Below are 56775 nucleotides of genomic sequence, written 5' to 3' on the forward strand. Positions count from 1 at the left end.
AGGCAGACCCGCGCGGGTAAGCCACGGTTCAGCCGGACCCATCTCATCCTGATCCTGGTCACGGTGGGATTGTTCGGGATCGCCGCTGTGCTGGCCGCGATGCTGGCCGGCGGAGGCGACGGTGGCTCCACCCATGAGACGCTGACCGCACCGACCCCGCCCAGCGCGACGTCAGAAGAGCCGACCACCACCACCACGACCTCCGGATCGGCGACGGCCAACGTCAGCGGCACCGACGCGCAGGGTTTCGTCGACCACACCGCGCGTTGCCCAGCGGGCAGCACGCCGGCGGCGGTGATCCGCACCGCATCGTCGCTGGCGGTGATCTGCCAGACCGGACCCGACAGCTTCTCCTACCGTGGCGAGCGGCTCAGCGACGGGGCCAACCTTCAGATCCCCACCGCTGAACGCTCCGGTGACGGCTTCATGGCCGTCAACCCCGCCGACGGTGCGCGCTACGAGGTCGGGCCCGACGGGCTCACCATCAGCAGCTACGGCAAAGTCGACTCGTCGGAGCCGCCGCTGGAGTACGGCGAGCGCTGATCGGTGCGTACACGGCGACCGGATTGGTCTTGCCCTTGAGCGCCAGCCCCGGCCGCAGCTCGAAATCGCCTGGGTCCCGGCTGAGTTGGCGCAACGTGGCGTCGGTGAGTAGCACAGTGTCGCCGGTTTGGCGGGTAGCCGTCTCGACCCGGGCCGCAACGTTCACCGCGTCTCCGATCACCGAGAACTCCAAACGGCCGGCACCACCGACGTTCCCGGCCACGACGGGGCCGGAGTTCAGTCCCACGCCGACTGTCAGGCTGCCGCTGAACTCCTCATGCACCGCTTCGGCGATCTTCAGCGCAGCGCCCAACGCATCGTCGGCATGACGGTCCTGGCGCCGCGGCGCCCCGAACACCGCCATCAGGCCGTCGCCGGCGTACTTGTCGACGTGGCCGCCGTGGTCGTGCACGATCGGCACGATCCGCTCGAAGAGGCGGTTCAGCGTCGTGACCACCTCGGTGGGTCGCAGTCGCTCGGCGAGCGAGGTGAACCCGCGGACGTCGACGAACATCAGGGTGACGTCCAACTCCTGGGCTTCCAGCGATCCGGTGGCACGCAGAATGTGTTCGGCCACATCGCGATCCACGTAGGTGCCGAAGGTGTCACGGATGCGCTCGCGTTCGGCCAGTCCGGCCGTCATCGTGTTGAAACCTGCCTGTAGCCGCCCGATTTCGCTGGCGTCGTCCACTTCGACCCGAGCGCTGAGATCACCCGACCGCACCTGGGCCAGGGCGTGGCGCAGCGCGGTGACCCGTTCGGTGACCGAGCGGATGGCGATCAGAATCGCGAACAGGCCGACCACGATCGCCACTCCCACCAGGATGAGGATCGCGGCGAAGGTGCGCTGCGCCCGGAAGCCCACATCAGCCAGATAACCGACCGCCAGCACGGCGATACCGAACAGTGGCACGCCCGTCGCCAGCAGCCATGCCATCACCAGCCTGCGCCCGATCGTCGGACCGAAACGCCGGTCCGGGGTGGCACCGTCGAGGGCGCGTGCCGACACCGGCCGCATGACCCGTTCGACGATCAGATACCACACGGCGCTCGTCGAAATGCCGCCCAGGGCAACCACACTGAAGATGTAGATCGCCGTGGAAACCTGCTGAGAGAGCGCCAGTGATCCGAAGATCACCGCGCCGATGCTCCACACCGCGGCCGAAAGCCGCACTGCCTCGCCGGGGGCGCCCAGAGTCATCCGCTGTTCCTCGGCGGTGGGCGGACGGCCCGCGCTGAGCCAGGCGGTGCCGGCGGCGAACCGCTGCCGGCGCACTCGCAGCATCACCGGAATCGTCACCGCCAGGAACACGATGAGCACGGTGCCGCCGCGGATCAGCAGGTGTTGCGTGTCCGCCGGGCTCAACACGATGGGAGCCGCAAAGGCCAGGAAGGCACCGACGATCCCGCCGCCACCGGCGCCGACGACCGCCGCGCCCCGCACCCAGCGCTTGAACGTCTGGTCACGAAGTTGGGCCCCGATGCCGTCGGGGGCTGCGGCGATGGGTGCGCCGAGGCAGGTCAAGGCGTTGGCGGGAGCGTCCATGTCGAGAGCTTGCGCGTGTAACCAGCCGGCTCGTTAGCGTAGTCGGCTACCTGTTTCCGCCTGAGCGCGTGAAGCCGGTGGGTCGTGGCCGCGGCCCTCTAGGCTGGAACCTGAAACGGACGAGACGGACAGGGGACGCAAATGAAGCTGGTGCTCGGTTATGACGGGTCCCTGGCGGCCAACACCGCGATCCGCAGCAGTGCCGCACTGTTCCCGGCCGCCGACGCGGTGATGGTCTACCTGTGCACGCCGCCGTTCGGCAGCAAGGGGTTGCGGGCCAGGCTTCGGCATTCGGCCCGCAACGTCGATGAGTTGATCGACCTCGTCGACAGCGAAAGCGACGCTGAGGCGGCACGATTGGTCGACACCGGCGTCATTCTGGCACGGGCCGCCGGCTGGAATCCCGAACCGTTGGTGAAGCGCACCTGGGCGGGCGAGGGGCTGGGGTTGGCGCAGGTGGCCGAACAGCTCGAGCCCGACGTGTTGATCGTCGGCGCTCGCGGCATCGGCGCGACAGACTCGAAACTGGGCAGTGTGTCGGATCTCGTGGTGCACCACTCGCCCCGTGCGGTGCTCGTGGTGTCCCAGAACATGATCTCGACCGAATACGCCGCGGTGGCCGACGGGCCGGTGGTGGTCGGTGTCGACGGCTCGGCGGGTTCCGATCGCGCGCTGGCCGCGGCCGGCTCGCTGTTTCCCGACCGCGAGGTGGTCTCGGTCGGGGTCGACGACGGCAGCGCGGTCGACGTGGCCTCCGCCCAGCCCGCGCATCGCGTACCCAGGTTCCGTGGCTCCGGTGCCGGTGCCACTGCCGATGCACTGGTGGCTTTTGCCGAAGATCAACGAGCCGGTGTCGTGGTGGTGGGCTCGCGGGGGCGGTCGGGGTTGAAGAAGGTGTTGCTGGGCAGTGTGGCGGCCGCGACGCTGCAGCGCACCTTCCGTCCGGTGCTGGTGGTTCCGGGCGGCTAGCAGCCCACCGGATCCCACACCTTGTTCGACCTCGGTGTGGTCAGCCGGTAGTCGGTAACCCTGACGTCGAACAAACGCGCACCGAGATCCCGGGCCTGGGACAGCGGATCGGTTGGGTCGCATGCGATCTCGCCGCGGCTGTTCGCATTTCCCACCACGACGCCCGCCAGGCTCTGGTCGAGATACCTGGTCAGTTCCTGGAAGTGGGCGATGACTCCTGCGGTGGCCCCTACGTAGTTTTCCTCGCAGGAGATCAGCACGCCGACGGTCTTGTCGGTGATACCTCCGACGACCTGTTCTTGTTGCGGCGCGCTGTTGGCGGTGTAGCAGAACAGTCGGTCGAAGACGGTCTTGAGCCGTGCGGGCATGCCGTAGAAGTACAGCGGCATCGCGTAGATGATGCCGTCGGCGGGCAGCATCTTGTCCAGGAGCAGGGACTCGTAGTGGTCATCGAGCGAGCAGAAGCCGGCCGGCGTTCGGCAGCGTCTGCAGTTGTCCAGCATGCGGTCCACGTATTGGTCGAGGAACACGTGCTCCACATCGTGGCCCGCCGATTCTGCACCGGCACAAGCGGCTTCGGCCAGCAGGTGGGAATTGCCGTCTTCGCGCGGGCTTGCGCTGATCACCAGCAGTTTCATCGATTCGCTTCCGTAGCTGTTGCGCGCACACCACCACACGCATCGGGATCGAGCCTCGTGTCCTGTCCAACGGTGGCTTCGGTGAAGTTCATTCCGCGGTGTTCGACGCGTGCTCGCGATGACCGGATGGGGCCTCGTGTCCGGTGACCAGCCACATCTCGGCCGACGTGGGCCGGCATCGTCCGCTTCGTTCGCCGTACCGCGCGGACACTCCTATCGTGCCCGCGCGGTGGCGTCGGTGCTCAGCCCGCGGTCTTACCCGCGTCGACGATGTAGACCGCGCCGTGCACGGCGGCCGCGTCGTCGCTGGCCAGGAACGCGATGGTCTTGGCCACGTCGGCCACGTCCATCATCCCGCGGGGCGCGGCGATCCTCATGATCAGATTCCAGTCGGCGTTCTCCGGTGCGGCGAACTCGGTGGTCTGTGGGGTGAGCATGCCGCCGGGGCACACCGCGTTGACCCGCAGCCGTTCCGAGGTGAACTCGATGGCCAGGGCGCGGGTGAGTCCGACGAGACCGTGCTTGGCGGCGCAGTACCCGGCCGAGTACACCTCACCCTCGACGCCCGCGATCGACGCGACGTTGACAATGTTGCCGCCGGCTTCCAGCAGGTGCGGCAACGCCGCCCGACACAGGAAGAACGGACCGTTGAGGTTGACGGCGAGGTCCTTGTCCCAGTCTTCGTCGGTCACCGAAACGGTGTGGCGCATCTGGTGAAATCCCGCGACGTTGATCAGGGCGTCGAGGCGGCCGAACTTCTCGACACACTGTGCCACCGCGTCCCGGCAGGCCTCCGAGGAGGAGATGTCCACCGAGGCGTATGCGCCGCCGGGAACGTCCTCGAACACCGTCGCCATCCGTTCGGCGTCGCGGGCGACCCCGAACACCTTCGCACCGCGTGCGGCGAACAATTGCGCCACCGCCGCGCCGAGACCCGATGAGGCGCCGGTGACCAGCGCGACCTTTCCATCCAGAGCAGTCATGGCTCACACCTTCTCACGCGGGCTGGCGGGCGGAACCGCGGCCAGCAGGGTGCGGGTGTATTCGTGCTCGGGGTGCGCGAACAACCCGGCCGCCGGGCCGTACTCGATCACCTCGCCTGCGCGCATCACCAGCACGTCGTGGCACATGCGATGCACCACCGCCAGGTCGTGGGCGATGAACAGGTAGGTCAACCCCAGCTCGCCCTGCAACTCGGCCAGCAGGTCCAGCACTCGCGACTGCACCGACACGTCCAGCGATGCCGTCGACTCGTCGAGGATCAGCACGTCGGGTTCGGTGGCCAGCGCCCGGGCGATGCTGACTCGCTGGCGCTGTCCACCGGATAGTTCGTGCGGGTAGCGTGACGCGAAATCCCGTGGCAGATCCACAAGTTCGAGCAGATCGGCCACCCGCGCAGCACGGGCCCGGCGCCCGGAGGCCAACCGGTGCACGCGCAGCGGCTCGCTGATCGTGGTGCCGACCCGAGCCCGTGGATCGAGTGAGGCGAACGGATCCTGAAACACCAGGCTGATCCGCCGGCGCAGGCCGCGGCCGCCGGCGAAGACGTCTTCGGTGCCCAGCGTGGCTGTGCCCGCCGACGGGTCCACCAGCCCGGTGAGGGCCGCGGCCACCGTCGACTTGCCTGACCCCGATTCGCCGACGATCCCCAGCGTCGTGGCCCGCCGCAGCTCGAAGGACACGTTCTTGACCGCGCGCACTGCGCCGTACCGCACCTCAAGTCCGTTGGTCCGCAACAGAACCGGTGCATCTGCCGGCGCGGGGTGAGGCCCGGTGCCGTCGAGCAGCGGACGCGCCGCCAGCAACTCCCGGGTATAGGAGTGTTGCGGGTGATCGAACACCTGCAGGATGGGCGCCTGTTCGACGGCCTCGCCGTCGCGTAACACGGTCACCTCATCGGCCACCTGGCCGATGACCCCGAGATCGTGACTGATCCACACCACGGCGGTACCGAAATCCCGCTGCAGGTCGGCCACCAGCTCGATGATCTGGGCCTGGGTGGTGACGTCGAGCGCGGTCGTCGGTTCGTCGGCGATGAGCAGTTCCGGATCGCAGGCCAGGGCGATCGCGATCATCACCCGCTGACGCTGTCCGCCGGACAGTTGATGCGGGTACGCATCGAGCCGATCGGGGGACAAGCCGACCGCCTCGAGTAACTCACCGGCCCGCGCCCGGGCCTGGCGTCGTGTCATCTTGCGGTGCGTCTCAAGCGTTTCGGTGATCTGACGTTCCAGCGTCAGCAGCGGGTTCAGTGACGTCCCGGGATCCTGGAAGACGAACCCGATCCGGCTGCCGTGCACTGCGCGCAGCGCCCGCGCCGACGCGCCGATCAACTGGGACCCGCCGGCCAGGGAGCTGCTGCCGGTGACCCGCGCCCCCGGGGCGTCCAGCAAACCGGTGGCCGCCAGCACCGTCATCGACTTGCCCGACCCGGACTCGCCGACGATGCCGACGGTCTGCTCCCGCTGCACGTCGAACGAAACGCCCCGGACGATCTCGCGGCGCCCGATCGTCACTCGCAGGTCGTCAACCTTGAGCACCGGCCGACTCATCGCCGCCCCGCCCTTCTCGCCTCGATGGAGGTGCGCTGCTTTGGATCCAGGACATCGCGCAGCCCATCCCCGAACAGGTTGAACGCCAACACCATCACAAAGATCGCCGCGCCCGGGAACACCGCCATCCACCACGCCAGCGTGACGAATCCCTGGGCGTCGAAGATCATTCGGCCCAGGGACGGCTGCGGTGGCTGGATACCCAGCCCCAGAAACGACAGCGCGGCCTCGGCCAGGATCGCGAAGGCCAAGGACAGCGACAGCTGAACGATGAGCGGCCCGGCGATATTCGGCAGGATGTGCCGGACCAGGATGTAGCCGTCGCCGGTGCCCATGCTCCGCGACACCGCGACGAATGGTTCCACCCGCACGCCCAGCGCCGACGCCCGGGCCACCCGCGCGAAGATTGGGATGTAGACGATGCCGATCGCCAACATCGTGGTGGTGACGCCGGGGCCGAGGACCGCCACGATCGCCAGCGCCAGCAGCAACACCGGGAAGGCGAACATGACGTCGACGACCCGCATCAGCACGGTGTCGACCCAGCCGCCCCGATAGCCGGCGAGCACACCGACCAGCACACCGATCACCGCGGCCAGGGCCACGGAGACCACCGCGACCCGAAGCGAAGCCGCGATCGCCACCAGCACACGGGAGAACACGTCGCGGCCGAGTTCATCGGTGCCGAGCCAGTGCGCGGTGCCGGGGCCTTGCAGTGCGCTGGGCACGTCGATGTCGTTGATGCCGTACGGGGCGATCCATGATGCGGACACCGCCACGATCAGCACCGCCAGCAGCACCAGGGCGCTGAGCGCGGTCACCGGGTTGGACAACAACAGTCGCCAGGACGCGACGCGCGTATCGGGGGAGGCGGTCATGACAGCCGGATCCTCGGGTCGACTACCGCGTACAGCACGTCCACCAGCAGGTTGATCAGCAGGAACAGTACCGCTATCAGCAACACTGCGCCCTGGATCACCGGATAGTCGCGTGCCGCAACGGAGTTGAACACCAACCGGCCCAAACCCGGCCAGGCGAACACCACTTCCACCACGATGACCCCGCCGAGGATCGTGGCCAACTGAATTCCGGTGATGGTCAACACCGGCAGCAGCGCGTTTCGCACGATGTGGCGGAAGGTGACCACCGGTGGTGGTAGGCCCTTGGATCGGGCGGTACGGACATAGCCCATGGCGGCGACCTCCAGCACCGCCGAGCGCACATAGCGGGTCATGATGGCGCCGGCCACCAGGCCCACCGTCAGCCCGGGCAGGATGATGTGCCGCAGCCAGCCGCCCGGATCCGTAAGCAGCGGGCGGTATCCCGAGGTGGGTAGCCAACCCAGTGTCGAGGCGAACACACCGATCAGCAGGATGCCCAGCCAGAAATCCGGTACCGACACGCCGAACTGGCTGGCGACCCGCACGATTGCGTCACTGACCCTGCCCTCCCGCAGCGCCGCGAAGATCCCGGCCGGCAGCGCGATCAACAAGGCGATGAGGATGCCGACCAGTCCGAGGGACACCGTGGCGGGAAGTCGGTCGAGCAGGATGAGCGTGACCGGGTCGCCGTTGCGGAAGCTGACGCCGAGGTCGCCGGTCAATGCCGAGCCGAGATAGGAGAAGAACTGCTCGACAATGGGCCGGTCCATTCCGCTGGCCGCGCGCAGTGCCTCGTAGGCCTGCGGGGTGTAGCGGGTTCCGAGCGCGATGCGGACCGGATCGCCCGGCACCAGGTGCACCAGGGCAAACACCACGACGAGCACGCCGATGAGGACCACCGCCGAGTAGATCAGGCGCCGGGCCAGGAATTCCAACACCGGATGGTCGTTGCGGATCGCGGCCAAACTCATGGTATTGGACCCCCGTCTAGGTCGGCGGTGCGGAAGCGGACGGCGCCGTCGCGGCGTACCTGGTACCCCGACAGGTTGTTGGCCCAGGCCTGGATCACCGAGGGGTTGTACAGGTAGATATAACTGGCCTGATCCGCGATTCGGGTTGCGGCCTTGGCGTAGATGTCTTTTCGCTCGGCGACGTCGGTTTCGGTACGGCCGGCATCCAACAGGCGGTCCACCTCGGGGTCGGAGAACTTCTGCGCGTTGCTCGTGCCGCGAGAGTGGTGCTGCGCGTAGTAGAAATCGTCTGGGTCGATATTCCCGAGCCAGCCCATCATCAGCATGTCGAAATGCCCGGTGTTCTGTTCATCGAGCCAGGTGGCGAAGTCCACGGTACGGATGTGCACCGTGATGCCAAGGGGCGCAAGGTTGTCGGCGATGATCTGAGCGGCGGTGACGGTCTCGGGGTATTCGCTGGTGACCAGCATGTCGAGATCCCGCGGTTCGGCGTCCGCCGCCTGCAGGAGGTCGCGCGCTTTCTCGATGTCATAGCGGTAGCGCTGATAGTCGGTGAACCATGGGCTGCCCTGCGGGATCGCCAGCTGATTGACCTCCGCGGTGCGGTAGCTGGTGGCCGCGGCGATCGCATCACGGTCGATGCCGTACGCGATGGCCTGCCGCGCCCGTGGGTCGTTCCACGGTGGCCGGGCTTCGTTGAGCGCCAGATACCAGTAGTCGTTGCCCGGAGTGAGCGCCAATTTCAGCGAGTCGTCGTCGCGCAGTTGCGCGACCCGCTGCGGGGGCACCGAATCCGTCCAGTCGATCTCGCCGGCCTGCAGGGCCGACAACGCCGTCGTCGGCTCGGAGATGAACCGGAACGTCACCCCGGACACCGGGGGAGCGCCGCCCCAGAACTGGGGGTTTGCCTTGAGCGTGATGGAGTCGCCGCTGCGCCGCCCGGCGAACGAGAACGGGCCGGTGCCGATCGGATGGGTGGCGATCTGGCCGCTCTCGACGTTGGCGCGCTGCACGATCGCCATGCCCTTGAATCCGCCGAGGTTGGTCAGCAGGTTCGGGGTGGGCTGGCCGACGGTGATCCGCACCGTCGCCGGGTCGGGCGCGGTGACACTGCTGACCGCACTGAACTTGTCCACGTTGGTCAACTGCTCATCGATGATGCGCCGGTACGAATACACCACGTCATCGGCGGTCAGCGGGCTGCCGTCGTGCCAGCGCACCCCAGGACGAAGATGAAACGTCCAGGTGAGTTGGTCATCGCTGACCTCCCAGGACTGCGCCAGCGCCGGGCGCATCTGCAGGTCCTCGTCCGGCTCGACCAGCGTGTCGAACACGTTCTCCAAAACCTCGAACGAGAAATAGGCGCTCGTGCGGTGTGGGTCGAGCTGGTCTGGTTCCCCGGCGATGGCCGCGATGAGATAGCCCGAGGATTCGTCGCCGAGGTCCACGCGGCTGCCCGTCGAACAGGCGGCCAGCACGAACACCAGGACTGCTGCCAACGCTTTCATCGCTGGTCGTGTGGTCACGATTACTCCAGGATCACCGCGGGCGATCCGCCGTACGCTCACCCGCTGGGGCCGCCACAGGGGCCGGTCGAAGGTGTACCGACCCATACCGGTGACGGCGCTGATGAAGACTGCGATACTCACCCATTGTGACGTTCAAGCGCATGGCCTCTGCAGCCGCCCTGTTCTCGTCGGTCGGAATGGGACTCAGTCTGGGGGTCGCCGCCCCCGCGCAGGCTGACCCACTCATGATGGGCGTCTACACGTACACCCAGGAGGATGGCACAAGCGACACCTGGGGTGTGTGGCCGTCCTGTGTCCCGACCGTCGGTGACTTGCGCGAGCCGCTGGAGCTGGCGGTGGCCTGCCGGCTGCATGTCGAGACCAAGCGCGTCAGCGTGGGTGGCGACGCCAGGTTGGTCGGCGGGCAATGGACCTATTCGACGAGCGTCAAGGAAGGCTTCCAGTGCTCCGACGGCAGTTGGACGCCGATCACCGAGACCTACCAATTCGACGACATCGCTTTGCGGGGCACCCGCCGCGTGGCCAACAACGAGGCGTGCGGCGGGACCATCGCTCCCGCGATCCACACCTTCCCGTTCACGCTGGCGTACAAGGAGCCGCTGAAGACACAGATCGAGGTCTATCCGCTGGACTGCGAGCCCGGTGGATTGCGGTGGTGCACGTAAGCCCGGAGGAGCGGCGGCAGTGCTACCGCTGATCGACGGCAAGGTCGTCGACATCACTGGGCCGGGTCGCACGGACCGGTTCGGGGTCACCGCCTCCGATCTCGGTGCGTCGATCATCGCGCCCAACGGCAAGCTGGTGTCGGTGTTCGGAGACACGTTTTCCGGAAGTCGTGTCGGGCAGGGCGACTGGCGCTCGCCGGTGGTGCTGATCGGCACCGGCGACGCCAACCACGAGATCGTCTACGAATCCGCTGGGGGTCCAGACCCCACCTACGCGCGCCAGTTGTGGCACTACATCCACGACGACAAGAAGTCCGGATGGCGACACGGCGGTATCAGCACCGTGATCCCATCGGACCTGCTGCGGGTCGGCGACTCGCTGTACCTGCACGCCATCGTCAACCATGGCTTCGGCACGGTGATCTGGACCGAGATCTGGCGCTCCGACGACAGCGGGGTCTCATGGACCCACCTGGGCGAGGAAGCGAAGTTCCCGGCCGATCTGCACGACGGCCATGCGCAGTGCTGGTCGTGGGACCTCGACCCGGATGACGGTTGGGTTTACGTGGTATCGACGGGATTTCAGCGCGACAAGGGCATCGTCTTGATGCGAGTGCGGCCTGAACACATCGGCCGCCGGTCGCAGTACGACAGCTGGGGGTTCACCCACGGACGCTGGCAGTGGGGGCGGCGGGCGACGCCCATCACCCCGCCGGACGAGACCTGGGGCGAGCTGACCTTCCGCCGCACCGGTCCCGGTAGATGGGTCCTGGGCGGATTCCTGTCGTCCTCGTATGCCTTGGGCTACCGGGTGGTGGCCTCCCCGGTGGCCAACATGCACACCACACCCGTACAGACACCCATCGTCGGATCGTCGTGGGAGGGTGAGGATCACGCCGGCAACAAAGTCGCGCAGCTCTACGGCGGCTACTTGCTGCCGGGTTCGCGCTTCGGCGTTACCGGAGGCGTCGGCCTGGTGGTGTCGCAATGGCGTACCGACACCGGATGGCCCTACCGGGCAATGCAGTTCAAGGCCAGGCTGAAAGACACGTCGAAGGCACCCCGTCAGCTCGACCCGATCAACCTGTGACGGTCAGGCGGTGTAGCCGCCGTCGACGTTCCAGTTGGCGCCGGTGACGTAGCCGGACTCCGGGCCGGCCAGGAAGCTCACGATGGCTGCGACGTCACCGGTGTTCCCGTAGCGCCCGAGGACTCCGACCCGCTTTCGCTCGTCTGCGGATTCACCTTCGGCCGGGTTCATATCGGTGTCGATCGGACCCGGCTGCACGTTGTTGACGGTGATTCCGCGCGGTCCGAGTTCACGCGCCAGTCCGCGAGTCAGTGACGCCACCGCGCCTTTGGTCATCGCATAGATGGACAGACCGGGTTCCGGAACCCGGTCGGCGTTGATGCTGCCGATGTTGATGATCCGGGAACCTTCGCCGAGGTGTCCGACCGCATTGCGGATGGCCGAGTAGACCCCGCCGATGTTGACGGCGACGACCCGGTCGAACTGTTCCTGTGGGAACTCGCCGATCGGCGCGAGGTAGGCCGTGCCGGCATTGTTGACGAGGATGTCGAGGCAGCCGAGTGCCGCGACGGTCTGTTCGACCGCGGACGCCACCTGTGCCGGGACGGCGGCGTCGGCCTGGATGGCCACGACCTTCGCGCCCGTTGCGCTCACCTCGGCCACCAGCTTGTCGGCCTCGGCGGCCGAGGCTCCGTAGGTGAATGCCACGGCGGCGCCGTCGGCGGCGAGTCGCCGCACGATGTCTGCGCCGATGCCGCGGGACCCGCCGGTCACCAGGGCCCGGCGTCCGGTCAGGGGCGCTTCGATCACTGCAGTCATGTGGGTTGTCCTCCCGGCTGTATTACGAACCAATCGGTTCTAAAGTATGCTCAGGTCAAGCCGATTGTCGAGAGGAACATTTCCGGTGTGACCGGGAACACGAAAGGTGAGTCATGGCGGTAGGGCGACCCCGGGAGTTCGACTCCGATCAGGTCGAGGACATCGCGATGAAGCTGTTCTGGGATCGTGGCTTCGACGGCGTGTCGATCAGCGATCTGACCGCTGCCACAGGCGTGAACCGGCGGGGCATTTACGCCGAGTTCGCCTCCAAGGAGGGGCTCTTCGAACGAGCCAAGCAGCGCTATATCGCCGGCCCGGGTGGCTATATGGCCGAGGCGCTCACCCGGCCGACCGCCCGTGAAGTCGCCGAGGCGATGGTGCACGGCGCCGCGGACGCGACCTCTGGAGATCCGCATGGCTGCCTGCTGGTCGGAAATGCCGCCGGGCTGGCCGAGTTTCGTGACGCGGCCGTGCGTGAACTGGCGCATCGGTTCGATGAGGCGGTGACAGCGGGCGAGCTGACCGACGTGGACACATCGATGCTCGCCCGCTGGATCGCCGCCGTCTGCCAAGGGATCTCGATTCAGGCCAGAAGTGGGGCAACCCGGAAGGAGCTGCACGCGGTCGCCGACCTGGCATTGGCGGGTTGGCCTATGCTGTGAACCCGCCGTCCACGTTCCAATTCGCGCCGGTGACATAGCCGGACTCCGGACCGGCCAGGAAGCTCACCACCGCGGCGATGTCGCCGGTGTGCCCGTACCGGCCCAGCGCGGTGGTTTGCCGTACGACAGAGGCGAATTCACCTTCGTCAGGGTTCAGATCGGTCGCGATCGGGCCCGGTTGCACGTTGTTCACGGTGATACCTCGGGGTCCGAGATCGCGGGCCAGGGCGCGCGTCAGAGAAGAGACCGCACCCTTGGTCATGGCGTACACGGCCGTGCCGCCGGTCGGCACCCGATCGGCGTTGATGCTGCCGATGTTGATGATCCGTGATCCCTCGCCGAGGTGGCTCACCGCGGCACGGATGGCCGAGTACACCCCGCCGATGTTGATGGCGACCAGGCGATCGAACTGATCCTGCGGAAACTCCTCAATCGGCGCCATGAACGCCGTTCCGGCATTGTTGACCAACACGTCCAGACCCCCGAGATCTCCGACCGCCTGCTCGACGGCGTTGGTCACCTGTACCGGGTCGGCGCTGTCGGCCTGAATCGCCACGACCTTCGCCCCGTCGGCAGTCAGCTCGGCCACCAGCTTGTCGGCCTCGACGGCAGAAGCGCCGTAGGTGAACGCCACCGCGGCGCCATCGGCTGCCAGTCGTCGCACGATGCCCGCGCCGATCCCGCGGGACCCGCCTGTCACCAGTGCGCGGCGTCCGGTCAGAGTTGCTGTTGTCATGATGTCGGCCCTCCGCGGGTAGTTCGACGAAAGCGAATGATGTTGAGGTCAAAGCTGATCGCGCGAGGATGATTCACGATGTGACCGGTATCACCTATGGTGTGGGCGTGAAGAAACGCGTCGTGGTGTGGGGCACCGGTTTCGTCGGGCAGATGGTGATCGCCGAGATCGTCAAACACCCGTTGTTCGAACTTGTCGGTGTCGGTGTCAGCAATCCGGAGAAGGTGGGCCGCGACGTCGGCGAGATCTGCGGCCTCGGGGCGGCCCTGGGAGTCCGGGCCACCGACGACATCGACGCGCTCATCGCACTGAAGCCTGACGCGCTGGTGCACTACGGGCCGACCGCCGCCCATGCCGACGCCAACATCGATGTGATCACCCGGTTCCTGCGGGCCGGCATCGATGTCTGCTCCACCGCCATGACGCCGTGGGTGTGGCCCAAGATGCACCTGAACCCGCCGGCCTGGATCGAGCCGATCACCGAGGCCTGTGAGGCGGGCCGGGCGTCGTGTTTCACCACCGGGATCGACCCCGGCTTCGCCAACGATCTCTTCCCGATGACCTTGATGGGCCTGTGCTCGGAGATCCGCCGGGTGCGCGCCTCGGAACTGCTCGACTACACGAACTACACCGGCGACTACGAGTTCGAGATGGGCATCGGCAAACCACCCGAGCACCGGGCTCTGCTCGAAACCCCGGACATCCTCATCTTCGCCTGGGGCGCAACGGTTCCGATGATCGCGCATGCGGCCGGCATCGAGCTCGACGAGATCACCACCACGTGGGACAAGTGGATCACGCCCGAGGAGCGCAAATCGGCCAAGGGGATCATCGATGCCGGCAACGTCGCCGCGGTGCGCTTCACGATCAACGGCGTCTACCGCGGCGAAACCCGGATCCAGCTCGAGCACGTCAACCGGATCGGCCTGGACGCCGCACCGGACTGGCCGTCGGGAACCGACAACGACGTCTACCGCGTCGACATCGAGGGCACTCCGAGCATCTCGCAGGAAACGGCGTTCCGGTTCACCGACGGCTCGGGCCGCGATGCCGCCGCCGCGGGCTGCCTGGCCACCGGACTGCGGGCGCTCAACGCCGTGCCCGCTGTCAATGAACATTTGCCCGGGTGGGTCACGCCACTGGATCTACCACTGATTCCAGGCTTCGGCACCATTCGCTAAGTAACGCCAGCCGCGTCAATCGAGATGGATTACCGGATAGGGTTCCTCTCGAAATGGGGTGAGATGGCTGACGGGATCGGGTTGTCGATTGGATCGACGAACCTCACAGCGGTAGTGGTAGACCGCGCCGCGTTGACGCGGTCGCCGGTGCTGACGCTCTTCCCTCATCGGGCTCCGGAAGTGGGGGTACCCAGCGAAAACCCCAACCTGAACGAACGCGGTCTGATCCTCACCGACTTCGTCGAACGGGTCGGGGACCCGGTCGGCATGCTGGCACCCGACGGTTCGTCGCACCGGGGAGAGACGGTGCTGGCCGATGCCCTGGCGGCGCTGCTGCGCACGCTGACCGGGGGACGTCCGCCGGCCGATCCGATCGCCATCACCCATCCCGCGCATTGGCGGCCCAATCAGATCGCGGCGCTGCGCAACGAACTGGCCGCCGTCGGAGACTTCGGTGACCCGGTGCTGGCCCCTGACGCGAAGGCGGCGCTGGTCGCGCTGCAGGACAACCCGGGGGTGCCGACGCGCGGTGTGATCGCGGTGTGCGACTTCGGGGGCAGCGGCACCAGCATCACGCTGGCCGATGCGGACAACGGGTACCGGTCGATCGCGCCGACGATTCGGCACCCCGACCTGTCCGGCGACCTGATCGACCAAGGTCTGCTCACTCACGTGGTGAACGATCTGTCCGCGGCCGGAACGATCGACCTGGCCAGTACTTCGGCCATCGGCTCGCTGGGGCGGCTGCGCTCCGAGTGCCGGCGCGCCAAGGAGCGCCTGTCCACCGAGTCCGTCACGACACTGGTCGCCGAACTGCCCGGGCATCGCAGCGAAGTGCGGTTGAACCGCAACGAGCTCGATGACGTGGTCGACGGACCGCTGCGGGAGTTCATGTCGGTGCTGCACGGCGCGGTAGAACGTGCCGGGTTGCGCCCCGGTGAGCTCGTGGCGGTGGCGACCACCGGCGGCGGCGCCAGGATCCCGGCGATCACCACGACGCTGTCCGAACATCTGCGCCTGCCGGTGATCACCGCGCCGCAGCCGGAGCTGACCCCGGCCATCGGCGGTGGCCTGACCGCAGTGCGCGGCACCGCCGAGGAGGGCATGACCGCCATGGCGCCGGCCTCGGCGGCGGCACCGCCGACCGCGGCTGCGACCTTGCTGGCACCCGAGCCGCCCCCGGCGGCCCAGGCGTTGGCCTGGTCCGACGCGCAGGACGTCCCCGATGTCGCGCCGGTCGACGACTACCGGGCCGAGGCGTACGGCGACGACTACGGGACCGATTTCGACACCGGTCTCGAACCAGCCGGCGGACGCACCGCGGCGCGCCCCCAACTCGAGTTCGGTGAGCGTGAGTTGACCGAGCGCGACGAGATCGCGGCGCGGCCCTGGTATCGGCGGCCGCCGGTGATCCTCGGTGCCGGCGCCGCGGTAGTCCTTGTGGCCGTCGTGGCGGCGCTGGTGGCCATCACCGGCGGTGACGAGCCCACCCGCCCGGCGTCCACCTCCAAGGCTGTTCCGTCGACGACGGCGGCCCCGGATGAAAACCCCCCTGCCGCGCCGGTCGACGAGCCCGCGCCCGTCGACGCACCGCAGACCGTCACACAGAAGGCTCCCGCCCGCACCGTGACACAGACAGTGGAACAACCCGCCCCGCAGGCTCCGCCTGTGACGGAGAACCCACCTCCCGCACAGACGCCGACCCCGACGACCGAGGCGCCGCCTCCGACGACGACGGAAGCTCCGCCGACCACCACCCAGGCACCGACCACCACCCAGGCACCGACGACGACGCAGGCACCGTGGAGTCCCACCGCGCCGTATCCGACGGTCCCGGGCCTGCCCTGGGTTCCCGCGCCCGGCGGCGCTCAGACCGGGGGCTGAAGCTCAGCGCGGTTCATGCCGGCGATCATCGGAAAGAACCCAGCGCCTCGGTGACATCGGGGGAGTAGACAATCGCGGGATCGAGGTCGGCTGCGGTACGGAGCGTGGCGACCAGGGCTGCGGCGGCGAATTCGACCAACGCGTCGACGTCGATGTCGTGGTGGGTGATGCGGTCGATCATCATCTCGTCGAGGTAACCGACCCAGCCGTGCATGGCGGTCCGCAGTGCCGGAGCGACAGGCTCAACGATGCCCAGCGCCAACAGGATCCGTGATGCACCCATCCAGCGGAGTCGCTCGATCGCGGCCTGGTGTTCGGGGTCGGCCCCCAATGCGCCACGCAGCAGCGCGACGAAACTGTCCGAGTACGAATCGATGTAGGCGATGTGGCTGCGCAACGCATGGCGCAGCTGGTCGATGAGCGAGGCATCGGCGGGGGGAGCAGAGAGTTGCGCAGCCGCGATCTCCACCGCGATCTCGTTCATCACGGCCAGATACAACCCGCGCTTGTTGCCGAAGTGATGGGCGATCAACCCGTAGGCCACGCCGGCATTCTTCGCGATCTCCGAGGTGGTGACCTGGTCGTAGGGCCGGCTCGCGAAGAGCTTTCGGGCCGCGTCGATGATCAGTTGACGCCGGTCGGCGACGGCCGGTTTAGCTGGCATCAGCCCAGGCTAACGGGATTGCTCAAGGTCCCGATGCCATCGACCTCGATGCGCACCGTGTCGCCGGGCCGGAGGAACCGGCCGACAGGCCAGCCGGTGCCAGCGAACGTTCCGCACGCCACCACGTCGCCGGGCCTCAGCGCACAGAACCGGCTGAGCCGGCTGACCACCTGCGCGGGGGACAGGATCAGATCGTTGATGCTGCCGCGCTGACGCAGCTTGCCGTTGAGGAACGTGCGCAACTCGGCGGTGCTCACGTCGAGCTCGTCAGCGGTCACCAGCCATGGTCCCAGCGGGCCGTGGCTGGGGTGACTTTTTGCCAGTGCTGTCGCAGTGGGATTGTCGGTCTGCCAATCGCGGATCGAAACATCGTTGGTGATCAGGTAACCCGCGATCGCCGCGCGGGCGGCGACCTCGTCCGCGTCGTGGATACCGGTGCCGATGATGACCGCGAGCTCACCTTCGAAATCGACCTGTTTGGCGTCGTGCGGCAGCAGGATCGGAGCGCCGGGCCCGACGATTGACGAGGGTGCCTTGGCGAAGAAGAACGGATACCGGGGCCGTGGATGGGCCAGCAGATAGCCCGCGGCGATCCGGACGAGCCGTGGTTCGCGCAACAACCAACGGACGTTGACGTCCTTGCGGTGATCGGGCGCGTTGAGCCCGATGGCCATGAACAACGACGGCGTCGGAACCGGTGCGTGCAGCACGGCGGACTCGATCGGGTGTCGGGGTGCGTGGGGCAGCAGTGATGCCGCCGCGGTCGTCCAGTCGGAACGCTGCAACAGACTCAGCATCGAGTTGGGCCCGCCGTCACACGCACTCAGGTCGGCGATCTCGTCGCCGACGACGGCACCCGCACGAGTCTCAGCGGATCCCAGCGAGAAGGTGGCTAGTCGCATTTCGCGTGCTCCTACAGTGTTTTCCAGCGCAGTGTGCGCAATCCGGCACGGGCGCGTCGGCCCTCGGGCGGCGCCGACCCTCTCCGGGTGAGCCCAGGCGCCCCGGCACTCACCAGCCGTTGCAGCACATCGGGATCGAACTCGACGCCGATCGGGTTGGTATCGAACTCGCCTCCAGCGAGCCAATCCAGAAGTTCCTGATTCGTGGTGAAGTTGTCGACCTGCAACTCGATCCGGTTGCCGTCCGGGTCCTCGTAGTACATCGAGGTGGTGGGTCCATGGTTGATGCACCACACCGGCGTGATGCCGGCGTCGGCGAGCCGCCGATAGGTAGACAGCAGCGCGGACAGGTCGGCGAAGGTGAACGCGACGTGATCGACACCGTAGACCTTGCGGTGAAGCTTCCAGACCCGACCTGGAAACCGAAGCAGCCGAGGCACTTTGATCAAGGCGATGCGGTGATGCTCGTGGTCGTAGGTGAGGAACGTGATCCGCTCGTCATCGAACACCACGAGCGCATCCAACACGAGGCGGTACCAGTCCGACATCTCGGCTGCGCGGGGCGTCTTGAACACGATGTGGGCCAGCTTGTCCGGTGCGCCGGGCCGCGGCGGCCGGTCCAGATCGGTGGCGTTCACGCGCACCCTAGGGTGGCTGTTCATCGGTCGAACTGCCGGGCCAGCACCAGGCCGCCGAGCCCCAAGGCCAGATCGCTGGTGAGTACCAGCGCCGACAGCGGGCCACCCCGTTGCCCGCGCAGCGTAGCGACCGCGCGCACCGCCGCCATCAGCAGACCGCTGATGGCGGCGCTACGGATGAAGGCGGCATCCCGGTCTCCGCGGGAGATCCGGTACAGCCCGTAGGCGAATCCGGCGTTGACCGTGCCGGTTTCGCGGCGAAACCACGGATCTGCGCTCAGGCCCAGTCGGCCCTCCAGCGACGCGGGTACCGCGAAATGGGCGACCAGTGCCACCAGCACGTGGACGAGCCCCAGTGTGGTGCCGATACGGATCTGGCGATCGCTGAGGTGGATCATCGGGCCCCCAGTTCCAGCGCGTCGCGGGTGTTGACCCGCCGGCCGCCGACGGCGGCCACGAGCCGGCCGAACGCCGGGGCTTCGAGCGGGACCAACGAGTAGGCGGGGTAGACGACCCGGGTCGCGCCACGTTGCAGGCCGCGGACAACAGCCGCGGCGGTCGCTGCCGGTGAAACCGGAGGCAGGGTTCGCGGAGGTGTTGTCTTCCAGGGAAGTTCGTCGAGGTCGCGCAAAGCGGTGTCGGTGGACCCTGGCACCACCTCGAGTACCCGGATGCCCGTCTCGGCCAGCTCCAACCGCAGCGACCGGGTCGCCTGCGCGAGTGCTGCTTTCGATGCCGCGTAATACCCGAGCAGCGGCAGCGGAACCGCCTGCACGGTCGAGGTGACATTGACGATCGTGCCGGAGCCTGCGGCGTGCATGGCGGGCAGCAGGGCCGCGGTGAGAGCGAGCGGCGACCACAGATTGACCTCGAAAACCTCACGGGCAAAGGACGAATCGGCGATCAGTGATTGTGGTCCGGTCAAGTTGGCGCCCGCATTGTTGATGACGACGTCCACACCTCCGAGGGCCGCGAGTGCCCTGGCGCCGACGCCTGCGGCCGAACCGGGCTCGGTGAGGTCCGTTGCGAGCACGATCGGGCGGGTACCGCCGCTGTGGGCGATCTCGTCCGCCAATTTGTTGAGCAAACCCTCTCGCCGGGCCGCGACGACCAGTACGGCGCCCTGACCGGCGAGCGCCAGGGCCATTTGCCTGCCGATTCCGGTAGAGGCGCCGGTAAGCACGATTCGCTTGCCGGCCAGGTTGATTCGACGTCGTCTCATGTCTTCCCCCGATTGACTCCAGTTGGTGTTGACGCCTACCGTGCCATACTGATTGATAATCAGTCAATAGTAGATCGGGTGGAGATGACCAAACACGACATTGGGGAACTGACACTGGGAGCGGGAGCCTTGGCGATGGCCGTCGGCGCGTTCGCCGGACACCTACTGGCGCCGCGGAGGGTGGCAGACCACTATGGATGGGTGCATGACCGGTGGTATCAACGTGAAATCGGGGCCTTCAACGCGGGCCTGGGCTACGGCATCGTCGCTTATGCGACGGGACGAAAAGCGAAGGCTTTTCTCGGATCCTGGTCGGTGGCCGCGCTCCTGGTGGCCATGACGCGCCTGGCGGCGATCCGCAGCGGAGACCGCGGTGGGTTCTGGAACATGGCCACGGTTGCCGAGGATGCCGCGCTCGGCGTCGGCGGACTGCTGTTGATGGTCAGGCGCGCATGAGCACCGGCGCCGAAGTGGTGGTGCACCGTCTGCTCACCGAAGGGGTCGACGTGTGCTTCGCCAACCCGGGGACCTCGGAGATGCACTTCGTCGCGGCACTGGACGGGGCCCCGGCGATGCGCCCGGTGTTGTGCCTCTTCGAAGGCGTCGCCACCGGGGCCGCAGACGGGTTCGCCCGCATCGCCGGACGTCCCGCCGCGACACTGTTGCACCTGGGCCCCGGCATGGCCAACGGTCTGGCCAACCTGCACAACGCCCGGCGGGCGTTCAGCCCGGTGGTCAATATTGTCGGTGACCACGCGACCTACCACCAACCTCTCGACGCTCCGTTGGAGTCCGACATCGATGCGCTCGGGCGCTGGACGCACGGTGCGGTGCACCGGCCCGAATCGGCCGCCGGCCTCGATGCGGCCGTCCACAGCGCCGTGCGCAGCGCGATCGAGGCGCCCGGGCGTATCGCCACGCTGGTCCTGCCTGCCGACTATTCCTGGGGAACGGTCCCGCAAAACCCGTTGCCGGACAACAGCCTCGGACAAACGGGAGCCGACTCTGACGACGCAGCAGCAAGCCCTCTCGACGTCGCCGATGCCGCCGAACTGCTGCGCGGCGAGGGGGACAGCGTGGTGTTGCTGCTCGGTGGTGCCGCCACTGATGTCGAGGGTCTGCGGGCGGCAGCGCGCATCGGCGCGGCTACCGGCGCACGCGTTCTGGTCGAGACGTTTCCGGCCCGGCTGACCCGCGGGCAGGGGGTACCTGCCATCGAACGGCTCGGCTACCTGGCCGAGCAGGCCACTCAACAACTCTCCGGGGCGACGCACCTGGTGCTGGTCGGCGCGAAGTCGCCGGTGTCGTTTTTCGCCTATCCGGGCAAGCCGAGCGTGTTGGTGCCCGATGGCACCAAGGTCTGCGCCCTGGCCGTCGACGATTTGTCCGGTCTCGCAGATCAATTGGGCGGCGAACTGCCGGCCACCGCACAACCCGACCAGACCGAGCTGCCGACCGGACCGCTCAATCCGCAGAACCTGGCACAGGTGATCGCGGCTCTCTTGCCTGAGGACGCCATCATCTCGGATGAGGCCAACACCAGCGGGGTGTTTCTACCGGCCGCCACCGCGGCGGCTCCGCGTCACGATGTCCTGACCTTGACCGGTGGCGCAATCGGGCAGGGGCTGCCGGTGGCGGTGGGTGCGGCGATCGCCGCACCGGACCGGCCGGTAATCGCGCTGCAGTCCGACGGTAGTGCCGCGTACACCATCTCGGCGCTGTGGACCATGGCCCGCGAGCAGCTCGACATCACCGTGGTGATCTTGAACAACCACGCCTACGCCATCCTGCAACTCGAGTTGTTGCGAGTGGGCACCCAGGCCGATGGGCAGCGATCGCGCTCGCTACTCGACCTGAGCCGTCCCGACCTCGACTTCGCTTCTATCGCACAGGGATTCGGTGTCCCGGCCACTCGAGCCACCACCGCCGAGGAATTGGCCGACCAATTCCGTGCCGCGCTGGCCGAGCCGGGACCGCATCTGATCGACGCCGCCCTGCCGGGCTGGTCACCGGGATGACCATCGTGGGTTGATCATCGGCTGGGCCGACGCTTCTCCAGCACGACCGCCGCGATCGGGATGCGCATCTCCTCGGGATCTGCGGTCAGTCTTTCGGCGATGCCCGCGTGCAGCCGGTCGTAGAACACCGACAATCGTTCGGGTGGACCAGTGAGCGCCGCGCCCAGATCGGCGAATGCCGTGAACCAGAGGAAATCAGCCCAGCGACTACCGAAAGCCTTTGCGTCCCTGTCGCTGCGGTACGCGGTGAAGATCCGGTCCTCGGCATCGACCAATTCCACGTGCTGGATCTCCAGACGCTCGAACCGGCCCGACGGGGCGAACGGCGCGGCGAAATCCGCGGCACACCGACCGGCGACGGGCAAAGACATCCGGGTGGCCTCATCGGCACTCACCACGTCACTGGCGATCAGCTCGGTCAGCGCTCCGACAACGGCGCGGAAGAGCGGGCGGTAACCCAAGTCGCCGTCCTCGTCCAGAGCGGTCGTCAACACCACCAGACGGCCACCTGGGCACAGTTCGCGACCGCGAAACGCGATGAACTCATGCCAATCAAGCGCGGCTTGCCTGGCGTAGGCGGCGCGCACGCGCTCGTCGTTGCTGTGCGCGGCAATGACATGGTCGGCGACCGGCATGGGCGCCTCGCTCAGTCTGGCCACTGCCCATGCCGACCACCCGAGGTGCACGCTGTTCGACGGCAGGATCTGGCTGTAGAACGACCGGCCGATCGCCGAACTGAAGGTCGCGGAGTCCCGGTGCCGATAGGACTGCGGATCTTCCTCCAGAACGCGAAACATCGTCGAAAAGTCGTTGTCGGCAACATCGGTGTGCGTCACCAGAATCGCGTGCTCGGGCCGGGTACGGCTGCGCACCGCAGCGATGGCGGCATTGATCGGTTGCATCGAATTATGCGCGGTGCCCGCGCCGTAGTCGGCGATGACCACGGGCTGGGGTGCTTTCGGGATCGGCACCGTGTGCGCCGCCAGCTCAAGAAGCTTGATCGCCGAACTCATTCCGGCGACGTGCGGGCGGGGTATCGATCGGCGCGGCGCGGGCATGGCTAGCTTCGCCGCCGGCGTCGACGCAGCAGCAGTCCGATGAGAAGACCCATGACGAAAATGATGACCAAGATGAACCACATCGGCGACTCGACCGTCACCCACAGCACGTGCACACCCACCCGATCACGGTTCTGTGCGACGAAGATCCCGGCCAGGACGACCAAGATCAACGCTACCCAGTAACGCAGGGCGAACCGGCGAACCGGGCCGGTGGTCGCGGGTGCGCCGGTCTCGTCGCGAGGCATACCCCGACGGTAACCCGGGGCCCACCGGCCACGACACACTTCGGCCACCACACCTAGCCGGGCGCGCTGCCGATCATCGACGTCAACGGATCGGCGGGGCCGATGTCGAGCGTGCACTCGCTGGGCCGTGGATCCGGCACGAAGGCCCAGAACATCGCACCCGCGGCCCCCCATTGTGCGCATGGTGGTGAGGGCATCCCCGAGGACTTGTTTCCGCTTGCTCAACGATGCGCAGGAGCCGGCCTCCATGCCGATCTCGGCGGCGAACAATGGCTTGCCTACGGCGCGGGTCTGCGCGACGCGGCGCTGCAGCCCGTCGTATGGATCTCCGGGTAGGTAATCCTGCTGCTCGTAGTAGTGGTATTCGAGCACATCGATTCCGGGGGACGCCGCAACCGTCTCGAACTCGTCTCCGGCTGACCCGCACTGCCCACCGCCGGCGTGACCGCTGAAGATGACTGTGCCAGGGTCCAATTCGCGTATCCGGGCACCGGATACATCCAAGAAGGCTCGTAGCGCCTCCGGTGCGGTGGCGTGGCAGCTGCGCTTGGTCCAATGGCAGGTATGGTCCACGCAGTATGACGGCTCGGGCTCACCCACCGCGGTCCAACCGGCAAGCGATGGCGAACCACCCCAGCGCTTGACCGCGGTGTCGAGCCACGCTTCGAAGGTCATCGGCAGGCCGTGCGAAACCTCGGTGCGCCAACCGCCCGCGTACCAGTCGTAATCTTTGAAATAGTCGTTCTCGCAGCCGCCGTCGTCGCTGGTGAGCACCGCGATCAGTAGTTGCCCGTGACGTTGCGCGGCCCGGAACACCGCATCGATCGGGGTGAAATCGAGCTGACCGGTGAACTTGTTCACCGCGAAGCTGGAATACGCGTTGAAACGTGTCACCGAATGTGGCGGCAGGCTGCCGAAGTACGAGTCGAGATCGACCTGTGCGCCGCATCCCGCATTGATGGACCAGTTGGTGGCCAGCTGATAGGCGTTGATGCCGATCGGCCACACCGGTTTGCCATCGAGGGTGAGCGAGGTTCCCGAGACACCCAACTTGGGAATCGGCCGAGCGGCGAGCGTCCCTGCGGTGGTGACGGCTGAAGAACCGGATGGCCGCACCGGCTGGGATGCCGTCGAGCATGACACCGCAACCAATCCGGCCAGACAACATGTCAGCACCGCACGCGCGAACCGGCGCACCATCGTTCGACGGTAGCTCCTTGTGGGTCAGTGGCTGGGCGGGTTTGGCCACTTCCTCACCGCCGTCGTTTTCCGGCGGCGCATCGTCAGTGCCCGCGCGCAACCCATTCGTCGTAGTGGACGATCTCGTCGCCGATGGTGGTGGTGTCGCCGTGGCCGGTGTAGACGACGGTCTCGCCGGGCAGCAGACCCAGCCGTTTGGAGATGGAGTCCAGGATGGTCGGGAAGTCGGAGAACGACCGCCCGGTGGCGCCTGGGCCGCCCTGGAACAGGGTGTCGCCGGAGACCACCGCGCCCAGTTCGGGGATCGACCAGCAGACCGATCCGGGGGAGTGCCCGGGGGTGTGCAGGGCGTGCAGTTCGATGCCGCCGGCGCGCAGCACCTGGCCGTCCTCGACGGTGCGGAACTCGTTGTCGGGGTGCACGGTTCGCCACAACATCTCGTCGGCGGGGTGCAGTAGCACCGGGGCATCCAGTGCCGTGCCGAGTTCGGGGGCGACGGTGATGTGGTCGTTGTGGCCGTGGGTGCAGACCACTGCGACGACGTTGCGTCCGGCCACGGCTTCGATGATGGGGGCGGCGGTGTGGGCCGCGTCGAACACGATGACATCTTTGTCGTCGCCGACGAGCCAGATGTTGTTGTCGACGTCCCAGGAGCCGCCGTCGAGTTCGAACTTGCCGCTGGTGACGACGCGGTGGATGTTGGACGCGCTCACTTCAGCACCACCACCGAGCGCAGCACCTCGCCAGAGTGCATCTTGTGGAACGCGTCTTCGATCGCGTCCAGGCCGATGCGTTCGGAGACGAACTTCTCCAACGGAAGCCGGCCCTGCAGGTATAGCGAGATCAGGGTGGGGAAGTCGCGCTCGGGCAGGCAGTCGCCGTACCAGGAGGACTTCAATGATCCGCCGCGGGAGAAGAAGTCGACCAGCGGCATCTCGAGTGTCATGTCCGGGGTGGGAACACCGACCAGCACCACGGTGCCGGCCAGATCCCGCGCGTAGAACGCCTGCTTCCAGGTCTCCGGGCGCCCGACGGCGTCGATCACCACGTCGGCGCCGAAGCCGTCGGTCAGATCCTGGATGGTCTCGACCGCGTCGAGTTCGCGGGCGTTGATGGTGTGGGTGGCACCGAAATCGCGGGCCCAGTTCAGCTTCTTGTTGTCGGTGTCGACGGCGATGATCTTCTTCGCGCCGACCAGGGCGGCACCGGCGATCGCGGCGTCGCCCACTCCGCCGCAGCCGATGACGGCGACGGTGTCGTCGCGGGTCACCGCGCCGGTGTTGATCGCCGCGCCGATGCCGGCCATCACGCCGCAGCCCAGCAGGCCGGCCACGGCCGGGTCGGCCTCGGAATCGACCTTGGTGCACTGTCCTTCGTGAACCAGGGTCTTGTCCGCGAACGCGCCGATGCCCAGGGCCGGGGTGAGTTCGGTGCCGTCGGTCAACGTCATCTTCTGGGTGGCGTTGTGGGTGTCGAAGCACAGGTGCGGGCGGCCCCGTTTGCAGGCGCGGCACTCGCCACACACGGCGCGCCAGTTCAGGATCACGAAATCGCCGGGCTCCACGTGCGTCACGCCCTCGCCGACGGATTCGACGGTGCCGGCGGCCTCGTGCCCCAGCAGGAAGGGGTACTCGTCGTTGATGCCGCCCTCGCGGTAGGTCAGGTCGGTGTGGCACACCCCGCAGGCGATGATGTCGACCACCACCTCACCGGGACCCGGATCGGGAATGACGATGTCGACCAATTCCACCGGCTGCTTCTTGCTCCGCGAAATCACACCACGCACTGTCTGAGGCATGCCTACAACTTAATGCAAACCGGACAGGTGTCCAATTAGTGGCCGGATCTCGTCGTCCGACGAATCTCGGCCCGGCAGCCCATCCCCGCGTTACGGTGGGTTGTGGTCGACGATCGAACCCAACTGCTGGTGGTGGCGCGTACGGCGTATCAGCGAAATGACTGGCGCACCAGCTATGAATCCTTCAGCCGCGTCGACGGAGTGCAGACCCTCGACACCGATGATCTTGCCGTGTACGCCTCGGCGGCGTGGCGGCAGGGGCACGGCCGCGAGTCCGTTCGGATCAGCGAACAGGTGCACACCCGGCTGCTGCGCACCGATCCCGTGCAGGCGGCGATGAAGGCCGCCGAAATCGGCATGGCCTGGCTGGCACGGGGTCACCTTGCGCTGGCCCGCAGTTGGGCGCAGCGTGCTGGGGTGCTGCTCGAGGGTGTACCGCAGACCGCCGCGCACGGTTATCTCGCGTATCTGCTCGCGGTGACAGCGGCCGATGCCGGCGAGCATGTGCAATTCGATTCCGCGACACGTCAACTGACAGCGGTCGCGGAGGATTTGGATGACGCTGCACTGATCGCTCTGACTCGGGCACTGACCGGCACGGTCGCCGGCGCCGCCGGTGACCCGGCCGGGTACGAGGCACTCGACGAAGTGCTTCTGCCGGTGCTCGGTGAACCGGTGCCCGTGGAATGGGCGGCCGATGTCTATCGGCGGGCATTGAGCCTGGCGCACCGACAGCGGGCCGACGATCGGATCGCATCGTGGACGCTGTCCATGCAGCGATGGTGTGACGCCACGGAACCGGAATCGACGCAGTCGGCGTATCGCGCCGTCTGTGACGTGCATCGACTCGCGGCGGTCGCCGACGCCGACCCGCAGGATCTGGTACGGCGGGCGATCGGACTGCGTCGCCTGGTCGCCGACGTGGACGCCGTGGCGGCGGGCATGGTCGAGGAATTGCTTTCCCGGACCGTGGGGCGCGCCCGCTAGATTTGCCGGCAATGACATCCGAAGTTCTCGAGGTTCTCGATACTTGGCCGGTTGACTCGGTGGCCGCTGCGGTGATCGGCCCGTCCGGTGTACAGGCCTGCCACGGCGACATCGACAAACCCTTCTCCCTGGCGTCGGTGACCAAACCGCTGACGGCGCGGGCCGCGCAGATCGCGATCGAAGAGGGCGCTGTCGAGCTCGACACCCCGGCCGGCCCGCCCGGTTCGACGATCCGTCACCTGCTGGCGCACACGTCGGGCGTGTCGATGCGGTCGGCTGAGGTACTCGCCCGACCAGGTCAGCGTCGCATCTACTCGAATTACGGATTCGAGCTGCTGGCCCGTGCGGTCGAGGCAGCCGCCGACATCGAGTTCGGGACCTATCTGACCGAGGCGGTGTTCGAACCGCTGCAAATGTCGGGTTCCGCACTGTTGGGTGGGGCCGAGGCGGCCGGGTACGGCGGGGTGTCGACGGTTGCCGACCTGGCCTCGTTCGCCGGCGAGTTGCTACGCCCGGCACTGGTGTCGCAGCAACTGCATGACCACGCCGTGACCTTACAGTTTCCCGGGCTGGACGGGGTGTTGCCGGGGTTCGGTGTGCAGCGGCCGAACGACTGGGGTCTGGGCTTCGAGCTCCGGGACGGCAAATCCCCGCATTGGACAGGGTCGGCAAACTCACCGCGAACCTACGGCCACTTCGGTCAGTCCGGGACGTTTTTGTGGGTCGATCCGGTCGCTGACCTGGCGTTGGTGGTCCTGACCGACCGTGAGTTCGGGGACTGGGCCTACCCGCTGTGGCCGGCGGTATCTGATGGAGTCCTGAGAGAAAACGGGACACACTAGCGCAACACTGGCCTCACAAGGCACAATAGACACGCGCGGCACACACAACTGCATGCTCGATCGGAATCACCAGGCCGTTGGGGAAGACGTCCCTCGTGATCCGAAGGAGTAGCAAATGCGTGCGTCGAATCAGTTCGCCGACGCGGCGACGGGCGTGGTGTATGTCCATGCCTCACCCGCGGCGGTATGCCCGCATGTTGAGTGGGCGTTGTCGTCGACCCTGTCGGCGCGGGCGAACCTGAAGTGGACACCGCAACCGGCCATGCCCGGCCAGTTGCGCGCGGTGACCAACTGGATCGGCCCCGTCGGCACCGGGGCGCAGTTGGCCAACGCGCTGCGCTCCTGGTCAGTGCTGCGCTTCGAGGTGACCGAGGATCCGAGCGCGGGCGTCGACGGGCACCGCTGGTGCCATACCCCTCAGCTGGGCCTGTGGAGCGGCGCGATGAGTGCCAACGGTGACGTGATGGTCGGGGAGATGCGACTGCGGGCCCTGATGGCCGGCGGCGCGGACATGCTGGCAGCCGAACTCGACACCGTGCTGGGCACCGCGTGGGACGAGTCTCTGGAGCCTTACCGCAACGGCGGTGACGGCGCCGAGGTGTCTTGGCTGAGCCGGGGCGTGGGGTAGTCGCTCAGCCACGCGCCCAGAGGCAGTAGCCGCTGAGCTTGGTCGTGAACATGTGGTCGCTGATCTCGACGGTCAGCGTCTGGCCCGGTTCGGCGCCGAACGTCGCCGGCTCTGAGGTCTTGCCCGCGCCAAGGACATCGACAACCTCGGCGCTGCAATGGGCTTCGGCCGTCAACGGTGTCGCGGTCCAGGTGCCGCCCCGGGCCTCCGGATTCCGTCGTCCCTGTCCGTGCAGGATCACCTCGGGGCCGGTGGTCAGCCAGCGATCCGCCGAGGGATAGGGACTGCCGAACGTCCGCCACGTGCCGTCATCGCACTGCAGTAGGTGCCGGTTGTTGCCGACTTGTCCGGGATCGGCCGGTGTCAGCGCCCCGGCGAGCATTTCGGTGCACGCCGAGTCAGGTTGCGGCGCCGTGGTTTCGGACGGTCCTGGTGGCAGCGGCTCTGGATCGGCGTGTGCGCAGGCGCTCGCAGTGAGTGCGGCAGCCACGGTCAGGGCCGCCGCACTCAACGCCAACGCTCGAGACATCGGGCTACACCGAGATGGTCTTCATCGACGACAGGTCTGTCTGCATCAACTGCACGTTGTAGGCACCCCAGTACGACAGGTTGTAATACAGGTATTGCGAGTTGTCCTCGACCACATCGCCGTTGGCATCGACCTTGTTGAAGTAGTCGGTGCCCGACATCGGATGGACCATCGGCGCGTACATGCCGGAGTTGTCCGTCAGGTTGTTTCTCACCAGCGTCGTCGTGTCCGACCATTCACCCTGCGGCGAGTCCGACACCCGCATCACGACGTTGTTGCCGCCATCGGTGTAGAGCACGACGTACTTGCCCAGATATTCGTTGTACTGCACCGACATCTCACTGACATTGCCGCCCGTGGGCAGGCCGCCGACCCAGATGCCGTTGGCGATCTTGGTGAACAGCCCGAAGGTGAAGAAGTCCGCCACCTTGTAGAGCGTGGGCAGCAGATCGGTGCTGCTGGAACCGAACACCGGAACGGCCGCCGACGGGTCACCGGTCCTCCACTGTCCGACACCGTTGGAATCCTCACCGGCGAAGTACTCGTAGGCGTCGAGGTCGGTGATCCGGTCCTTTTCCACGCGGGCCACATACGCCGAACCCTGCCGGCCCGAAGGTGTTCCGTACACATAGACGTATGGGTCGGCGGGGTCGTCCGACGTCACCATTGCGTTCTGCTGGAAGTGCTCGTCGCCGGGGACGTAGGCCGGGCCGGCGCGGAACCAGCCCGAGGAACGCACGGTGTCGGGATCGACCTGCCAGGTCTTGCCGCCGTCGTCGGAGTAGGCGATAGCCGAGTAGTTCGTGGTCCAGCTGCCCGGGTTGTCCCAGGTGCGGACCGACATCACGGTCGCGTACTGCGTAAAGGTGCCGTCCTCGTTCTCGATCGCGATCGCCGACGTCGGGATCATCGTGTACGTGTTGCCGAACAGCCCGTCATAGCCCGGGTCGTAGATGATCTGCGCTGCGCCGGCCGGGGCTCCGCCGGTGCCGTACCACGTCGGCGTGCCAGGCTCACCGGGCCTTGCGCCCGCATGGATCAGGGCATCGCTGAACTGCAGGCCGTTGGACAGGTCGGTGTCGGCGGTGCGGAACAGCACGTTGTTGCGCCAGTCGCCGGCCATGCCCGGCTCGCTGTAGGTATCGCCGAACAACGTGTAGATGACCGGTTTTCCGGTCGCGGGATCGGTGTAGCCGCTGTTCCACATGATGCCCAGGTCCGTGCCCGCGACGTACCAATGGTCGGTGTAGCCAACGCCGGTGACCCACCCCAGCTTCTGGGTGTACTCCGCCAGTGATGCCGGCACTTCGGGCTTGGGCGTCAGGTTATCGGTCTGCACCGCCACGGTGGGTGTGGCCGCCATCGGCTGGATCTCGCCCTCGGCCACCACCGAGGCGGCATCGTTGGCCGATACCACACGCGACGCGACCGGGCTGATGGATCGCTGGAATTCCCTACGGGTCCAGGCCATCATGGCCCACAGCGCGGGGGACTGGGCAGGTGCCACCGGGCTGCTGCCGGCGCCGAACGGCAACACGCCGGCGACGCTCAGCAGTGCCGAGACCACCGGCGGTGCAGTGACCTTGGGTGTGGTCGGCTCAGGTGGTGATGCCGGCACCGCCACAACGACGGGGTCTTGCTTCACGGTGGCAGGAAGGTCGAGCGACGTGGCTTCGGTGTGCTGCGTCGACATCGCCTCGCGGCTGCGCTGGTCGACGCTCTCGATGCTTTCCTGGACACGAACCACGACGGTGTCAGGGCGTGGCATGCGCTGCAGGTCAGGCACACTGGTCGCGGCTTCCGGGACGATCCGTGCGCTACCGGCCTTCTCGCCGTCACCGGCCTTCTTGCCGGTGTCGGCGTTCTTGCCGGCGTCGGTGGCATCGGTGATCGCGCCCTGAATCTTGCTCCGAGCCGTGGTCGGCCGACCATGGTGCGGGGTGCGCGTGGAGTCCAGCCGGGTCTGTGCGTGCTTGACGGCGGCACCGACGTCGTTCAAGCCGGACTCGACATCCTTGCGGATACGTTCGCCGATCTTGGACAGCGTGCGCGACGGCGCGTTGGCCGGCTTCCTGGCGCTCGAAGGTTTGCTCGAAGTCTTCTTTTGTCCCGAGCCTGAGCTGGCGCCGTCGGAGCTCCCGGTGGTGGATTTGCCAGGGTCACCGGATCCGCTTTCGGCCCAGGCAATTCCGGTGCCCGAGGTCAATGCCGTTCCGATGCCGAGAGCAACGGCCAGTGCGCCGACGCGGCCGATGTATTTGGTCGATTCCATGACGCTCCGTAGCAAGTCCACTAACTCAACACCCCGGCCCAGTCGAAACGTACCGTGTGCCGTTCAGGGCGTTGGGCAAACACGCCGAATTGCCGGCGCGTGGTCGGCCTACGGGCTCACCTCAGGTGACCCGGTAGTGCGCTGGGTCTGGCTCGGAGAGCATCCGGGTGAGGGTTGCCCGGTCGAATGGCCAGAGATCGATGGTCCCCGCGTCGGTGAAATACCATGAATTGCACCCGGTGTTCCACACTGTCGGGCCGAGCCCATCGGCGACCGCGGCGTTGAAATCGTCGGTGGCCTGCTCGGTGACCTCGACCTCGGAAAGTTCTCCACTCTCGAATCGTTTGAGCCAGGCCACGATGTAGCCGGCGGTGAGCTCAGCGGAGTACTGCAGCGGGATCGACCCGGTCGGCGAGTTCGGGCCGAGGACGGTGAACAGGTTGGGGAACCCGGGAATCGCGGTCATACGGTACGCCCGCGGGCCGTTGGCCCAGGCATCGTCGAGGGTGATGCCGTCACGACCGACGATCCTCATCGGGCGCATGTAGTTGTGCGCCTGAAACCCGGTGGCCAACACCACGACATCAACATCGTGGTGGGCACCGTCAGCGGTACGTATGCCGGTGGCGGTGAACTCCCGGATGGGATCAGCGATCAGGCGGGCGTTGGGCCGCTTGATGGCCCGGTAATACGAGCCCGAGACCACCTGTCGTTTGCAGAGCGGCTCGTAGTCAGGAGTGAGTTTCGCGCGCAGCACACGATCGCGGACCTGACTGGTCAGACTCCAACGTGCATAGGACTGCACCAGCCGGCGTCGCCATGACGGCGTGGTCACGACGTCGGCGAGGATCTTCGACGCCCACTGCAGCCGCGCGTAGAGGAAGCAATGTCAAGCCGGCCGTCTGTGCAGAACCTTGCTCAGCAGCGATGGCTGCCGCAACGACATCGGGGCCCACAGGATCCACTGCGGGGATCGCGCGAAGTGCAGGAGATTGCGAGCCCTCGGTTGCAGGGCTGAAACCACTTGTACGCCAGTCGATCCTGTGCCGATCACCGCGATGCGTCTGCCGTGGGTCACCAGCTCCGGGTCCCACCGGGCGGTGTGCACGATCGGTCCGGCGAAGGTGTCCATGCCGGGAATCTCGGGCACCGCCGGGTGATGCAGCACTCCGGTGGCGCAGATGACGAAATCAGCTGTCAGCGTGTCTGCGTCGGCTGTGACAAGCGTCCACGACGCGGTGGCACTGTCGTAGCAGGCCTCGACGACTTCGGTGTTGCAGCGCAGATGGGTGTCGAGGCCGAATTGTTCGACGACGTCGCGGTGATAGCGCTGGATGTCGGTGCCGCTTGCCCAGATGTGGCTCCAGTCGGGTTTGGGCGCAAACGAGAACTGGTAGATCTGGGAGGGGACGTCGCAGGTGAGGCCCGGGTAGCGGTTCCAATGCCAGACCCCGCCGACGTCGGAACCCTTTTCCAGGATCGTGAAATTCGAGAATCCGGCTTGCTTCAGGGTGTACGCGGTGGCGATGCCCGCCATACCGGCACCGATGATGACGATGCGGGCCTCGCGGCTCATCGGGCTTCCTTTCCGGCGGCCGGCGGGTGGGCGGCATGATCTTTCGACTGCCGGTCGATGCGCTGCAGGTATGCGGCCCGGCCCTGTGCGTCGAGCGCAGTCAGAGCGCGACGGTCATCGATTCTGTCTCGCACGGCACGCTGGATCGCCTCGGGTACCAGGGCGTCGACAAGAGCCCACCCGGAGGCGACCCAGCCCGGAACCGATGTGCGGGCGGCGCGGGTGCGGACCGTGTTGAGGATCGCTTGCGCCACATCGTCGGGATCCACCGTGGGAAGGCCGTTTCCGAGCTGCACACCCGAGGAGAGTTCGGTGCGGACTGCCGACGGCAACACGGCGGACACCGAGACCCCGGTGCCCGCGTATTCACGACGCGCCGCGAGTGAGGCGCCCAGCGCGGCGAACTTGCTGGCGTTGTAGGTCACCATGCCCGGGATCGGGATCATGCCCGCCATCGAGGCCACATTGACCACGTGACCGCGACCGCGCGCCACCATCGAAGGGATCACCGCGCGCATGCCGTTGAGGACACCTCGCACGTTGACGTCGAGGATGAGGTCAGTCGTCGCCTCGGATTCGGCGTCGAACGCCCCAAGGGGCATGACCCCGGCGTTGTTGACCAAGATGTCGACGCTGCCCGATCCGCGGATGGCCTGCGCGAGGAAGCGGTCCCATGACGACCGCTGCGTGACATCGAGGTAGGCCGCCCGGCAGCGGGGGATACCGGCTGCGGTCGCCGCGGCGACATCGGCGTCGACATCGCCGATCCACACCGTGGCGCCACGGGCGGAGAACAGCTCCGCTGTCGTGGCGCCGATGCCGCGCGCCCCGCCGGTGACGATCACCATCGCTCCGTCTACCGACCGCCGTCGCCGTGAAAACCGCACGTCATGCCTCCCCTTGGGTCCTCCACAACCACTCGAATACCGACGGTATCTGAATACTATGAGTTAATTCAATACCCGAAGTCCGCCGCGAACTATCATCAGCGCATGCCGCGGCTGACCAGGGCTCAACGCCAGGAACAGACGCGGGCCGAACTCTTGGAGGCGGCCAAGCAGCGTTTCCTGACTCACGGCTACGCCGCCACCAGCCTTGAAGACATCGCCGACGACGCGGGTTTCTCAAAGGGCGCGGTGTACTCCAACTTCGGGAGCAAGCCGAATTTGTGCCGCGATGTCCTTGAGCTGATCCACCGGGAGAAGTTCGCCGAGATGGCCGAAGTTGCGATATCCGACGCTGAGTTGGACAGTCGCGTGACAGCCTTGAGTGCGTGGCTGGAGCGCACCGCGGGCGACGTCGGCTGGACCATGCTCGAGCTCGAGTTCGCGGTGCTGTCGCGGAACAACCCTGAACTTTCCGAGATGATCACGTCCTTGCGCAACGAAGCCGCCCAGATGGTCATCGACGTACTTCGGTCGATGTCGGCCGAACTCGGCCTGACCGAAACGCAATTGGCCCACAGCGAGGTGGCGACAAGCCTGGAGGATCTCGGCAACCTCTTGCTCAGCGCCGGCATCGGTCTGGGCATCCAGCGGGCCATCGACCCGTCGGTGCCTGCGCGACCGTTCACCGACGCGTTCGGCCACCTGGTGAAACTGCTTGCCGCCCTAGGGTCGCCGAAGCAAACCGAAGGAGCTTGAATGGCATCACCCACCGCTGCAGTGTCGACACGACGCCCGAGTCGTAGATCCCGCGCGTGTTACGGCATCGCCCGCCGGACCCTGCTCGTCCAGGTGAACAGATCGGTTGCCTACCAAGGAAACCGAGCCGTCGAGGATCGTCTTGCCGCGATCGGCCGTCGCATCAATGCCCTTGCGCGGCTGCAACGGCTTCGTCCGCGGCGGGGACTGCGGGTCAGCCGGATCACGCTCGGTCAGGTCACCGTCGAGACCGTCCGCACAGCCGAATCGGCTCATCGCCCGCTTGCCGACGGCGCCATCCTCTATCTGCATGGCGGCGGGTTTTTTCTCGGTGGGTTCGACACACATCAGCACGTCGTCGTCGCACTTGCCCGGCAGACGCAACTTCCCGTGGTGCACGTCGAGTACCGACAGCACCCCGAGGTGACTGTCGACGAATCCGTCGCAGACTGTCTGCGCGCCTACCGCTGGTTGTTGGACCAGGGTGCGGACCCGGCCCGCACCGTCGTGGCGGGCGACTCGGCAGGTGGATTCCTGGCCTTCGCAACGGTTCTCGCTGCTCAGCAACAGGGCATCGGTACCCCGGCCGGCGTCATCGGGGTCAGCCCGTTGCTCGAGCTGGACGGGGCACGCCGCTCGGCGCATGCCAACTTCGCCGAGGACCGGATGGGGATTGGACGTGCCCTGCCGATGATCGTCGAATGCGTCGGACCCAAGAACTCGGACTGTCATGCCCTCTCACCGGTCAACGGCGTACTCACCGATTTTCCGCCGAGCCTGATCATCGCGGCCGAATCCGAGGCGCTGCGCTGCGACGCCGAACGTATGCATGAGGTGCTGACGGATGCCGGACGGCAGTGCACTCTCAAGGTCTGGCCCGGTCAGCTGCACGCCTTCCCGGCGTTCCTGCCGTTTCTGCCAGAGAGCCGTGAGGCCCGCGACTGCATGGTCGAGTTCATTCAGGACTGTGTGGGCACCAGCAAGCGCAGTGCAGCGGGCACCGCGGATACCGTGACCGGCAACGGAAGGGCGAAATCCCCGTCGGCATAAGCGTTGATCCCCGGGCATTCGACGTGGACCGACCTGGCGCGCTTGGTGGTCACCTCCTCGAGATCGACATGGGTGCCCTTGAAAACGGTCGGGAACAGCCGGATCAACCGGGTGCGGGAGGCCGAGGTGATCATCGTGACATCGAGCAGGCCGTCCGAGTGGTCGGCGCCCGGGCAGATCAGCATGCCGCCGCCGTAGCTGCGGGTGTTCCCGAACGCCGCCAGCGTGAGCTCGGTGCGGATCTCCGGCTCGTCGTCGAAGGTGAGCCGGAACGGCAGCAGCCGTAGCTTCGAGATCTCCGCGAGCATCGCGATGTTGTAGCGCATCCGGCCGTGCGGCCAACGCATCCGGTTGGTGCGGTCGCTGACCAGGGAATCGAACCCGGCGGCCATCACGGTGCCGAACCACTTCACCGCTCCGGTGGCATCCTCGATACGGCCGAGGTCGACCGTCTCGGTGTGGCCGTCGGCGATGACATCGGCCGCGGCCTCGGGATCGCCTGTCGGCAAATGGTATTCACGGGCATGATCGTTGCCGGTGCCGGCGGGCACGATGCCCAGCGGCACGTCACCGGTGGCCAGCGCCTGCAGGGCCAGGGAGATCACGCCGTCGCCGCCGACCACGACAAGCGCATCGGTGCCGCGGTCGAGCGCGTCATCGACCAGTCGGCGGGCGTGGGCGGCGTCGGTCCCCACGATCGCGCACACGTCGATACCGCGTCGCTGGAGGTGTGCGACCGCCCGCTCCGCCGCGTGCGGCGCATTCCCGTGCCCCGACAGGGGATTGGTCAGGACCGTTACCTGCTTCACGGAATCAGCTTGCCCGGGTTGAGGATTCCGGTGGGGTCCAGAGTGGCCTTGACGGCCCGTAGCACCTCGACGCCGAGGTCACCGATCTCGTCACGCATCCACGGGCGGTGATCCGCGCCGACCGCGTGGTGGTGGGTGATGGTGCCGCCATTGCGGACCATGGCGTCCGACGCCGCGGTCTTGGCTTTGCGCCACTGCTCGATCGGATTGCCGCGCTGCGCGGCGACGACCGTGAAATACAGCGAGGCGCCGGTGGGGTACACATGCGAAATGTGGCACATCACCAGGGCCGGCGTGCCGGATTCGGCGAGCGTGGTGGTCAGCGCTTCGGTCACCGCGGCTTTCAGTGCCGCCAGGTTGGACCACGTGGTGGCGGTTTCCAGGGTTTCGCACAGCGCTCCGGCCGCCAGCAGCGAATCGCGCAGGTACGGGGCGTTGAACCGGCCGTGTTCCCAGTCGCGGGCCGGGGCCTCGCCCAGTGAGGTGCCGCCGTGGGCTTGCAGGACGTCTCGTGTCTCGGCATGCCGGCTCTGGGTGTGAGCCGCGGTTCCCTCGAACAGTGTGATGGCCAGGCAGCCGCCGGTAATGCTCTGCTCGCCAATGCTTTCCGTGGTGGCAAGGTTCACGCCGGTCTCGGCCTCGTCGGAGAGCCGCAGCACCGTCGGCCCGGATCCTGTCTGGATCACGGCCCGCAGGGCTTCGGCACCGGTGGCGAAATCCGGGAAGGACCACGCCTCGTAGAGCGTGGACTCGGGCACTGGATGGACCCGAACCCGGACGCGGGTGATGACGCCGAACACGCCTTCCGAGCCCAGGATCAGTTGCCGCAGATCGGGTCCTGCGGCCGAGGCCGGAGCCCGGCCCAGGTCGAGCGTGCCCGCCGGCGTGACGGCGCGCAGACCGCGCACCATGTCGTCGAAGCGTCCGTAACCGGCGGAGTCCTGGCCTGAGGATCGGGTGGCGGCGAACCCGCCGATCGTGGCGAACTGGAAGCTCTGCGGAAAGTGGCCGAGCGAAAAGCCCTGCGCGCCAAGCAGGGCCTCGGCCTGAGGGCCGGTGACCCCCGCACCGAACTCGGCCTCACCGGCAACGGGGTCAAGGTTGTGCAGCGCATCGAACCGGCGCAGGTCCAGCGTGACAGCGGCGGTGAACCCCTCACGCAGCGGGTCCAGCCCGCCCACGACGCTGGTTCCGCCGCCGAACGGGACGACGGCGATGCGACGCTCGGCGCAGTGGGCCAGGATGGCGGCGACCTCGTCATCCGAGCCTGGAAGCAGCACCGCGTCGGGTGCCTCCTGTGGCCCGGAACCGTTGCGGCGCAGCAGGTCCACTGTGGACTTCCCCCCGGCGTGCAACAGCCGCGACATCGTGTCCGTACCACAGTGCTGTGCACCGACGATCGCGACGAGGGCGTCGCGATCGGTGTCGGACAACGCCGACGGAAGCAACTGCACCTGTTCGGGTGTCGGCTCCGTCGCCGATGCGGCGTCGACACCGAGGGCCTGCCGGAGCAGGGACCGGATTCCGTCCGACAGCGGTTTGGCTGCCTGTGGGTCGCCCCAGGCATTCCACTTCATCGGAGGCAGAAACTGTTCGGCCGGCTGAGTCATGCGTTACAGTATTACACATGATGTCAATCAGTAACGAGCGATCGCTGAGCGACCAGATCTTGGATGCCGCTGCCAGCTGCGTGCTGGCCTTCGGCGTGGACCGGGTGACCCTGGCCGAGATCGCCCGGCGGGCCGGGGTGAGCCGCCCGACCGTGTACCGCCGTTTCCCCGATACCCAGTCGATTCTGGCCGCGCTGCTCACCGCACGGATCGTGGGTGTGCTCGACGCGACGGAACTCGGTGGGCCGGGCCGCGCGGCCCTGGTACGCCGCATCGTGGCGGTGGCCGCACGGCTGCGCCACGACGAGGTGATCATGGCCGTGCTGCACTCTGCGCCCGAGGTGGCGATGGTCTACATCGCCGAGCGGCTGGGCACCAGCCAGCAGATCCTGATCGACGCACTGGCCGGCGAACTCAAGCTCGCCCAAGAGGTCCGTCAGAAAAACGACCGCGTCAGGCCCGGTGACCCCCGTCAACTGGCCACCATGTGCCTGCTCATCACGCAGTCCGCGATCCAGTCCGCGCAGATGGTCGAACCCATCCTCGACGCCGATGCGCTGGCGGCCGAACTCGCCCACGCCCTGAACGGATATCTCGCCTCGTGACCGGACCCACCGCACTCAATCGCACCCGGCGCGCAACCGAGTTGGCGGCACTGACCGACGGCGAACAGCTCGATGTGCTCGTCATCGGCGGTGGCATCACCGGTGCGGGCATCGCGCTGGATGCCGCCACACGAGGCCTGCGGGTGGCGCTGGTGGAAAAACACGATCTCGCGTTCGGGACCAGCCGGTGGAGTTCGAAGCTGGTGCACGGCGGTCTGCGCTACCTGGCCACCGGCAATGTCGGGATCGCCCGCCGCAGTGCGATCGAGCGCGGAATCCTGATGACCCGCAACGCGCCTCACCTCGTCAAGGCCATGCCGCAGCTGGTGCCGCTGCTACCGTCGATGGGCCGCGCGTCGCGCGCGTTGGTGCGCACCGGATTCATCGCCGGCGACGGTCTGCGCAGGCTTGCCGGAACCAGCGCGTCCACTCTGCCGCGATCGCGCCGGGTGGATGCCGGTCGCGCGGTCGAACTGGCCCCCACGGTGCGCACCGAGGGTCTCGACGGCGGTTACCTGGCCTACGACGGCCAGCTCGTCGACGACGCCCGGTTGGTGGCCGCCGTCGCGCGCACTGCTGCGCAGCACGGAGCCCGGATCCTGACCCGGGTCTCCGCGAGTGCGGCCGGCGCGTCCTCGGTCCGCCTGACCGACGAAGTCACCGGGGAATCTTTCGACGCGGCCGCGCGGGTGGTCATCAACGCGGCCGGGGTATGGGCCGGCGATCTCGACCCGGCGATCACGTTGCGGCCCAGCCGGGGCACGCATCTGGTGTTCGACGCCGCGGCGTTCGGCAATCCGACTGCGGCCCTGACCATTCCGATACCGGGGGAGTTGAACCGGTTCGTCTTCGCGATGCCCGAACAGCTCGGCCGGGTCTACCTCGGACTGACGGATGAGGATGCGCCGGGCCCCATTCCCGATGTGCCCCAGCCGACTCCGGATGAGATCAGCTTCCTGCTCGACACCGTCAACACGGCGCTGGCGACCGAACTGACCACGTCCGACGTGCGCGGTACCTACGCCGGGCTGCGACCCCTGATCGACACCGGAGCGGGCGACACGGCCGACGTGTCACGCGAACACGCGGTCGTGGAATCGGCGAGTGGCGTGATCAGCATCATCGGCGGCAAGCTCACCGAATACCGGTACATGGCCCAGGATGTTCTGGACCGGGCGCTGGTCATGCGCGGCGTATCCGCCGACGGCTGTCGTACCGCCAATCTGCCACTGGTCGGTGCCCCGGCCAATCCGGTGTCCACGTTGCGATTTGAGCATGAGCTACCGTCCTCCCTGGTCGCCCGTTATGGGTCCGAGGCGCCCAACGTGATCGCGCGGGCGCGGTGCGCCCGGCCTACTGAACCCGTCGCCGACGGACTCGACGTCATCCGTGCGGAATTCGAGTACGCCGTCACCCACGAAGGTGCCCTGTGTGCCGACGACATCTTGGACCGCCGCACGCGCATCGGGCTGGTCAGCGCCGACCGGGACCGTGCCGTGGCGGCTGCGGCCGAGATGATCGCTGACTTCGGGCAGGTCGAGTCTGCCTAGGCCTGCGCCATCAGCGCGTCCCGGACCGCTGAACTGGTGTGGCGCTGCCACATTGCCTGAGCGCCCACCAGCAGTGGGGGTTCGAGTTCGGTGACCACGACGCGACCGCCCATGGCCGGTCCGGGTGCCGTGGTGACGAACGTGGCCGCACCCGTGGTGAGCGGGGCGGCCACGGTGGCCGCACCCTGAACCCGGCTGACGACATAGTCGGGTTCGAAACCGGCGCGACGGCATGCAGCCATCAGAAAATCGCTGTAGTAGGACGCACCCGGGGGCGCCCACAGCGCGATGCGCTCCCCGGCGAGCTCGTGAATGCCCACGGCAGCGTGGCCGGCCAACCGGTGTTCGCACGGTAGCGCCAACCGGACGCGGTCGTAACCGAGGATGGCCGTGGCCAATTCGTTGGTGGGGACCACACCACGGCGCAGGCCGAGATGCACTGTGCCGTCGAGCACCGCACCCGTGAGCCGATCGGGGTAGAGCTGCCGGAACGTGAACGAGGCGTTGGGAAATGCTGTGATGGCAGGTTCGAGAAGGGTGTAGACCTCGCTCCCGCTGAGTGCCGGGCTATGGCCGATGACAAAGACCTCTGCGGTGCCCTCGGACGCGTGTTCCACCCGCTCGGCCACGGTGCGTGCCGCCGCCAACAGGGTTCGCCCTTCGGTGAGAAGCAGTTCGCCGGCCCGGGTGAGCCGCAGTCGCCGTCCCTCGCGCCGGAACAGTGTGGCGTTGAGTTCCTTCTCCAGTTGCTGCATCGAGCTGCTGAGAGCTTGTTGGCTAATATGCAGCGAGGCTGCCGCGGCAGTGAGACTACCGGCCTCGCCGATGGCGGCGAACTGGCGTAAACGCCGCAGATCAGGGGCATTCATGGACACCCACCAAGCCTATACAACTATTATTTGTGAATGCTTCGGTATTTTGCGTTATCACTCTGTGAGTTGCAAAAACTAGTCTGTCCTCGTGAGCAAACTAGAGGGAAAATCAGCAGTAGTTGCCGCCGGCGCGAAGAACCTCGGTGGCCTGATCAGCACGACGCTGGCTTCGAGGGGTGTCAACGTCGCAGTTCACTACAACAGTGCCTCCAGTGAAGCCGACGCCGACAAGACGGTGGCGGCGGTGCAGGCCGCCGGGGTGAAGGCGGTCAAGGTGCAAGGTGACCTGACGGTGCCGGCCAATATCGAGAAGCTCTTCGACGCGGCGATCGACGCCTTCGGCAGTGTCGACATCGCGATCAACACCGTCGGCAAGGTACTGCGCAAGCCGTTCGTGGAAACCACTGAGGCCGAATATGATTCGATGTTCGACATCAACGCCAAGGCCGCATACTTCTTCCTGCAACAGGCTGGTAAGCGCCTGGCAGACAACGGGTCGGTGGTCACCATCGTGACGGCGTTGCTGGCCGCCTACACCGACGGCTACTCCACCTACGCGGGCTCGAAGAGCCCCGTCGAACACTTCACCCGGGCGGCATCCAAAGAGTTCGGTGTCCGCGGCATCAACGTCAACAATGTGGCCCCCGGCCCGATGGATACGCCGTTCTTCTATCCGCAGGAGACTCCGGAACGCGTCGAGTTCCACAAGTCGCAGGCGATGGGCAACCGGCTGACCGAGATCACCGATATCGCCCCATTGGTGGTGTTCCTGGCCGACGAGGGCCATTGGATCAACGGGCAGACCATCTTCGCCAACGGCGGTTACACCACGCGGTAGAACGCCGAATGGCGAGTTATTGCACGGCTTTTCGCCTTATATGTGCAATAACTGGCCATTCGCGCCAGCTGGGTGGTTACAGCGGGATGTTCTTGTGGCGACCGCGCCGGTGCGGGGCCTCGGCCAGCGCCTGGGTCAGCTTACTGCGGGTGTGCGCCGGATCGATCTTCTCGTCGACCACACCGATCTCGATCGCCGAATCCACGCCGCCGGCAATCCTTTCGTGCTCGATGGCGAGCTCCTCGTGCAGCGCCTCACGCTCGGCAGGATCGGCAACCGCGGCCAGCTTGCGCTTGTGCAGGATGCCGACGGCGGCCTTGGCGCCCATCACCGCGACCTCGGCGTCCGGCCAGGCGAACACCTTGGTGGCGTTGAGCGAACGCGAGTTCATCGCGATGTAGGCGCCGCCGTAGATCTTGCGGGTCACCAGCGTCACGCGGGGGACCGAGGACTCACCGAACGCGTGCAGCAGTTTGGCGCCGCGGCGCACCACGCCGCCCCACTCCTGGTCCACACCGGGCAGGTAGCCGGGTACGTCGACGACGACCACCAGCGGAATGCCGAACGCGTCGCACAGCCGCACGAAACGTGCTGATTTCTCGGCGCTTTCGGAGTTCAGGCAGCCGCCGAGACGCAGCGGGTTGTTGGCGATCACACCGACCGTGCGGCCGGCCAGGCGGCCGAGACCGACCACGATCGAGGGCGCCCACTTGGCCTGGAACTCCTCGAACGGCACGCCCTCGTCGAGCAGTGCCTCCACGATCGGGTGCACGTCGTAGGCGCGCCGGGCCGACTCGGGCATCAGCGCAGCCAGGTCCGTGTCGCCGGCCTCGGCCTTGCTGCGGTCGAAATGGCCCTGCTGGCTGAACAATCCGACCAGGCGACGGCCGCGCTCGTAAGCGTCGAGCTCGTCGTCGGCCACGATGTGGCACACACCGGACTTCTTGTGGTGGGCGTCGGGGCCGCCGAGCGACACCATGTCGACGTCCTCACCGGTGACGCTGCGCACCACGTCCGGACCGGTGACGAACACCTTGCTGTCCGGGGCCATGATGATGACGTCGGTCAGCGCAGGGCCGTAAGCGGCGCCGCCGGCCGCGAAGCCGACGACGACCGAAATCTGCGGGATGTAGCCCGACGCCCGGATCATCGCCTCGAAGACCAGACCGACCGCATGCAGCGCCTTGACGCCCTCGGCCAGCCGCGCACCGCCGGAGTGCCAGATGCCCACGATCGGGCTCTGCTCCTCGATCGCGGTGTCGTAGGCGTTGACGATGTGAGCACAGCCCTCGATGCCCATGGCGCCGCCCATCACGGTGCCGTCGGTGCAGAACGCCACCGCACGAACACCGTTGACCGTGCCGGCGGCGGCCAGCACACCGGAACGGTCCCGCTCATGCAGCAACTCGACGCTGCCGTCATCGAAGAAGGTTTGCAGACGCAGCAGCGGGTCACGCGGATCGAGTGATTCGGCGGCGGCTTCGGGGGCCATGATCGTCATAAAGGTCTCCTTTGGTGGAAAGCGCTGGGTCGCCGTAGTTGTGGAGTCTCAGTACTTTCCGAAGGCGAGCGCGACGTTGTGCCCACCGAATCCGAACGAATTGTTGATTGCGTACTTGTAATCGCCCTGCCGTGGCTCACCGGCGACGACGTCCAGATCGATCTCGGGATCGAGATTGTGCAGGTTGCGTGTCGCGGGGATGACACCGTCTCGCAGTGCCATCACCGTCAGGATGGACTCGACGGCGCCGACCGCGCCGACCGAATGGCCGAGTGCTGCCTTGGGCGCGTAGACCGCGGGCTTGTGGCCACCCATCGCGTTGTTGATCGCCTTGCTCTCGGCGACGTCGCCGACGTTGGTGCCGGTGGCATGGGCGTTGACGTGGTCGATATCGGTGGGCTGCAGACCCGCCAGCTGGATGGCGCGGGTCATCGCATAACCTGCCTGCTCACCGTTGGGGTCCGGCGCCACGATGTGGTAACCGTCCGAGGTCACGCTCGCGCCCATGAGCCGGCCCAGGATGTTGGCGCCGCGGGCCTTCGCGTGCTCCTCGGTCTCGATCACCATCAGGGCGCCGGCCTCGCCGAACACGAATCCGTTGCGATCCTTGTCGAAGGGCTTGCAGGCGCCTTCCGGATCGTCGTTGGTGTTCGACAGCACGATGCGCATCTGGGCGAATCCGGCGATCGGCACGGCTTCGATCTTGGTCTCGACGCCACCGCAGATCGCGATATCGGCCTCGCCGAGGACAATCTGGCGCCATGCGTTGGCGATCGCTTCGGAACCCGAGGCGCAGGCCGAGATCGAGGTACACACCCCGGCCTTGGCCTTGCGCTCGAGCCCGATCGCGGCTGCCGCGCCGTTGGGCATGTACATCTGCACCACCAGCGGCGACACGGCGCGCAGCCCTTTCGAACGCATACCGTCATAGGCAAACACGAGCTCTTCGGTAGAACCCAGACCGGTGCCGATCGACACCATGAGGCGGCGGGCATCGACCTCGGGGGAGCCGGCATGGGCCCACACCCGACGGCCGATGACCGTCGACATCTTCTGCAAATATGACAGTCGGCGCAGTTCGACGCGTGTCAGCTCGGAGTCGAACTCCTCCAGGAGATGGCCGCCGATGCGAACCGGCAGGTCGTACTCCTCGACGAACGAATCGGTGAGCTTCCGGATGCCGCTCTGACCGTCGAGCAGCTTCTTCCAGGTGTTTTCAGCATCGGTTGCCAGCGCCGTCGACATGGCTACGCCGGTGACAACCACATTGGGAAGACCATTCCCTGTGGACAATCCCGCCATATTTGCTGTGTTCTTCCCTTCCGTGTCTACCTTCCGGGCCGCTGCCCGGGGTCACTGACCAGGCTTGGGTACCCGACCTCAGTACTTACCGAAGGCCAGGGCAACATTGTGGCCGCCGAACCCGAACGAGTTGTTGACGGCGTACTTGTAGTCGCCATAACGAGGCTCGCCCGCAACCACATCGAGATCGATCTCGGGATCCGGTGTCTCGTAGTTCAGCGTCGGGGGGATCACCCCGTCCCGCAGGGCGAGCACCGTCAACACCGACTCCAGCGCACCGACCGCACCGATCGAGTGGCCCAGAGCCGACTTCGGTGCGTACACCGCGGCGTTCTGGCATCCGGCGACCCGGATGGCATTGGCCTCGGCGGTGTCACCGATCGGGGTGGCCGTGCCGTGGGCATTGACGTGGTCGATGTCCTTGGCTTCCAGACCCGAGGTTTCCAGCGCACGCTTCATCGCGGCACCGGCGCGCACGCCGTTGTCCGCCGGGGCCACCATGTGGAACGCATCCGAGGTGATACCGGCACCCATCAGCCGAGCCAGCGGCTTGGCGCCACGGGCCAGGGCATGCTCCTCGGTCTCGATGATCATCATCGCGCCGGCCTCGCCGAACACGAATCCGTCACGATCCTTGTCGAACGGCCGAGACGCACCCGCGGGATCTTCGTTGCGGGTCGACATGGCGCGCATCATCGAGAACGCCGCGATCGGCAGTGCCTCGATACCGCCTTCCACACCACCGACGACGGCGAAGTCCGCATCGCCCATCACGATCTGTCGCCAGCCGTGGGCGATGGCCTCAGATCCCGACGAACACGCCGACACCGGTGTGATCACTCCGGCGCGGGCGCCGAGCTCAAGACCGGCGACCGCGGCCGCACCGTTGGGCATGATCATCTGAACGGCGAGCGGGCTGACCTTGCGGATCCCGCCCTCGTTCATGGCGTCGTAGGTCTCGACGATCTTCTCGCCACCGCCGAGGCCCGTGCCGATCACGACCGCGAAGCGATCTGGATCGACCTCGGGCGCACCGGCGTTCTTCCACAGCCGGCGGGCCAGCACCAGTGACATGCGCTGCACATAGGAGTTGCGACGCAGCTCGATGCGGGTGAGGTGACTGTCGATGTCGTCGACCAGGTGACCGCCGATACGCACCGGAAGGTCCCACTTGGTGACGAAGTCGTCGGTCAACTCATGGATGCCGCTTTCTCCGGCCAGGAGGCCCTTCCACGTGCTCTCGATGTCAGCAGCGAGCGCCGTGGTGGCCTCCACGGCGGTCACCACGACGTTCGGGAAGCCTCCGTTAGCAGTGGAAGGTTTGCTCATTCCGAGCCAAACTTCTCGCGCAGGGCGGCGGCAGCCTCGGGGTTCTCTTCCTCGAGCTTCTGGATGTAGGCCACCACGTCACCAACGGTGCGCAGGCCGGCCAGATCCTCGTCGGGGATCTTCACGCCGTACTTGTCCTCGGTCTGCACGGCGATCTCGACCATCGACAGCGAGTCGATGTCCAGGTCGTCGACGAAGCTCTTCTCGGGGGTCACCTCAGACGGCTCGATGCCGGTGACCTCTTCGATGATCTCGGCGAGACCGGCGATGATTTCTTCTTGACTGGCGGCCACGATGGCTCCTTCTTGTTGTTGAAAGCGCCCCCCGGGTGCGGAGGACAATTCGGGACGTTCGGTTGGTACTGCGTTGCTACTGCTATTCGGTTGTCGGTGGACTTACAGCTCGTCCAAGCCGTCCAGATCGGCTGGGGCTTTAATCGGCCGGGCCCGCGCTCCTCTGAGTTCACGTTTCGCGATGCCGACGAGGGTGCTCGCCGGCGGGAACTCGATGATCCCGGCGCGCTCGGCGGCGGAGAAACGGTCCCGCATGGTGGCGGTGCACAGATCCCAGCGCACCGGCTTGGTCAGCTGGGACACCAGCTTTTCCATCGCGTCGGCGGCCGAGGCGACCGGCTGGCCGTCTGCGTTCGACAGAAGTGTCGCGGTCGGCTCTGATGTCGTTACAGACTCGGCGGCTGCGGCGTAGCCCTCCAGGGCGGACGCCATGTAACGGGTGTGGAACGCGCCTGCGGTGGCCAGCTGGCGGACCCGGGCCTTGGTCGGCGGATCCTCGGCGAGCTTCTCCAAGGCCGCGATGGCGCCGGCAGCCACGATCTGGCCGGCGGCGTTGCGGTTCGCCGGGATCAGGTCGAGCGACTCCAGCCGGGCCAACACCTCGGCTTCGTCGCCACCGAGCACCGCAGACATGCCGGTCGGCTCGATGGCGCAAGCCTTGGCCATCTCGGCACCGCGAGTGGCGGCCAGCTTGACCGCGTCATCGGCAGAGATGACGCCGGCAATGGCATACGCGGCGATCTCACCCACCGAGTGGCCCGCCACGATGGTCTCGGCGGTTTCGGGCACTCCGCGCTTGGTCAATTCCTCATAGGCCAGCAGCGTGGCGGCCACCACGAGCGGCTGCGTCACCGCGGTGTCGGTGATCTCCTCGGCGGTGGCGGTGGTTCCCAGCCGCGCCAGGTCCAGGCCGCTGATCTGCGACCACGTGGTGAGGCGATCAGCGGCACCGGGCAGCTCCAGCCAAGGGGAGAGCATGCCGGGCGTCTGCGATCCCTGTCCGGGAGCAAGCAATGCGAGCACGGGTTGAGGCACGTCATTAAGAGAACACTGTGAAGATGGTTTTGTGGGATGTAAGAGATTATGAACCTTGTCTTATGTTTTTGTAGGTTCCCCACAAAAGTGCATGTGATGCGACGTTGCCTTCACCGCAGCGAAATATGTCACAGCCTCCGCGCCGGCCGGTGAGCCCAGTTCATGCCTGCTGCCTGGCGGGATGAGCCGGGCCGATCGCCGGGATCACGACGCTGCCCGCATTTGGCGTGCTCGGCTGGTATCCCTGTTTGCTCAATCTGCCGACTGTCGACGCAACTCGCAGTACATAGGCGTCCCGCGGCACGGCAGGATCGCGGCCGGTGAAGTCGCCGATTCGTTTCAGGCGGTAGCGCACCGTGTTTGGATGAACGAACAATTTGCGAGCACAAGCTTCGATGGCGCCGCCGGAGTCCAGGAATGCGTCGAGGGTCTCCGTCAGTGCCGGACCGGCATCCGCCAACGGGCGCATGACTTCGGTTTCCAGTGCTGCGATGGCCGTCGCATCGCCCAGTAGGGCACGCTCGGGCAACAGTTCGCGCGCCGACACCGGCCGGGGTGCGCCGGGCCAGCCGGTCACCGCGTTCATGCCGGAGATCGCCTCGGCGGCGCTGCGGTGGGCGGCGATCAGCGTGGGGGAGGTCGGCCCGATCACCACCGGGCCGTCGGCGAACACCGACAGCATGTCGACCAGGAAGCGGTCGGTTGCCGACAGCGCGCCCGAGATGATCGTGACGAGCCAGGTGCCGTGCACATCCGACAGTGCCGCCCGGCCGTGGCGCTTGACTGCGTCGTGGATGTCCTCGCGGGCCAGGTCCGGCCGGTCCGGGCGGGGCAGGCCCACGATCACGGTGGCCGGCGCCGTGGCGTCCCAGTTCAGTGCCGCTGCCTGGGACTGCAGTTCGGGCCCGGTGTCGCCGCGCACCACCGCGTCGACGACGTTGGCCTCCATCCGCAGGTCCCAGGCACCGCGGGCCTCGGCCTGATCGGCATACGCGCTGGCCGCCGCGAAGGCCAGGTCACGGCTGTAGCGCAGGATGCCCGCGGTCAGCGCGTTGAGCTGCTCTTCGGACCGGGCCAGCAGCGGCACCACTTCTTCGAAGAACTCCATCGACGTGCGCACCATCTCGACCGACTGGCGCAGCGCGATACGACGGCGCAGGTCCTGCGGCACCACCTCGAAGGCCTGCGCGGTATAGCTGACGTCGCTTTCGGGGTCCCGCATCCATTCGACGAAGTTCACGACGGCGGTTTGCACCACCAGCTGCACGCTGGCCCGCTGTGACGCGTCGAGGTCGGAGAAGAAGTCCAGGCGCTCGGCCATGGCATGCACCGCCTCGGTGGCCAACCGGCCGGAATACTGCTTCAACCGGCGCAGAGTCGAGTCGGGCACGCTCTCCAGGACCTCGACGGTCGACTTCGGCGGCACGAACCGCTTGTCGGGCATCCCTAAAAGCTACGCCACTTTTCTGGTGGATTCCTCCAAGCGAATCAGGCGCTGCCCGTGTCCACGTAGGACACCGCAGCGGCGAACACGTCGTCGATCTTGTACTGCTTGGCCGCCGCGATGGCCACGGAGGGATCGATCTCTCCGTCACGAGCCAGCCCCTCGAGCACCGCCACCACCACCGACTCGGCGTCGGTGTTGAAGTAGCGGCGTGCGGCCGGACGGGTGTCGGAGAAGCCGAAGCCGTCGGTGCCCAGTGTGATGTAGGTGCCCGGGACCCACGGCCGGATCTGCTCGGGCACGGCCCGCATCCAGTCCGACACGGCCACCACCGGCCCGGCCGCATCGGCCAGCGCGCTGGTCACGTGTGGCGTGCGGGCGGGCTGATCGGGATGCCGGAGCCGGTGCCGCTCGATCTCCACGCCCTCGCGGTTGAGTTCGCCCCAGCTGGTGACCGACCACACGTCGGCGGCGACGTCCCACTCCTCGGCCAGCATGTCGGCCGCCCGCAGCGCCTCGGGCATCGACACCCCCGACGCCAGGATCTGAGCGGCGCTGGCGCGCTGCTCAGTGGCCCGGCGATAGCGGTACATGCCGCGCAGGAGCGCCTCGGTGTCCAGACCGGCCGGCTCGGCGGGCTGGACGTAGGGCTCGTTGTAGATGGTGATGTAGAAGAACACGTTCTCGGCGTGCTCGCCGTACATCCGCTGCAGCCCGCTCTCGATGATGTGGGCGATCTCGTAGGCGAACGCCGGGTCGTAGGTGACCGCGGCCGGGTTGGTCGATGCCAGCAGCAGGGAATGGCCGTCGGCGTGCTGCAGACCCTCGCCGGTCAGTGTGGTCCGTCCGGCCGTCGCCCCGAGGACGAAGCCCTTGGCCATCTGGTCGGCCGCCGCCCACAGGCCGTCACCCGTGCGCTGGAACCCGAACATCGAATAGAAGATGTAGATCGGGATCATCGGCTCGTTGTGGGTCGAGTACGACGTGCCCACCGCGGTGAACGACGATGTCGACCCCGCCTCGTTGATGCCTTCGTGCAGGATCTGGCCGACCTCGGATTCCTTGTACGCCAGCATCAATGCCGAGTCCACCGACGTGTACAGCTGCCCGTTGCGGTTGTAGATCTTCAGGCTCGGGAACCACGAGTCCATGCCGAAGGTGCGGGCCTCGTCGGGGATGATCGGCACCAGCCGCGGGCCGACGTTCTTGTCCCGCAACAGTTCCTTGAACGTGCGTACCGTCGCCATGGTGGTGGCCACGGCCTGGTTGCCCGAGCCCTTCTTCAGCGCCTGGTAGGCATCCGACGCGGGTAGCTGCAGGGCAGTGGACTTGTTGCGCCGGGACGGGAGGAACCCGCCCAGGGCGCGGCGACGGTCCAGCAGGTAGCGGATCTCGGGCGCCTCGGGTCCGGGGTGGTAGTAGGGCGGCAGGTAGGGATCTTCTTCCAGCTGAGCGTCGCTGATCGGTACCCGGGTGACGTCGCGGAAATCCTTGAGATCTTGCAGCGCAAGCTTTTTCATCTGGTGCGTGGCATTGCGGCCCTCGAAGTGGCTGCCCAGCGTGTAGCCCTTGATGGTCTTGGCCAGGATGATCGTCGGCTGGCCCTTGTGTTCCATGGCCGCGCGGTAGGCGGCGTACACCTTGCGGTAATCGTGACCGCCGCGCTTGAGGTTCCAGATCTCCTGATCGGTCATCGGCTCGACCAGAGCCTTGGTGCGCGGGTCGCGGCCGAAGAAATGATCGCGCACGTAGGCGCCGTCGTTGGCCTTGTACGTCTGGTAGTCGCCGTCGGGCGTGGTGTTCATCAGATTGACCAACGCGCCGTCGCGATCGGCGTGCAGCAGGGCATCCCATTCGCGGCCCCAGACCACCTTGATGACGTTCCAGCCCGCCCCGCGGAAGAACGACTCGAGCTCCTGGATGATCTTGCCGTTGCCGCGCACCGGCCCGTCGAGGCGCTGCAGGTTGCAGTTGACCACGAAGGTCAGGTTGTCCAGCGCCTCGTTGGCGGCCACCTGGATCAGGCCGCGGCTTTCCGGCTCGTCCATCTCGCCGTCGCCGAGGAACGCCCACACGTGCTGATCGCTGGTGTCCTTGATGCCACGGTCGTGCAGATAGTGGTTGAACCGGGCCTGATAGATCGCGTTCATCGGTCCCAGGCCCATCGACACCGTGGGGAATTCCCAGAAGTCGGGCATCAGGCGCGGGTGCGGGTAGGACGGCAGGCCGCCGCCGGGGTGGCTGTGTTCCTGACGGAAACCATCCAGTTGGTCGGTTGTCAGCCGGCCCTCGAGGAAGGCGCGGGCGTAGATGCCGGGGGAGGCGTGGCCCTGGATGAACACCTGATCGCCACCGCCGGGGTGGGATTTGCCGCGGAAGAAGTGGTTGAACCCGACCTCATACAGCGAGGCCGACGATGCGTACGTCGAAATGTGGCCGCCCACACCGACTCCCGGACGCTGCGCGCGGTGCACCATGATGGCCGCGTTCCACCGGATCCAGGCACGGAAGCGTCGCTCGACGTCCTCGTCACCGGGGAACCAGGGCTCAAGTTCGGTGGGGATGGTGTTGACGTAATCGGTCGATGTCAGTGCCGGGATGGCGACACGCTTCTCGCGTGAGCGTTCCAGCAGTCGCAACATCAGATACCGGGCCCGCGCCGGACCGGAACGCTCCAGCAACTCGTCGAACGACTCCAACCACTCCGCGGTCTCGTCGGTGTCGATATCCGGAAGGTAGGAGGCAACTCCCTCGCGAATCACCCGTACCCGGTCGGGTTCGGCTGCGGTAGAGGAGTTTTGGGCCAGATCCTGGCGCACGAACTCGGTGGTCAACTTCCGCTCCTTGTTAGGCGGTTACTACTGACAGTGCTTGTGGCACCTTCTATCGTCCACCTATCTTGCCGCCTCCGTGCCGCTGGGGGTGGCGGTGCGCAAGTTACCCATCAGTTGCTTTGTGAACCGGTAACGTCTGCAGATCGTGCCGGTTGATGGACGGTTTGAGGCAAAGGGGCGGATCGTCGCGTGCGCATTCGGTGGCGCCGCGGTGATAGCGATGGTCGTGGTGGGTTGTTCGGCTGTTACCGGCGGTACCGCACAGGTTGATTCGACGGCGGCGCCCGAGTACCGGGCGTCGGTGAAGGCCTCGATCGAGGAGTCCTCGGCCAGCTCGGTGACCCGCGAATCCGAACGACAGGCCTCGTTGACCACCCGTGCCGTGCACACCGTCTGCGAAGACCTCAGTACCTCGGCCGTCGACGCGGTCAACGCGGTCAACGGGTACGTCGAGGCCGTCAACAACGGTGGGGACACCGCGGCCAAGGCCGGCCCCGCCATCGACGGACTGAACCGCAGCGCCGATCTGGTCAGTTCGGGTCTGTCCGATGCGCTGTCACCGGACCTGCGCGCCGCGTTGAGCGAGTGGATCGACTCGGCCAGAGCCCTCGTGGCCGCCATATCCGGCCAGGTCGGCCCCGATCAGTTCAACGCGGCGTCGACCCGATCGAACACGGCCAGAGAGGAAGCGCTGAACCGGTGCGACAAGGCTTACTGACCTGCCGACGGACAAAGTGGCCCGCCGGGCACCCGCACGGATGCACTGTCGTGCGACGATAGGGAAATACGCAGTCTTGAGACAGGCTCGAAAATGGTTAGGAGGACCGACGGTGGTCGCGGCGGGGACGGACTCAGGCCCGAACTACGCCCACATCCTGGGGATCCACAAGGATCAGATAGTCCAGGAACTGGGTTGGGACGAGGATAGCGACGACGACATCCGGGCCGACATCGAGGAAGCGTGCGGCTCAGAGCTGCTCGATGAGGATTCGGACGAAGTTGTCGACGTCGTATTGCTTTGGTGGAGGGACGACGACGGGGATCTCGTCGACCGGCTCATGGACGCCATCACCCCACTCGCCGAGGACGGCGTGATCTGGGTGGTGACCCCCAAGACCGGTAAGCCCGGGCACGTGCTGCCCGCAGAGATCGCCGAATCGGCGCCGACGGCCGGTCTGATGCAGACCTCGTCGGCCAAGTTGGGGGACTGGACGGCGAGCCGGTTGGTGCAACCGAAATCGAAGGCTGCGGGCAAGCGCACCTGATGTTGGCCGTAGGGGCCCCGGCGCCCGATTTCACGCTTCGGGACCAGAACGGCAGGCCGATCACCCTCAGCGGGTACCGCGGTGCCAAAGACGTGCTGCTGGTGTTCTTTCCGTTGGCGTTCACCGGGGTGTGTGAGGGCGAACTCGGAGAGATCCGCGACAAGCTGCCGCTGTACGAGAACGACGACACCGCAACCCTGGCCATCTCGGTCGGCCCGCCACCGACGCACAAGATCTGGTCCGTCGAAAGCGGATTCACGTTCCCGGTGCTCTCGGACTTCTGGCCGCACGGCGCGGTCACCCAGGCCTACGGCGTGTTCAATTCCGATGCCGGATACCCCAACCGCGGCACGTTCGTCGTCGACCGGGCCGGCACGATCCGCTTTGCCGAGATGATGGACCCGGGGCAGCCACGCGATCAGGCGGTCTGGCGGGAGGCACTGGCGGCGTTACGGATCTGACGAAACTCCCGCGGGATTTCCGGTCACGCCCCTGCGGCGTGTACCGTGCCTGCGACGGGGCGCGTAGCTCAGTGGTAGAGCTCTGGTTTTACACACCAGCGGTCGGCGGTTCGATACCGTCCGCGCCCACCATCTTCAGCATCGACCCGCCGGGTGTCACCCCTTGCAGTGCAGGTCGACGTAGACCGTGGTGTAGCGCGTTTGGGTGCCCACCTGGCCGGCCGGTCCCCGGATGATCCAGTTGTTCTTGACATCGTGGCCGTCGCGCACCGCACTGACGGTGCATTGATCCATCGACCTGTTGCCTACCTTGGCGACGATGACGTTGTAGCCATCGGCCTGCAACTTGTCGATGGTCTCCTGCGCGGAAGGCGCCGACGGTGCGGCAACCGCGGGAGCGGCCGCCATCAGGCCCAAAGCCGCAGCCCCTCCGATGACCGCCACCGCGCTCTTCATTCGGATGTATCGTGGCGCTTTCATCATTGGAAACACCACCTTTCCAGTAGGTGAATTTCCTTCAGTCTAGGCTCGAATGGGCGCGAAACCGACCACCTCATATCGAAAACATACGATTTCACCGAACGGTGGCATATGCAATTCATAGGAATTCACTGTCGAATTCATAGAAAATGCAGGCGAGAAATTGACGCCATTCATGAAGTGGGTGCGCCGGTGGAAAGCGCGGCGTCATTCCCCTGGCCGCAGGATGTAGCCGACTCCGCGGACGGTATGGATCATCGGCGTGCGGTCGGTGTCGATCTTCTTGCGCAGATACGAGATGTAGAGGTCGACGATGCTGGAACGGCCGCCGTATCCATAGGGCCACACGCGGTCGAGGATCTCGGCGCGGCTGAGCACCCGGCGCGGATTGCGCATCAGGTAGCGCAGGAGCTCGAATTCGGTGACGCTCAGCGACACGGGCGCCCCGTCGCGCGACACCTCACGGCTGGCGTCATCGAGCCTGAGGTCGCCCACCTGTAGCGTCTCGACATCCGGCGATGCCCCGTGACCGGATCTTCCCAGCAGGCTGCGCAAGCGTGCCAGCAATTCTTCGAGGCTGAACGGCTTGGCCATGTAGTCGTCGGCTCCTGCGGCGAGCCCCGAGGTGCGGTCCATCACCGAATCGCGCGCCGTCAGGAGCAGGGTCGGCGTATAGCTCTCGGACTCGCGGACACGACGCAGAATCTCCAGGCCGTCGACATCGGGCAGCATGTTGTCGAGGACCACGACGTCGGGGTCCGTCTCGTCGAAACTCGTGACTGCCTCGCGGCCGGTGTGGGCGACCTCCATCACCCAGCCCTCATAGTGCAGGGCCATCTTCACCAGGTTGGCCAGCGCCGGCTCGTCGTCCACCAGCAGTACTCGAATGGGTGAACCGTCGGCACGGTTGAGGCGCGGCTGACTGACAACGGCACCGTGGGGTCGCTGTAGGCCTTTGGCAGACACCGACGTCATGATTTCATTTTCGCGGTAACAGCTATCGCTGTCACCGAGGTCATATCAATTCCTAATCTGCGCAGGTCGCAACACGTCGAAATGGGGTACGCGGGGCATTCGGAGCGCAAATCTTTGGGTTCCCTATGCGTCCGTCTGCTTTGCTTGACGCCACTTTCTGGCGATCAATAGCCTGGTAAATGTATTTGTTTGTCAATAATGCATAGCTTTCTTTTGGTGCCGAGGGCCGGCCACCGACAGAAGGAGCCTGCCATTCACCAGCGTCTGACACCGGCCGCTTCGTTACCCGCCGACGAGTCCGATGGCCCGTCGGGGCAGTCCCGGCTGCACTCGCTGTTGCGCTATGACCTGCCGGCGTCACTGGTTGTCTTCCTTGTCGCCCTGCCCTTGTCCCTGGGCATCGCAGTTGCCTCCGATGCGCCGGTGCTCGCCGGCATCATCGCCGCGATCGTGGGTGGCATCGTGGTGGGCTTTCTCGGCGGGTCACCGCTGCAGGTGAGTGGACCCGCGGCCGGGCTGACGGTCATCGTCGCAGGCCTCGTCGGCCAGTTCGGTTGGGCTGTTACCTGCGCGATCACCATCTGCGCAGGTGTGCTTCAGGTTCTGCTCGGGCTCAGCCGGATTGCCCGCGCGGCACTGGCGATATCGCCGGTCGTGGTGCACGCGATGCTTGCCGGCATCGGCGTCACGATCGCCTTGCAGCAGACTCACGTGCTGCTCGGCGGTGACTCCGCAAGTTCGGCCTGGCGCAACGTGACTGGACTACCCGGGCAGGTGCTCCATGCGCACGGGCCCGGTACGTTCCTCGGCCTGCTGGTCATCGGCATCCTCGTAGCATGGCGCTGGGTGCCGGAGCGGGTGAAGGTGATACCCGGCCCGCTGGTGGCGATTCTCGGTGTGACAGTGCTCTCGCTCGTGGCACCGTTCGACGTATCTCGGATCGTGATCGACGGCTCGCTGGTAGATGCCCTGCAGCTGCCGAACCTGCCCGACGGGAATTGGGGTGCGTTCGTCACCGGCGTGCTGACGGTGGCGCTGATCGCCAGCGTCGAAAGTCTGTTGTCCGCTGTGTCGGTAGACCGCATGCAAAGTCGTGCGCCGCGCACCAATTTCGACCGTGAACTGATGGGTCAGGGCGTGGCCAACATCGCGTCTGGCTCCATCGGCGGTCTGCCGGTGACCGGGGTGATCGTGCGTAGCTCCACCAACGTTGCCGCCGGTGCCCAAACCCGCGCCTCGTCGATCCTGCACGGCGTCTGGGTGCTGGCGTTCGCGGTGCCATTCGCGGGTCTGGCCAAGCTGATACCCACGGCGGCGCTGGCCGGGCTGCTCATCGTGATCGGTGTGCAACTGGTGAAATGGGCTCACATCAAGACGGCGTGGCGCACCGGCGATCTCGCGGTCTACCTCGTCACGATCGTGGGTGTGGTGTTCCTCAACCTGCTTGAGGGTGTGCTGATCGGGCTGGCGCTTGCCGTTTCTCTGACCGTCTGGCGGGTGGTGCGGGTCAAGATCACTGCCGATCGGACCGGGGAAGATCAGTGGCGCGTAGTCATCGACGGTTCGGTGACTTTTCTGTCGCTCCCGAGACTCAACAGCGTGCTGGCGTCCGTGCCCGAGGGGGCGCATGTCACCGTCGAGTTGGCGGTCGACTTCATCGACCATGCCGGCTACGAGACCATCGACGCTTG

At 66.6% G+C, this 56775-nt stretch carries 53 protein-coding genes, 1 tRNA gene and 2 pseudogenes (1 of these 56 only partly in view); 22 read left to right on the forward strand and 34 right to left on the reverse strand.

Features of this window, described 5'->3' with window-relative positions:
* Positions 1 to 543 (forward strand): annotated as a pseudogene (locus tag E0T84_RS32210) (serine/threonine protein kinase); the annotation flags it as partial.
* Here the strand turns inward: E0T84_RS32210 and E0T84_RS05970 are convergent.
* Complete coding sequence (locus tag E0T84_RS05970) at positions 485 to 2089, reverse strand: adenylate/guanylate cyclase domain-containing protein (protein WP_083650273.1); 1605 nt, start codon at positions 2087 to 2089, stop codon at positions 485 to 487. The pseudogene E0T84_RS32210 and the gene E0T84_RS05970 overlap by 59 nt on opposite strands.
* A gap of 141 nt (positions 2090 to 2230) precedes the next feature.
* On the opposite strand from E0T84_RS05970, the gene E0T84_RS05975 reads away from it, so the two are divergent.
* Entirely contained in the window at positions 2231 to 3058 is an 828-nt protein-coding gene (locus E0T84_RS05975; protein WP_070943398.1) for a universal stress protein, read from the forward strand.
* On the opposite strand, the gene E0T84_RS05980 is transcribed toward E0T84_RS05975, so the two are convergent.
* The 6 genes from E0T84_RS05980 to E0T84_RS06005 all read right to left on the reverse strand — a co-directional run bounded on the left by E0T84_RS05980 (position 3055) and on the right by E0T84_RS06005 (position 9608).
* A complete protein-coding gene (locus E0T84_RS05980) occupies positions 3055 to 3696 on the reverse strand; it encodes a flavodoxin family protein (protein WP_075909598.1) in 642 nt (213 codons plus the stop codon). The two genes, E0T84_RS05975 and E0T84_RS05980, sit on opposite strands and share 4 nt — an antisense overlap.
* 242 nt (positions 3697 to 3938) lie before the next feature.
* The gene (locus E0T84_RS05985; protein ID WP_070943397.1) at positions 3939 to 4679 is read right to left on the reverse strand and encodes an SDR family NAD(P)-dependent oxidoreductase; all 741 of its coding nucleotides are present in this window, start codon (positions 4677 to 4679) and stop codon (positions 3939 to 3941) included.
* A gap of 3 nt (positions 4680 to 4682) precedes the next feature.
* On the reverse strand, positions 4683 to 6248 hold the full coding sequence (locus E0T84_RS05990; protein WP_070943396.1) for an ABC transporter ATP-binding protein: 1566 nt from the start codon (positions 6246 to 6248) through the stop codon (positions 4683 to 4685).
* The gene (locus E0T84_RS05995; protein ID WP_070186576.1) at positions 6245 to 7126 is read right to left on the reverse strand and encodes an ABC transporter permease; all 882 of its coding nucleotides are present in this window, start codon (positions 7124 to 7126) and stop codon (positions 6245 to 6247) included. The genes E0T84_RS05990 and E0T84_RS05995 overlap by 4 nt, the downstream gene beginning before the upstream one ends.
* The gene (locus E0T84_RS06000; protein WP_138744037.1) at positions 7123 to 8100 is read right to left on the reverse strand and encodes an ABC transporter permease; all 978 of its coding nucleotides are present in this window, start codon (positions 8098 to 8100) and stop codon (positions 7123 to 7125) included. The genes E0T84_RS05995 and E0T84_RS06000 overlap by 4 nt, the downstream gene beginning before the upstream one ends.
* Complete coding sequence (locus E0T84_RS06005) at positions 8097 to 9608, reverse strand: ABC transporter substrate-binding protein (RefSeq protein ID WP_138744151.1); 1512 nt, start codon at positions 9606 to 9608, stop codon at positions 8097 to 8099. Before E0T84_RS06005 ends, E0T84_RS06000 begins: the two co-directional genes overlap by 4 nt.
* Positions 9609 to 9754: 146 nt before the next feature.
* On the opposite strand from E0T84_RS06005, the gene E0T84_RS06010 reads away from it, so the two are divergent.
* Positions 9755 to 10294 (forward strand): hypothetical protein, encoded by a 540-nt coding sequence (locus tag E0T84_RS06010; protein WP_083284183.1) that lies wholly within the window; start codon positions 9755 to 9757, stop codon positions 10292 to 10294.
* Between the two features lie 19 nt (positions 10295 to 10313).
* Positions 10314 to 11384, forward strand: coding sequence for a DUF4185 domain-containing protein (locus E0T84_RS06015; RefSeq protein ID WP_138744038.1), 1071 nt, complete (start codon positions 10314 to 10316; stop codon positions 11382 to 11384).
* Between the two features lie 3 nt (positions 11385 to 11387).
* Here E0T84_RS06015 and E0T84_RS06020 read toward each other — a convergent pair whose 3' ends face one another.
* On the reverse strand, positions 11388 to 12143 hold the full coding sequence (locus E0T84_RS06020) for an SDR family NAD(P)-dependent oxidoreductase (RefSeq protein ID WP_075909556.1): 756 nt from the start codon (positions 12141 to 12143) through the stop codon (positions 11388 to 11390).
* A 113-nt stretch (positions 12144 to 12256) separates the two neighbouring features.
* On the opposite strand from E0T84_RS06020, the gene E0T84_RS06025 reads away from it, so the two are divergent.
* The gene (locus E0T84_RS06025; protein ID WP_075909557.1) at positions 12257 to 12805 is read left to right on the forward strand and encodes a TetR/AcrR family transcriptional regulator; all 549 of its coding nucleotides are present in this window, start codon (positions 12257 to 12259) and stop codon (positions 12803 to 12805) included.
* Here the strand turns inward: E0T84_RS06025 and E0T84_RS06030 are convergent.
* Complete coding sequence (locus tag E0T84_RS06030; RefSeq protein WP_075909558.1) at positions 12795 to 13541, reverse strand: 3-oxoacyl-ACP reductase family protein; 747 nt, start codon at positions 13539 to 13541, stop codon at positions 12795 to 12797. The genes E0T84_RS06025 and E0T84_RS06030 overlap by 11 nt on opposite strands.
* 68 nt (positions 13542 to 13609) lie before the next feature.
* Between E0T84_RS06030 and E0T84_RS06035 the strand changes: the two genes are divergently transcribed.
* Positions 13610 to 14722: a dihydrodipicolinate reductase gene (locus E0T84_RS06035; RefSeq protein ID WP_075909559.1), complete on the forward strand. Its 1113-nt coding sequence runs from the start codon at positions 13610 to 13612 to the stop codon at positions 14720 to 14722.
* 63 nt (positions 14723 to 14785) lie between these two features.
* A complete protein-coding gene (locus E0T84_RS06040; protein ID WP_138744039.1) occupies positions 14786 to 16606 on the forward strand; it encodes an Hsp70 family protein in 1821 nt (606 codons plus the stop codon).
* Between the two features lie 25 nt (positions 16607 to 16631).
* Here E0T84_RS06040 and E0T84_RS06045 read toward each other — a convergent pair whose 3' ends face one another.
* The 5 genes from E0T84_RS06045 to E0T84_RS06065 are packed head-to-tail and all read right to left on the reverse strand — an operon-like array spanning position 16632 to position 20032.
* Positions 16632 to 17270: a TetR/AcrR family transcriptional regulator gene (locus E0T84_RS06045; RefSeq protein WP_070943390.1), complete on the reverse strand. Its 639-nt coding sequence runs from the start codon at positions 17268 to 17270 to the stop codon at positions 16632 to 16634.
* On the reverse strand, positions 17270 to 18172 hold the full coding sequence (locus tag E0T84_RS06050; RefSeq protein WP_075909561.1) for a fumarylacetoacetate hydrolase family protein: 903 nt from the start codon (positions 18170 to 18172) through the stop codon (positions 17270 to 17272). Before E0T84_RS06050 ends, E0T84_RS06045 begins: the two co-directional genes overlap by 1 nt.
* 11 nt (positions 18173 to 18183) lie before the next feature.
* Positions 18184 to 18810, reverse strand: a complete 627-nt coding sequence (locus E0T84_RS06055) for a VOC family protein (RefSeq protein ID WP_249383585.1) — start codon at positions 18808 to 18810, stop codon at positions 18184 to 18186.
* Positions 18811 to 18830: 20 nt separating this feature from the next.
* A complete protein-coding gene (locus E0T84_RS06060; protein WP_070943388.1) occupies positions 18831 to 19208 on the reverse strand; it encodes a hypothetical protein in 378 nt (125 codons plus the stop codon).
* Positions 19205 to 20032: an SDR family oxidoreductase gene (locus tag E0T84_RS06065; RefSeq protein WP_075909563.1), complete on the reverse strand. Its 828-nt coding sequence runs from the start codon at positions 20030 to 20032 to the stop codon at positions 19205 to 19207. The genes E0T84_RS06060 and E0T84_RS06065 overlap by 4 nt, the downstream gene beginning before the upstream one ends.
* A 78-nt stretch (positions 20033 to 20110) precedes the next feature.
* On the opposite strand from E0T84_RS06065, the gene E0T84_RS06070 reads away from it, so the two are divergent.
* Both E0T84_RS06070 and E0T84_RS06075 read left to right on the forward strand, forming a co-directional pair.
* Positions 20111 to 20488, forward strand: coding sequence for a hypothetical protein (locus E0T84_RS06070; protein WP_138744041.1), 378 nt, complete (start codon positions 20111 to 20113; stop codon positions 20486 to 20488).
* The gene (locus E0T84_RS06075) at positions 20485 to 22050 is read left to right on the forward strand and encodes an acetolactate synthase large subunit (RefSeq protein ID WP_138744042.1); all 1566 of its coding nucleotides are present in this window, start codon (positions 20485 to 20487) and stop codon (positions 22048 to 22050) included. Before E0T84_RS06070 ends, E0T84_RS06075 begins: the two co-directional genes overlap by 4 nt.
* 14 nt (positions 22051 to 22064) lie before the next feature.
* On the opposite strand, the gene E0T84_RS06080 is transcribed toward E0T84_RS06075, so the two are convergent.
* The 4 genes from E0T84_RS06080 to E0T84_RS06100 all read right to left on the reverse strand — a co-directional run bounded on the left by E0T84_RS06080 (position 22065) and on the right by E0T84_RS06100 (position 26354).
* Positions 22065 to 23108 (reverse strand): SAM-dependent methyltransferase, encoded by a 1044-nt coding sequence (locus E0T84_RS06080; RefSeq protein ID WP_075909565.1) that lies wholly within the window; start codon positions 23106 to 23108, stop codon positions 22065 to 22067.
* 2 nt (positions 23109 to 23110) lie between these two features.
* On the reverse strand, positions 23111 to 23356 hold the full coding sequence (locus E0T84_RS06085; protein ID WP_075909566.1) for an LPXTG cell wall anchor domain-containing protein: 246 nt from the start codon (positions 23354 to 23356) through the stop codon (positions 23111 to 23113).
* A gap of 1283 nt (positions 23357 to 24639) precedes the next feature.
* Positions 24640 to 25269 carry an MBL fold metallo-hydrolase gene (locus E0T84_RS06095; RefSeq protein ID WP_138744043.1) on the reverse strand — a complete coding sequence of 210 codons (630 nt, stop codon included), beginning with the start codon at positions 25267 to 25269 and terminating at the stop codon, positions 24640 to 24642.
* On the reverse strand, positions 25266 to 26354 hold the full coding sequence (locus E0T84_RS06100) for an S-(hydroxymethyl)mycothiol dehydrogenase (protein WP_138744044.1): 1089 nt from the start codon (positions 26352 to 26354) through the stop codon (positions 25266 to 25268). The genes E0T84_RS06095 and E0T84_RS06100 overlap by 4 nt, the downstream gene beginning before the upstream one ends.
* 102 nt (positions 26355 to 26456) lie before the next feature.
* Between E0T84_RS06100 and E0T84_RS06105 the strand changes: the two genes are divergently transcribed.
* The 3 genes from E0T84_RS06105 to E0T84_RS06115 all read left to right on the forward strand — a co-directional run bounded on the left by E0T84_RS06105 (position 26457) and on the right by E0T84_RS06115 (position 28811).
* Complete coding sequence (locus E0T84_RS06105) at positions 26457 to 27341, forward strand: chemotaxis protein CheY (protein WP_171054929.1); 885 nt, start codon at positions 26457 to 26459, stop codon at positions 27339 to 27341.
* A gap of 11 nt (positions 27342 to 27352) precedes the next feature.
* Complete coding sequence (locus tag E0T84_RS06110) at positions 27353 to 28183, forward strand: serine hydrolase (protein ID WP_070943379.1); 831 nt, start codon at positions 27353 to 27355, stop codon at positions 28181 to 28183.
* A 115-nt stretch (positions 28184 to 28298) separates the two neighbouring features.
* On the forward strand, positions 28299 to 28811 hold the full coding sequence (locus E0T84_RS06115) for a DUF3145 domain-containing protein (RefSeq protein ID WP_070186594.1): 513 nt from the start codon (positions 28299 to 28301) through the stop codon (positions 28809 to 28811).
* A 4-nt stretch (positions 28812 to 28815) separates the two neighbouring features.
* On the opposite strand, the gene E0T84_RS06120 is transcribed toward E0T84_RS06115, so the two are convergent.
* From E0T84_RS06120 to E0T84_RS06135, 4 genes and pseudogenes are all read right to left on the reverse strand, one after another.
* The gene (locus E0T84_RS06120) at positions 28816 to 29340 is read right to left on the reverse strand and encodes a hypothetical protein (RefSeq protein WP_138744046.1); all 525 of its coding nucleotides are present in this window, start codon (positions 29338 to 29340) and stop codon (positions 28816 to 28818) included.
* Between the two features lie 4 nt (positions 29341 to 29344).
* Positions 29345 to 31612 carry a DUF4185 domain-containing protein gene (locus E0T84_RS06125; protein ID WP_138744047.1) on the reverse strand — a complete coding sequence of 756 codons (2268 nt, stop codon included), beginning with the start codon at positions 31610 to 31612 and terminating at the stop codon, positions 29345 to 29347.
* A 121-nt stretch (positions 31613 to 31733) separates the two neighbouring features.
* Positions 31734 to 33188: pseudogene (locus tag E0T84_RS06130) on the reverse strand (flavin-containing monooxygenase).
* Positions 33185 to 34075 (reverse strand): SDR family oxidoreductase, encoded by an 891-nt coding sequence (locus E0T84_RS06135; protein ID WP_256366506.1) that lies wholly within the window; start codon positions 34073 to 34075, stop codon positions 33185 to 33187. Before E0T84_RS06135 ends, E0T84_RS06130 begins: the two are co-directional and overlap by 4 nt.
* Positions 34076 to 34180: 105 nt before the next feature.
* Between E0T84_RS06135 and E0T84_RS06140 the strand changes: the two genes are divergently transcribed.
* Both E0T84_RS06140 and E0T84_RS06145 read left to right on the forward strand, forming a co-directional pair.
* Entirely contained in the window at positions 34181 to 34831 is a 651-nt protein-coding gene (locus E0T84_RS06140; protein ID WP_070188098.1) for a TetR/AcrR family transcriptional regulator, read from the forward strand.
* Entirely contained in the window at positions 34832 to 35881 is a 1050-nt protein-coding gene (locus tag E0T84_RS06145) for an alpha/beta hydrolase (protein ID WP_075909571.1), read from the forward strand.
* Here the strand turns inward: E0T84_RS06145 and E0T84_RS06150 are convergent.
* Both E0T84_RS06150 and E0T84_RS06155 read right to left on the reverse strand, forming a co-directional pair.
* Positions 35791 to 36690, reverse strand: a complete 900-nt coding sequence (locus E0T84_RS06150; RefSeq protein WP_070943373.1) for a diacylglycerol kinase — start codon at positions 36688 to 36690, stop codon at positions 35791 to 35793. The genes E0T84_RS06145 and E0T84_RS06150 overlap by 91 nt on opposite strands.
* Entirely contained in the window at positions 36687 to 38267 is a 1581-nt protein-coding gene (locus E0T84_RS06155) for an FAD-binding oxidoreductase (protein WP_138744153.1), read from the reverse strand. The genes E0T84_RS06150 and E0T84_RS06155 overlap by 4 nt, the downstream gene beginning before the upstream one ends.
* Before the next feature lie 50 nt (positions 38268 to 38317).
* On the opposite strand from E0T84_RS06155, the gene E0T84_RS06160 reads away from it, so the two are divergent.
* Together E0T84_RS06160 and E0T84_RS06165 are read left to right on the forward strand one after the other, a co-directional pair.
* Complete coding sequence (locus E0T84_RS06160) at positions 38318 to 38905, forward strand: TetR/AcrR family transcriptional regulator (protein WP_070188102.1); 588 nt, start codon at positions 38318 to 38320, stop codon at positions 38903 to 38905.
* Positions 38902 to 40455, forward strand: a complete 1554-nt coding sequence (locus E0T84_RS06165; RefSeq protein WP_138744048.1) for a glycerol-3-phosphate dehydrogenase/oxidase — start codon at positions 38902 to 38904, stop codon at positions 40453 to 40455. Before E0T84_RS06160 ends, E0T84_RS06165 begins: the two co-directional genes overlap by 4 nt.
* Here E0T84_RS06165 and E0T84_RS06170 read toward each other — a convergent pair.
* Complete coding sequence (locus tag E0T84_RS06170) at positions 40452 to 41324, reverse strand: LysR family transcriptional regulator (RefSeq protein WP_138744154.1); 873 nt, start codon at positions 41322 to 41324, stop codon at positions 40452 to 40454. The genes E0T84_RS06165 and E0T84_RS06170 overlap by 4 nt on opposite strands.
* Before the next feature lie 91 nt (positions 41325 to 41415).
* Here E0T84_RS06170 and E0T84_RS06175 point away from each other — a divergent pair, with 91 nt between their 5' ends.
* A complete protein-coding gene (locus tag E0T84_RS06175) occupies positions 41416 to 42165 on the forward strand; it encodes an SDR family oxidoreductase (RefSeq protein WP_075909574.1) in 750 nt (249 codons plus the stop codon).
* 76 nt (positions 42166 to 42241) lie between these two features.
* Here E0T84_RS06175 and E0T84_RS06180 read toward each other — a convergent pair whose 3' ends face one another.
* From E0T84_RS06180 to aceE, 7 genes are all read right to left on the reverse strand, one after another.
* A complete protein-coding gene (locus tag E0T84_RS06180) occupies positions 42242 to 43666 on the reverse strand; it encodes an acyl-CoA carboxylase subunit beta (RefSeq protein WP_070188106.1) in 1425 nt (474 codons plus the stop codon).
* Positions 43667 to 43714: 48 nt separating this feature from the next.
* A complete protein-coding gene (kasB, locus tag E0T84_RS06185) occupies positions 43715 to 44968 on the reverse strand; it encodes a 3-oxoacyl-ACP synthase KasB (protein ID WP_070188107.1) in 1254 nt (417 codons plus the stop codon).
* Between the two features lie 78 nt (positions 44969 to 45046).
* Positions 45047 to 46297: a 3-oxoacyl-ACP synthase KasA gene (gene kasA / locus E0T84_RS06190; protein WP_070188108.1), complete on the reverse strand. Its 1251-nt coding sequence runs from the start codon at positions 46295 to 46297 to the stop codon at positions 45047 to 45049.
* Positions 46294 to 46590 carry a meromycolate extension acyl carrier protein AcpM gene (gene acpM / locus E0T84_RS06195; protein ID WP_066897787.1) on the reverse strand — a complete coding sequence of 99 codons (297 nt, stop codon included), beginning with the start codon at positions 46588 to 46590 and terminating at the stop codon, positions 46294 to 46296. Before acpM ends, kasA begins: the two co-directional genes overlap by 4 nt.
* A 102-nt stretch (positions 46591 to 46692) precedes the next feature.
* Entirely contained in the window at positions 46693 to 47613 is a 921-nt protein-coding gene (locus tag E0T84_RS06200) for an ACP S-malonyltransferase (protein WP_120764856.1), read from the reverse strand.
* A gap of 172 nt (positions 47614 to 47785) precedes the next feature.
* Entirely contained in the window at positions 47786 to 49069 is a 1284-nt protein-coding gene (locus E0T84_RS06205) for a CdaR family transcriptional regulator (protein WP_070188110.1), read from the reverse strand.
* Positions 49070 to 49113: 44 nt separating this feature from the next.
* Complete coding sequence (gene aceE, locus E0T84_RS06210; RefSeq protein WP_070188111.1) at positions 49114 to 51903, reverse strand: pyruvate dehydrogenase (acetyl-transferring), homodimeric type; 2790 nt, start codon at positions 51901 to 51903, stop codon at positions 49114 to 49116.
* 220 nt (positions 51904 to 52123) lie between these two features.
* On the opposite strand from aceE, the gene E0T84_RS06215 reads away from it, so the two are divergent.
* From E0T84_RS06215 to E0T84_RS06230, 4 genes are all read left to right on the forward strand, one after another.
* Positions 52124 to 52621 carry a hypothetical protein gene (locus tag E0T84_RS06215; RefSeq protein WP_138744155.1) on the forward strand — a complete coding sequence of 166 codons (498 nt, stop codon included), beginning with the start codon at positions 52124 to 52126 and terminating at the stop codon, positions 52619 to 52621.
* 112 nt (positions 52622 to 52733) lie between these two features.
* Positions 52734 to 53168 carry a DUF3052 domain-containing protein gene (locus E0T84_RS06220; RefSeq protein ID WP_070188113.1) on the forward strand — a complete coding sequence of 145 codons (435 nt, stop codon included), beginning with the start codon at positions 52734 to 52736 and terminating at the stop codon, positions 53166 to 53168.
* On the forward strand, positions 53168 to 53629 hold the full coding sequence (locus E0T84_RS06225) for a peroxiredoxin (protein ID WP_070943366.1): 462 nt from the start codon (positions 53168 to 53170) through the stop codon (positions 53627 to 53629). Before E0T84_RS06220 ends, E0T84_RS06225 begins: the two co-directional genes overlap by 1 nt.
* A 57-nt stretch (positions 53630 to 53686) precedes the next feature.
* A tRNA-Val gene (locus E0T84_RS06230) sits at positions 53687 to 53761 on the forward strand.
* Positions 53762 to 53785: 24 nt separating this feature from the next.
* Here E0T84_RS06230 and E0T84_RS06235 read toward each other — a convergent pair.
* Together E0T84_RS06235 and E0T84_RS06240 are read right to left on the reverse strand one after the other, a co-directional pair.
* Positions 53786 to 54085, reverse strand: coding sequence for a hypothetical protein (locus E0T84_RS06235; protein ID WP_138744049.1), 300 nt, complete (start codon positions 54083 to 54085; stop codon positions 53786 to 53788).
* A 231-nt stretch (positions 54086 to 54316) separates the two neighbouring features.
* Positions 54317 to 55084: a response regulator transcription factor gene (locus E0T84_RS06240; protein WP_138744050.1), complete on the reverse strand. Its 768-nt coding sequence runs from the start codon at positions 55082 to 55084 to the stop codon at positions 54317 to 54319.
* A gap of 264 nt (positions 55085 to 55348) precedes the next feature.
* On the opposite strand from E0T84_RS06240, the gene E0T84_RS06245 reads away from it, so the two are divergent.
* Positions 55349 to 56775 carry the 5' portion of a SulP family inorganic anion transporter gene (locus E0T84_RS06245; protein WP_371725702.1) on the forward strand. It continues 805 nt past the right edge of the window, so the window shows 1427 of its 2232 coding nt (coding positions 1-1427); it begins with the start codon at positions 55349 to 55351; its stop codon lies off the right edge, out of view.

Source organism: Mycobacterium sp. DBP42 (assembly GCF_005924235.1).
In the GTDB taxonomy this organism is placed as follows: domain Bacteria; phylum Actinomycetota; class Actinomycetes; order Mycobacteriales; family Mycobacteriaceae; genus Mycobacterium; species Mycobacterium syngnathidarum.

What these genes read in the sequence shown, in the direction of transcription:
- E0T84_RS05970 (WP_083650273.1), bottom strand. Translation starts at nt 2,089, where the DNA reads ATGGACGCTCCCGCCAACGCCTTGACCTGCCTCGGCGCACCCATCGCC.
- E0T84_RS05975 (WP_070943398.1), top strand. Translation starts at nt 2,231, where the DNA reads ATGAAGCTGGTGCTCGGTTATGACGGGTCCCTGGCGGCCAACACCGCG.
- E0T84_RS05980 (WP_075909598.1), bottom strand. Translation starts at nt 3,696, where the DNA reads ATGAAACTGCTGGTGATCAGCGCAAGCCCGCGCGAAGACGGCAATTCC.
- E0T84_RS05985 (WP_070943397.1), bottom strand. Translation starts at nt 4,679, where the DNA reads ATGACTGCTCTGGATGGAAAGGTCGCGCTGGTCACCGGCGCCTCATCG.
- E0T84_RS05990 (WP_070943396.1), bottom strand. Translation starts at nt 6,248, where the DNA reads ATGAGTCGGCCGGTGCTCAAGGTTGACGACCTGCGAGTGACGATCGGG.
- E0T84_RS05995 (WP_070186576.1), bottom strand. Translation starts at nt 7,126, where the DNA reads ATGACCGCCTCCCCCGATACGCGCGTCGCGTCCTGGCGACTGTTGTTG.
- E0T84_RS06000 (WP_138744037.1), bottom strand. Translation starts at nt 8,100, where the DNA reads ATGAGTTTGGCCGCGATCCGCAACGACCATCCGGTGTTGGAATTCCTG.
- E0T84_RS06005 (WP_138744151.1), bottom strand. Translation starts at nt 9,608, where the DNA reads ATGAAAGCGTTGGCAGCAGTCCTGGTGTTCGTGCTGGCCGCCTGTTCG.
- E0T84_RS06020 (WP_075909556.1), bottom strand. Translation starts at nt 12,143, where the DNA reads ATGACTGCAGTGATCGAAGCGCCCCTGACCGGACGCCGGGCCCTGGTG.
- E0T84_RS06025 (WP_075909557.1), top strand. Translation starts at nt 12,257, where the DNA reads ATGGCGGTAGGGCGACCCCGGGAGTTCGACTCCGATCAGGTCGAGGAC.
- E0T84_RS06030 (WP_075909558.1), bottom strand. Translation starts at nt 13,541, where the DNA reads ATGACAACAGCAACTCTGACCGGACGCCGCGCACTGGTGACAGGCGGG.
- E0T84_RS06035 (WP_075909559.1), top strand. Translation starts at nt 13,610, where the DNA reads ATGATTCACGATGTGACCGGTATCACCTATGGTGTGGGCGTGAAGAAA.
- E0T84_RS06040 (WP_138744039.1), top strand. Translation starts at nt 14,786, where the DNA reads ATGGCTGACGGGATCGGGTTGTCGATTGGATCGACGAACCTCACAGCG.
- E0T84_RS06045 (WP_070943390.1), bottom strand. Translation starts at nt 17,270, where the DNA reads ATGCCAGCTAAACCGGCCGTCGCCGACCGGCGTCAACTGATCATCGAC.
- E0T84_RS06050 (WP_075909561.1), bottom strand. Translation starts at nt 18,172, where the DNA reads ATGCGACTAGCCACCTTCTCGCTGGGATCCGCTGAGACTCGTGCGGGT.
- E0T84_RS06060 (WP_070943388.1), bottom strand. Translation starts at nt 19,208, where the DNA reads ATGATCCACCTCAGCGATCGCCAGATCCGTATCGGCACCACACTGGGG.
- E0T84_RS06065 (WP_075909563.1), bottom strand. Translation starts at nt 20,032, where the DNA reads ATGAGACGACGTCGAATCAACCTGGCCGGCAAGCGAATCGTGCTTACC.
- E0T84_RS06075 (WP_138744042.1), top strand. Translation starts at nt 20,485, where the DNA reads ATGAGCACCGGCGCCGAAGTGGTGGTGCACCGTCTGCTCACCGAAGGG.
- E0T84_RS06080 (WP_075909565.1), bottom strand. Translation starts at nt 23,108, where the DNA reads ATGCCCGCGCCGCGCCGATCGATACCCCGCCCGCACGTCGCCGGAATG.
- E0T84_RS06085 (WP_075909566.1), bottom strand. Translation starts at nt 23,356, where the DNA reads ATGCCTCGCGACGAGACCGGCGCACCCGCGACCACCGGCCCGGTTCGC.
- E0T84_RS06100 (WP_138744044.1), bottom strand. Translation starts at nt 26,354, where the DNA reads ATGCCTCAGACAGTGCGTGGTGTGATTTCGCGGAGCAAGAAGCAGCCG.
- E0T84_RS06110 (WP_070943379.1), top strand. Translation starts at nt 27,353, where the DNA reads ATGACATCCGAAGTTCTCGAGGTTCTCGATACTTGGCCGGTTGACTCG.
- E0T84_RS06115 (WP_070186594.1), top strand. Translation starts at nt 28,299, where the DNA reads ATGCGTGCGTCGAATCAGTTCGCCGACGCGGCGACGGGCGTGGTGTAT.
- E0T84_RS06120 (WP_138744046.1), bottom strand. Translation starts at nt 29,340, where the DNA reads ATGTCTCGAGCGTTGGCGTTGAGTGCGGCGGCCCTGACCGTGGCTGCC.
- E0T84_RS06125 (WP_138744047.1), bottom strand. Translation starts at nt 31,612, where the DNA reads ATGGAATCGACCAAATACATCGGCCGCGTCGGCGCACTGGCCGTTGCT.
- E0T84_RS06140 (WP_070188098.1), top strand. Translation starts at nt 34,181, where the DNA reads ATGCCGCGGCTGACCAGGGCTCAACGCCAGGAACAGACGCGGGCCGAA.
- E0T84_RS06145 (WP_075909571.1), top strand. Translation starts at nt 34,832, where the DNA reads ATGGCATCACCCACCGCTGCAGTGTCGACACGACGCCCGAGTCGTAGA.
- E0T84_RS06155 (WP_138744153.1), bottom strand. Translation starts at nt 38,267, where the DNA reads ATGAAGTGGAATGCCTGGGGCGACCCACAGGCAGCCAAACCGCTGTCG.
- E0T84_RS06160 (WP_070188102.1), top strand. Translation starts at nt 38,318, where the DNA reads ATGATGTCAATCAGTAACGAGCGATCGCTGAGCGACCAGATCTTGGAT.
- E0T84_RS06170 (WP_138744154.1), bottom strand. Translation starts at nt 41,324, where the DNA reads ATGAATGCCCCTGATCTGCGGCGTTTACGCCAGTTCGCCGCCATCGGC.
- E0T84_RS06180 (WP_070188106.1), bottom strand. Translation starts at nt 43,666, where the DNA reads ATGACGATCATGGCCCCCGAAGCCGCCGCCGAATCACTCGATCCGCGT.
- kasB (WP_070188107.1), bottom strand. Translation starts at nt 44,968, where the DNA reads ATGGCGGGATTGTCCACAGGGAATGGTCTTCCCAATGTGGTTGTCACC.
- kasA (WP_070188108.1), bottom strand. Translation starts at nt 46,297, where the DNA reads ATGAGCAAACCTTCCACTGCTAACGGAGGCTTCCCGAACGTCGTGGTG.
- E0T84_RS06205 (WP_070188110.1), bottom strand. Translation starts at nt 49,069, where the DNA reads ATGCCCGACAAGCGGTTCGTGCCGCCGAAGTCGACCGTCGAGGTCCTG.
- E0T84_RS06215 (WP_138744155.1), top strand. Translation starts at nt 52,124, where the DNA reads ATGGTCGTGGTGGGTTGTTCGGCTGTTACCGGCGGTACCGCACAGGTT.
- E0T84_RS06225 (WP_070943366.1), top strand. Translation starts at nt 53,168, where the DNA reads ATGTTGGCCGTAGGGGCCCCGGCGCCCGATTTCACGCTTCGGGACCAG.
- E0T84_RS06235 (WP_138744049.1), bottom strand. Translation starts at nt 54,085, where the DNA reads ATGAAGAGCGCGGTGGCGGTCATCGGAGGGGCTGCGGCTTTGGGCCTG.
- E0T84_RS06240 (WP_138744050.1), bottom strand. Translation starts at nt 55,084, where the DNA reads ATGACGTCGGTGTCTGCCAAAGGCCTACAGCGACCCCACGGTGCCGTT.